The following is a 57671-nucleotide window of genomic DNA, read 5'->3' as shown; positions in this document are numbered from 1 at the left end:
CACGCATTTGAACGGGCAGGCCAAGGCGATTTAACGTCCGAACTCGAAGACCTTTCAACCGACGAACTCGGTGATTTATCAAACCATTTTAATCAAATGAACACCAATTTAAATCATTTGATGAAGAACTTTTCACAATCATCGCACAAGGTAGCGGCAGCATCCGATCAGCTGACGTGTGGCGCTGAGGAAACGAGCAGGGCTTCAGAAAAAATCACGGAAGCCATTCAGCAAGTCGCAAGTTCGTCTGAAATGCAGACTTCCGGAATCCTCAGCAGCGAGCAGGCGATCGAGGAAGTGTCGGGAGACATTCAAAAAATTTCCGAAAACGCACGGGTGCTCTCGGAAAAAAGTCAATACGCGAAAGATAAGGCGCGGCAGGGAGGAAAGGACATTTCTGAAACGATGCAGCAAATCCACACGATGCATCAATCCGTCCATGAGAGCGGTGAAATTATTGAACTGCTGAACACCAGGTCAAATGAGATCGGCAGCATTTCCAACGCGATTACCCAAATCGCTGATCAAACCAACCTGCTCGCTTTAAATGCCTCAATCGAAGCAGCAAGAGCAGGGGAACACGGAAAAGGATTTGCAGTCGTGGCCGATGAAGTCCGAAAGCTTGCAGAAGAGTCCCAGCACTCGGCAAGCCAAATTTCCCATCTTATATCAGGAATTCAGTCGGAAATTGGGAGCACAACCGATTCGATACAAGGAGTAAAAGAGGAAGCGGTTAACGGCGTGAAAATGATCGAAAGAAACAAAAAGACATTTGAAGAGATTGTCGGTTTAATGGAGGAGTTCAGCAGCAGAATCGATGAGCTGTCATCTTCCGCACAGCACATATCCGGAAACATCCAGGGCATTACGGCGTCGTTTGCCGATATTTCAAAAGAAGTCAGGGAAACCTCCGAACATTCCCGGCAAGTCGCAGGTCTTACGGAAGAACAATTTGCCGCGATGGAAGAGGTGACAGCCTCTGCAAACGAGCTTGCAAAATTGGCCGATGATCTGCACCGCCTTATCGGAGAAGTGAAGATGAAATAAACCGAAGCTGCCGGTCAACCGGCAGCTTTATTTGATTGTACATTGAGAAAAATATTCACGCAGCTTCCGGGTATCCTGGTTACTGTCGGCAAGGCCGATGTACCCGTCCGGCCGGACAAGGTAGAGGGCGTCCTTCAGAAGCCCCGCCTTATGGCAGGCCCGGCTCCACTGAAATTCGCGCAGGGCCAGTTTAAGATTTTTAGCCGTTTCACGCAATCCCTCACTCGCCTTGCCATATATGTGAATCTGCCAGTCGGCGGTTTTTAGAGGCGCAAAGTTGTCTATCTCTTCAACCCATGGCAAACGATCCCCTCCGTGAAGCTTTCCGGCCTTTCCCATACTCAAAAAACTGTCCCGATAATGTATGCGGATTTGCGATACGGTGTTGAATGCAGCATTTTTCACCGGCCGAAACCCAAGGAGAAACGGCGCAGCATAAGGCATCAGCACGGTCCGGACAAGCCTTCCGGCGGGATGTCGGCCGATGATCGCCTGAAAGGCCTTGTCTGTCGTGTTTACGAGAAGCCTGGCAAAAGCAATCCGTTCCGTTTCATAGCTGTCCAAAACGGCTTCATCGGCTCGTCTGTGAAACACCGAGGCCAGCTTCCAGGCTAAATTAACGGCGTCACCGATGCCTGTATTCATTCCCTGGCCGCCGACCGGACTATGAATATGGCCCGCATCCCCCAAAATAAAAATGCGTCCTTTGCGGAAATTTTCAGCCACCCGATGATGAACGCGGTATGTTGAAAACCAGTTCACACCGTGCACCTTGACTTTCAGCAGCCTTTCTATGAAGGGAGCAATATCTTCAAATGCAACCCTTCCCCGGCCTTCCTGAACGGACGGCACGATCCCGATGAACCGGTTCAATCCAGTGTTCCTGACGGGGAAAACGATACAAAATTCATCTTCACCAAGGCACACATTCAAATCTGTAGTTGAAGCAGCTTCGCCCGACGCTTCCGCATCGGCAACATAAAAGGTATGATCATACGTGCCTCCCTGAAAATCCAAATCCAAGCCGCGCCGAACGGTGCTGTGTGCGCCGTCGCACCCCAACAGATAAGAGGTCTCAACGATTTCCGTCTGATCTTTTTTCTTTAGCTCCACCGCAACATACCCGCCTTTATCAACAAAAGAAACGAGTTCTGTCTCCCATTCGACTCCGATTCCTTCCGCTTTAAGCTTTTCAAGCAGAAAGCGTTCGTGTTCATCCTGCGGAAAACTGAGTGCAAAAGGATAAGGGCTTAAACCTTCCCCGATATCCCCAAGCTTGAAATGCCCTTTTTCTTTCCCCTTCCTGCGAATGTGGACCCGGTTGACCGTGATGCCTTTTTTGACCGCTTCATCGGCAATATCAAGCTGGCGGTAAAATTCAAGCGTGCGGGCATGAACAACCATAGCCCGGGACGTCCGGCCCGGTCCTGAATTCTTATCGATGATGCGAAACGGCACACCCTGCCTTGCAAGACAGAGCGCGAGCACCAATCCCGTCGGTCCTGCTCCGATGATCAAAATTGAATTCATTGGCGACCATCCCTTTTGATTACAGATTTTCTTTTATCACCAGCCCGGGAGACAGGTTGGACTCCAGATCGGCGATGATATCCACGGCGCTATTATACGGAGGATCAATCTGCAGCATTTTGCGCAAAACGGCTTTCAGCCCTGCGGAAATACAAAGCTCCTCTTCCCAGCTTTTTTCTTCCTTTGTCTTTGGTATATACCCTGAATACAGAAGAAAAAGCGCAAAATGCCCCAACGCGTAAAAATCGCTTTTTACCGAAACCGACCGCATCAGCTTTTTCTCCGGATGCCGGTAAACCGTCTCCCCGGCCTCAGTCAAGCTGCAGGCAAGCCCGTAATCGATGATGCGGATGCCTTCTTTCGATTCAAGAATATTTGGGATTCTCAGGTCGCGGTGAATCATCCCGCGGGCATGAATAGAAGAAACGATTCGAAGCACCTCAAGCAATACCAAGACAGTTTCCCGTTCATCGAAGATGCGTCCTTCATCAAAAATCAAATCTTCAAACGTTTTTCCGTCTATATATTCCATCACGATAAAGCACTTCCGTCCGCTGTCGAGCACATCATACAAGCGGGGCGCAGCTGGAGAGCCCAGTGTTCGCAGAATCTCCGCTTCCCTGTCAAAGGACTTTCGGCCGTCGGATGTCCAGGACTTTGTTCTTCGCAGCTGCTTGACGACACAAGGTCCGGACCCGTCAAGCCTTTCGGCAAGATATGTGATGCCGTAGCTTCCCATCCCGAGAACATCTTTGATTCGATATTGTCCGGAGATCTCCGTCCCTTTACTTAACGGGCGGTCAAACACCCATCTCAGGATCGTTTTCACGTCAGATCAGCTGCTGTAAAAACGATGATGCTTTCGTTTATAGTGATGGTGCCCATGGCCCTTTTTCCGATAATCGCTGCTGCTGTATTTTTTGTATGGGCGCTTTCCGTAATCGCTGCTGCTGTATCGGCGGTAACCGCTGTTTTTCAATGAATTCAACAATTTGCGTAGCAATTCAATCACTCCTTATCCGGTTATTTTATAACATTCGTTCGGCAAACTTTTCTATAGGGGTTTTCTTCGTTATGAGAAAATTAGATTTTTCATTTTAAATACCTTCTTTTCTCTTAAAGAAATTTTGAATTCAACGGAGATTGTGTCAACATTAATAAATTTTAGAATAGAAAAACGCACTTGTCCGTCCTTTATTTTTGGTGATCTTCAGGATCATATTGCTGCAGAGGCGAAAAAAGGCGCTGGCTCCGTCCAGCGCCCATTCCTTACAGCTTCTCTCCGTTTGACCTAATCACGTCTTGATACCAATAAAAGCTTTTCTTTTTGATCCGTTTTAAATCCCTGGCGTTTTCTTCATCGCGGTTCACGTAGACAAATCCATATCTCTTTTGATATCCGTTGAGCCAGTTCAATAAATCGGTAAACGACCAGCTGCAGTAGCCGATTAACTCGACTCCGTCATTCACCGCCTGTTTGCACTGTTCCAGATGTGCGCGTAAATACGCGATTCTGTAGTCGTCCTGAATCGTGCCGTCTTGCTCAACCTTGTCAAATTCGCCCAGTCCGTTTTCCGTAATAAAAACAGGCAGCTTGTAGCGGCTTGATATCCTGCGCAGACCGATTCTGAGACCGATTGGATCAATGGCCCAGTCCCAATTGGACGTCTCTACATGAGGATTTCTTTTTGTCTTATATAAACCCGGAATACCCGTTTCCTGATTGCTGCCTTTTTGACCTGTGGTGTTCATTTTCCCTTCTGACACACCGTCAAGAGGATTCATTTCATAAGTGATCGTCTGATAGTAGTTCACTCCGACAAAATCCGGTCTGCCTTTCGCCAGCAGCTCAAAATCCCCGTCCTTGACCGTCGGCGCCCATCCTTTTTCCTTCAAATATTGAAAAGGAATATCCGGATATGTTCCCCGGCAGTACACGTCAAGCCACCAATGATTCGTAAATTCCTCGGCGTTTTCGAAAGCGAGGATATCGCCCGGACGGCTGGACAGCGGATATGCCGGCGAATAGGCAAAGCTGGGCCCGATTTTTCCGTCCGGAACGTATCGGCGGAACGAATCGATCGCCTTGGCATTAGCTAAAAACGCGTTATGATTCGCTTCATAAAACCGCTTTCTGTCCTTGACTCCCGGAGGGTGCATGGCCGTGATAAAACCATGGTTAAAGTTGTAATTTTGTTCATTAAGGGATACCCAATATTTCACCCTGTCCCCATAACGCTTGTATAGCGTCACACAATATGCGTCAAAGTCTTCGATGATCCGTCTGGATTCGAACCCCCCGTACTCTTCCATTAAAGCCTGGGGAAGATCCCAATGATAAAGCGTTAAAACAGGCTCGATACCGTGAGCCAGCAATTCGTCAATAAGCCTGTCATAAAACGCTAAACCCGCTTCATTGACCTCTCCCCTGCCTTGAGGAAAAATCCAGGGCCAGCTTACCGAGAATCGGTATGCTTTCAATCCCATTTCAGCCATCAAAGCAACATCTTCTGTAAACCGGTGATAATGGTCAACCGCAATATCTCCATTGCTGCCTTTAAACGTTTTTCCCGGAATTTTCGTGAATACGTCCCAAACCGAGGCGCCTTTGCCGTCCTCGTTCCAGGCTCCTTCCACTTGATAGGCGGCAGAAGCCGATCCCCATAAGAAATGTTTTGGAAATGATTTCAGATCCTGATGAATCATAATGGTTTCACTCCTGTTTCGATGTTTGCACTTTATCATATCGTATGAAACGCGTTTCACATCAAACATCTTCTGAAAACAATTCGGCAAGAAGCTTTTCGCGGTGCTGGAGGAAATATTTCGTTAACGTGTAGTGATCGGTATTCTCATAGCTTACTGCAGAGATGGCGTCACCGTCGAAGCTGAAAATCTCCGCATCCGGATAACCCAATAATATCGGGGAGTGGGAAGCGATGATGAACTGGGCTTCGTTATTGCGGGTCAAATCATGGATGATTTTTAAGAAAGCGAGCTGCCTCGCCGGTGATAGAGCGGCTTCAGGCTCATCGAGAAGGTAAATTCCTCTTTCGTTGAAGCGGTGCTTGAAAAGCGACAAAAAAGATTCGCCGTGAGACTGCTCGTGAAGGGACCGGCCTCCGTAATGGATGAAGCCTGTATTATCCACCTCTTCAAGATGAGTCGCAAAGTGATAGAAGGATTCCGCACGCAGAAAAAAACCGTTCGTTATTTTCGGAAGCCAGGAAAGTCTGAGATAGTCACCCAGGGAAGACTCCGATGCATGCACTTCATATGTATTATTCCTTCCCCCGCCGGCCGTGTTAAATTCGCATTTATACGCAATCGCTTCAAGCAGCGTCGATTTTCCCGATCCGTTTTCCCCGACAAAAAAAGTAACGCTTTTTTGAAATGTCAATTCTCTTAAATGTTTAATAGCCGGAATAGAAAAAGGATATTTTGAATCGTGAGGAATTTTTTCTTGAAGCAATGTCAGCTTTTTTAAAAACATAGGCATCACCTGTTTGAACTTTTACCATAACTGTATCATGTCTTCTATCAAAACGAAAAAAGAGGTTTGCGCCTTCAAGCACAAACCTCATCCATTCATATTTTGCGCCGCTGCGAGCGCTCTGCCGCATAAACCGGTCGGCAGGCACATCGGCTTCTGGTCGACGGGGCTTTTCATGATGCAGCACTCAAGTCCAAAAACGTCGCGAAACAAGGATGGTGTAAACACTTCTTCAGGCGCTCCTGCGCTGTATACCTTGCCGTCCAATATGCTGATTAAATAATCGGCGTATTGGGAAGCCTGGTTCAAATCGTGCAATACCATCACAATCGTGCGGCCGTGATCGCGGTTCAAGTGTTTTAACAGCTCCAAAACTTCTATTTGATGGGCAATATCCAAAAATGTCGTGGGTTCATCAAGCAAAAGCAAGTCCGTACCTTGCGCCAAAGACATTGAAATCCAAGCTCTTTGCCTTTGTCCGCCGGAAAGGGCGTCAAGCGTCCGACTTCGCAGCTCCGTCATCCCCGTCGCTTCTAAAGCCCAATCAACCATTTCATGGTCTTCTTTTGTATGCCTGGAAAGCAGTTTTTTATGAGGGTGTCTTCCGAAATAGCACAGCTCCTCAACGGTAAGCCCTTCCGGTGCTTGAGGCGATTGGGGCAAAATCGCCATTTTTTTCGCTATCTCTTTTGACGGCTGCCGGTGAATCTCTTTTCCGTCCAAATAAACAGAGCCGCTTTCAGGCGCCATGATCCTTGCAAGAGATTTCAATATGGTGGATTTTCCGCATCCGTTTGAGCCGATCAGAACGCTGATCTTGCCCTCCGGAATTTCCAAGTCAATCTCATTGATGATTCTCGATGTATCGTAAGAAAGGGTCAGCTTTTGCGCCGATAGTTTCACCTTCATCATCCTCCACTCACTTTTTTGCAGATTCAGCTTTTAATAAATATAGAAAATATGGAGCCCCTATGATGGCGGTCAATATGCCGGCCGGTATTTCCACAGGCGGCATCAATCCTCTGCCAAGGCTGTCGGCTGCCAGGAGGATAATCGAACCCGCAAGCCCTGAAGCGGGAAGCAGATATTTTGATTTTGTCCCGACAAGCCTTCTGGCAATGTGCGGAGCGATTAAACCGACAAATCCGATTGAACCGACAACTGCAACACAGCTGCCGGCAAGGCCGACAGCGACGAATATTAACATAAACCTGAGGCGCGCCGACCGTTCTCCCAAACCGTCGACAAGCTCATCACCGAGCGACATTAAATCAAGCTTGGCCGCCAGGAGAAAGAGAATGGGCAAAAATAATACAAGCCATGGAGCAAGGAGCCTGATCTCATCCCAGCTCCTCCCCCACAGACTCCCGGTGACCCAAATGAGGGCGGCATTCACATCCCCGGGGAACTTGACCATCATATATTGCATGCCGGCGTGGCAGATCGCACCCAATGCGATACCGACTAACGCGATCGTCGACGGCCGGGCATTTTTTTTGCGTACGAATACCATTAACAATACAGCAACAAGACCCGCCCCGGCAAATGCGGACAGAGGCAGGACAATGAGAGGCGCCGCAGGAAAAACCAGAATGACGACCATCGCCGACAAGCTGGCGCCCTTTGTTATTCCAATGACATCAGGTGAAGCAAGCGGATTTCTGATCACTCCCTGCAAAATCGCACCGGATACTCCGAGACCCGCTCCGGCAAGCACTGCCAGAATCACCCTTGCAAGCCGGTATTTCTGAATAATGAATTGATAGTCGCTGCTGATTCCAAACAGATTTTTGATCACATCGCCCGGTGCAATATAAAGCGCCCCGAAGCCTATGCTGATGATGACGCAGACGAGCATAACAAGAAAAAGAAGAATGACGATCATAAAAGGATGTTTGATATGAAGACTCTTTTTCATCTTGCATTCCTCTCTTTCCTCGCCAAATATAAGAAAAACGGGGTTCCGAGTATGGCGGTCACGATGCCGACCGGAGATTCATACGGAAATGCGATCCACCTTGCAAGCACATCAGCGTAGACGAGCAGGAGAGCTCCGAACAATGCGGAAAACGGGATGACGAATTTATAGTTCTCGCCAACCAGCTTTCGGACGATATGCGGAACAATCAGGCCGACAAACCCGATCGGGCCGGCAACGGCAACAGAAGATCCGGCCAAAATAAGAATGACCAGGCTGACGAGCATTTTGATCGCTTTTGTATTTTGCCCAAGCCCCTTTGCCGTTTCTTCTCCTAATCCAAGAATCGAAACCGCTCCCGAGCATATGACGGCGAGCCCGACGCCGACAAGCGCAAACGGCAATATGACCGTTACATCTTTCCAGTTGCTCCCGTCAATCGCACCGGTCATCCAGTACAGGACATCACCCGCTGATTCGTTCAGGATGATGATCCCCTGTGTGAATGAAGATAGAAAAAGGTGGACCGCCATGCCGGTCAGTGCAAGCTTAACCGGCGTCATTCCCCCTGAGGAAGAAAAAGAATAGACGATCAAGCCTCCTGCTGCCGCACCGACGAGAGCAAATCCGACGGAGGAAAAAGCGTTCAAATGGGGAAACAGCACAATCGACGCTATCACCGCCAATGATGCTCCCGCATTCACCCCGAACAGCTGCGGGGATGCAAGCGGATTTCTCGTCATTGCCTGCATCAAAGCTCCTGCTACCGCCAGATTGGCCCCGACAAAGACGGCGATGAGCGTCCTCGGGAGGCGGAGAGTCGTGATAATCAGCTGTTCCCTTGAGTGGTCCCACACTACAAGCGATTTCAAGGCATTGGCAAAGCTGATATGAGACGCCCCCACAGACAGGTTTAAACCGATGCCTAAAATAAATAAAATGAAAGCCGTTATCAAAATAAAAAGTCTGTTTGCTGAAACATTCAAATGGCCCACTTCCTTACAGAACCCTGTTGATAAAACAAGAAGAAGCAAGGAATGACTCCCGCTTCTTTTTGGTTTTGATTATTTGCCGTACACTTTTTGGATCAGGTCTTTTGACAGCTTTTCGCTTGAGCTGATTCCGCGGAATCTTGTCCAAAGATCGCGATCGGCGTTATATACTTGGCCGTTCTTCACCGCTTTAAGGTTTTTCCAGATCGGATTGCTTTTCCAGTCATCAACAATCGTATGTCCTTCGTTGCTTGATACGAAAAGAATATCCGGGTTGATTTCGCTCAATTGCTCCAGGCTGACATCTTTATACGCCTCTTTGGATTGCAGCGCGTGCTTGAACCCGAGAATTGCCATAATCTCTCCGTCATATGAGGATGACGTGTGGACGTTAAAAGAGTCGGTCCGGGCAACACCAAGCAGAATCGTGCGATTTTCTTTTTTCGGCAGTTTGCTTTTCAGGCTGTTCATTTGCTTCTGATGGTCTGCCAGGTCTTTTTTCCCCTCTTTTTCCTTATTAAGGGCTTTGGCGATCGTTTGAAATCCGTCAATTGTTTCCTGGTAAGTTGCCTCTCTGCTTTTCAGTACAATCGTAGGCGCGATGCCTTTTAGATCGCGGTACACGTTTTTGTGCCGTTCAGCATCGGCTATGATTAAATCGGGCTTTAGAGAACTGATGATTTCCAAATTCGGCTCGCTGCGGGTGCCGACAGAGGTATATTCAATCGGTTCGCCAACAAGCTTTTCAATCATGTCTTTTTTCTTGTCGTCTGCTATTCCAACGGGTTTCACACCCAATTTTGTCACTGCATCAACAAACGAATTCTCCAAAACGACAACCCTTTTGGGCGTACCGCTGATATGGGCTGTCCCAAGTTCATGCTTTATTTCTCTTCCTTCTCCTTGCGATGCTCCGCTGTTTTCTTTTTGGCCGGAGGAGCATCCGGATGCGATGATCAGCATCAACGCTAAAACGCCGAAAAGTACGGTTAATTTCCTGCTGTATTTCAACATCATTCTCTTCCTTTTCCGATTAATTTAAAATGAGAATCATTATCATATATAAAAAATATCTAATTTTTAAATAAAAATCTAGGTTTTTTTAATAAAAAAATTAAATTTAAAGCATTTTTTAAACAAGAAAATATAACCGGGCACAGCGGATCCCAATTTCCAACGCTTATACATTACGCCTGAAATAATGGACGGCCCAGATAACAGCCGCCCGTTTGAAAAAAGAATGAGATTATTTTTTGATATACCAGTAAAGGCTGCACATCTTTATCTTTTAAATCGGGCCATTTACCGGAACCATCGCCGTAAAAATCGTATGATTCAGCTGCCCTCCCGCATGCGGATACGCCTCATGTCCGTTGATCATACAAATATGTTTCAATCCTCCGTATATGGCCCAATATCTTTTTCATTTATTTTTTCCCAATACAAAATAACTTATTGCCTGTTTGCCTTCTATAGTGCTAATGTTTTCTTGACTACACGAATGGCAGGAGGATATTTCAGTGAAAAACGTTCGCATTTATACATTGGTTCTTATCGCAGCGGCATTCGCATTTTTAACCGCTGCGTGCAGCAGCACGACTCAAAACGGCCAAAAAACGGCCTGGGAGCAAATCAAGGAAAAAGGGAAAATCGTTGTGGCGACTTCGGGAACCCTTTACCCTACTTCATACCATGACACGGTTTCCGGCAAGGACAAGCTGACCGGCTATGAAGTTGAAGTCGTCCGCGAGGCGGCCAAGCGGCTCGGTTTGGATGTCGAATTTAAAGAAATGGGCTTTGACGGCATGCTGACAGCGGTCAACAGTGGACAGGCAGACGCTGCAGCCAATGATATTACAATGACAAAGGACCGCAAGAAAAAGTTCTTGTTCTCAACGCCTTATAAGTATTCATACGGTACGGCAATCGTCCGCAAGAAGGATTTATCAGGCATCCGCACACTTGATGACCTGAAAGGGAAAAAGGCGGCGGGAGCGGCAACGACCGTTTACATGGATATCGCCAGAAAATACGGGGCTGAAGAGGTTATTTACGACAATGCAACAAATGAACAATATTTAAAAGACGTGGCAAACGGCAGGACAGACGTTATTTTAAACGACTATTATCTGCAAAAGCTGGCGCTTAAGGCAATGCCTGATTTGGATTTGACGATTCACCCCGATCTTAAATATTACCCGCACCAGCAAGGGATGATCATCAAAAAAGGAAATACCGAACTAAAAGAACGGTTCGATCAAACGATAAAAGACATGCTGAAAGACGGAACGATTAAGAAGATTTCAAAACAATTCTTTGGCGGCGCCGATGTTTCAAAAAAACAGGATATCGACTTTACTGACGTCGATGTAGACAAATAGAGGAATGAGACGTGGGCTCGATTCAATGGGAATATATTTTCAATGCAGAATTAGCCGCTAAATCGTTTCCTTATGTCATGCAGGGCATATGGAATACGCTGCTGATTTCGTTTGCCAGTATGTTTTTCGGCCTGATTCTCGGCTTTTTCGTCGCGCTTGGCCGCATGTCCCGGTTCGCTTTGCTCAGATGGCCGGCAAAAGTCTATATCTCATTTATGAGAGGCGTCCCGATATTGGTCATTTTATTTATTCTTTACTTTGGTTTTCCGTACATCGGCATTCAGTTTCCGGCATTAACGGCTGCCTTGATCGGCTTTAGCGTCAACAGCGCCGGCTATATTGCCGAAATCATCCGTTCAGCCTTGTCTTCTGTTGACAGAGGCCAGTGGGACGCTGCAAAATCGATCGGATTTTCTTATTGGCAGACGATGCGGCACGTCATCGTCCCCCAATCGGTGAGAATCGCCCTGCCGCCGCTTACAAACGTGATGCTTGACCTTGTGAAAGCATCTTCCCTTGCGGCCATGATTACCGTACCTGAGCTGTTTCAACAGGCAAAAATCGTCGGCGGCCGGGAATTCGATTACATGACGATGTATATTTTAATTGCCTTGATTTACTGGGGGATTTGTTCGCTGATCGCTTTGTTTCAGGATTATTTGGAGAAGCGGACAGAAGTTTACCTGAAAAGGTAGAAAGAAAGCCGCCGGCCCAAAGCCGGCGGTTCTCTATCCTAAAAAGGAGGCGGTTTTATGAACAGAATCAGGTCAACCCATTTCCATGCAGAGGACCGTTATGTCATAAACAGAAACAAAGCGCAATACAAAACAGATCCTTCAGGACACTTTAGAGCCTCGTATACATATCGTAATGAAACAGATGAGACGGATCATATTCACATCTCGGTAATCTTCGAAGAATACTCTGAACCCGTCCAAACCTTTCAATTGACAGTACCTCCCCGTTCCTCAAAAAACACCCATATCAGTCTGAAAGATATTCCTTCAGGGAGCCGCATCGTCTATATCATCGCCCAGACATCCATATTCGATTTAAAAACTGAACAGGATGATTGGAACACCGAATATGCTGTTGTCTATTATTTTGATGATATCTTGCACGGCATCTTCCGGCCAGCTGGAGCGCCCGCCTTTCGTTCAACCCGTCCATCAGAAGAGAAGCAGCGGAGAACAGGGACGGCTGATTTATCTTTCTGACAGGAAAGGAAACCGGGTCAGAAGGTTAGATGATCAACATATGTATATTTCCTTGATCAATGAAGAGACATATAAACTAAAAGGATGCTTATATCATTTTCAAAATGGAGATTGGGAATCGTTTCAGATCAATCAGGATTCAGCTCGCGCATTTTCGTATGAGCTTGAGCCGGAATCTGTACAGACGTACCGAATCATCCTTAGCCAATACGGCTATTCGCGATTTTTTGCCACTGCTGTTATACCAACTGATGCGCTTCAGGATATTCCAATTACGCCCAGAATGGTTTCCCATTCCGAGCTGTATATCATTCCGTCCAAACCTTGCACATAAAAAAGAGCCCGCTCCGCATGCTTCTATAAAACATCTCCTCATTTTTCCACCCGTTTGTTACAATAAAATGGAAAAGGAGGTGATTTTTGATGAAACGTTTTTTGTCGGCAGCGATTTTGACACTGGTTTGCGGATTTTTCAGCTTTGGCGGCAGTGCCGCGGCTTACACATTCCCGCACAAATTAAACATTACGTTTACGGGATCGCATGTGGAACCTATTCCTTACAATGACTCTGACTCGCGAAACTGGAACATAGGTTATAAGTTTACGATTTTCAATGCGGAAAATTGCAAAACGACCATTAAAATCCAGATGATGCACCTGTCCGGCAGATTTATGAGTTTGAGTATAAAAGACTATGTCGGCAACTGGCCGGATCGAACAGCCCAAGACGTGATTACATCAATGCCCCGCACATACAGGCTGTATTTTGAAAATACGGAAGGCGAATGCAAAAACATTCGCATTAAGGGAACCTACGGCGCCGTTCCCGAAATTCTTGATTTTTCCGCTCTCAGCCAAAAATAGCTTTTTGAAGCAGCAAGCATCCGCCCCAGCCGCATAAACCGAACACGAAAGAAACGGCAAGCGGAAGCGCGGATTTTAAGCAGACAGCTACGATCAGGATAAGCGCTGCGGTTGCCGGAAGCCCCCACAGCACGCCTGCCGCAAATTGGCTTAAATGCTTCAGAGACTCTCCTTGGACCGAAAGCCAATATAAACTGAGCAGACTGACAAGCGGAAGTGCGGCGACGATTCCTCCGGTCTCCGGCGACCTTCTGGCGATTTCAGTAATAATGCCGATGACAACGGCAGAAACGGCAATTTTAACAATTAAAAACACGATTTTGCCCCCCGGCTTAATATGGAAAATGCCGTTTTCACCATTTCGGCCTCATCCTCATGTAAATGCTCAAGCACCTTTTTCAGCTTGTCCGGATCAAGCCGGGTATGCCGTTTTACGGCAGCTTCTCCTTCAGCCGTTAATATGACATAGACCTTTCGTTCATCCTTGGCGTCCCTCTTTTTTTCAACGAGCTTCTTCTGAATGAGCCGCTTCGCATGCTCAGATGCGGTATTGTGGGATACCCCCAAAAGGCTTGCCAAATCGCCGATTGTGGCGTACCTGTTTTTTTCGAGATGCTGCAGCAGACGGACGGCCTGGTGTGACAGCCCGTCTTGATGCTTATAGTGCAAACGGTAATAAATATCTGTCCAGTCTTTATTGATTGCTTCAATCACTTCGTTCATCAAATCACCACCCTTTTATATCTTACTATACGATATATTCTTTGATCAAGATATAAAATAGCACCCGGCAAATCTTCAGCCGGGTGCCTACATTTTCATTTTAAATGCTTTCTCAAAAACGCCAATTTTTCCGTTTGGAACGCCGGGATAAATTCGTGGCCAAAATAACGGTACACTTTCAGCTCTTTTTCAGTGTTTAGATGATTGTAGGCCGCAAAAACGGTCGATGGCGGCGTGATGGTGTCCACTAAGCCGATTGACATGAGAACGGGCGCCTTCACCGATTCGGCGAGATTCATAATATCAAAATATGACAGGGTGTTCATCGCTTTCCTCTCAATATCCGCGCTGCCGTTCCTTTTGAAAAAAGAGTTGATTTCCAGATACGGCTGGTCTATCGCTGTATCGATCGCCCTTTGGAAATTGCTTAAATACGGATATTCAGAAACGGCAGCTGCCGGAATATCAGACAATGCGGAAACCGCGATCGCCAGTCCGCCGCCTTGACTCGCGCCGATGACGCCGATCCGTTTTTCATCGACTTCGGCAAACCCTTTGACGACCTCGAGCGCCCTTACGGCATCGAGATACACGTATCTGTAATAATACGTTTTCGGGTCAAGGATGCCTTTTGTCATCCAGCCCGGCACGTGTCCGTGAGGGGAGCCGCTCGTATCTTCGCTGCCGTTCTGTCCACGGACAAGCATCCCGAATGCCGCATAGCCATGCAGCGCCCAGTTGACGATGTCATGAATGTCACCGTCATAGCTCGCGTTATAGCCGTGATACTTGACGATTGCAGGATGCGGGCCTTTGCGGCCGGGCACCGCATACCATCCTTTAATGTGCGCCCCGCCTATGCTCCGGTATGTCAGCCAGTACACATTCACGCCGTCTGCCGGGTAATCGTACCTTTCAAGCTGCGGTTCGGCTTTTTCTTTTGCAAGCTCCCCCAGCGATTCCTCCCAAAACTCTTGAAAATCGTCCAAAGCGGTTTTTTCTGGTTTATATTGGTATAACTGTTCTAATGGTAAATCATAAGGTTGCTGCACGACTCTCGTCCCCCCTTATCAATTGTAAGAATATTCTATCATAATATTCATCTTTCATTCACGAGAGAATGAAGCATAAAAAAAGGTGATGATGTTTCTGTCCGAAAAAAATCGTACAAACTGTCGCTGAGTCAAGGCCGATTGCATTCGTGACAACGGTCTTGTCTGTCAACGGAGCGGTGAATGCCGCACCGTTCAGTTTTTTTAACGCAATCTGCATCCGTCAGACTTTAAAACAAGGATGCCGTGAAATCGAGTGAATTTGTCGTTCATATGGACGATGAGGATATGGTTTGAGACATGAAATCAGACCGCCGCTTCTCTGCCTGCACATCGTGTGGCTGTTCCCGCCATCCGGGCAGCGCGGCGGACGGGCCAAACCTGTCCGCATTCAGCTTGCCTCATGGGAAGACAGCCCGCCAAATACACTCATATCCCTCCTCCATTACAGTTATGATATAATCCTAGTTTGAAATAAAAAATGCAGCCCTCGGAGGTTTTTTATGGCTTCACAGTTTCTGCAGCTCAATTCAATCTTTATCAGCATATTAATAGAAGCAATTCCGTTCGTATTGATCGGCGTTTTTATCTCTGGTTTGATTCAAATGTTTGTCACGGAAGAAATGATCGCAAAGGTCATTCCGAAAAACCGCTTTCTAGCTGTGCTGTTCGGCATATTCGCCGGCATGCTGTTTCCGGCTTGTGAATGCGGCATCGTTCCGATCGCCCGGCGCCTGCTTTTAAAGGGTGTGCCGCTTCACGCGGCGTCAGCTTTTATGCTGACGGCTCCAATCATCAATCCGATTGTATTGTTTTCGACGTTTATCGCTTTCGGAAACAAGTGGGATGTCGTTCTTTACCGCGGCGGGCTGGCGTTCGCTGCAGCCCTTATTACCGGAATTATCATTTCTTATCAATTTAAAGGAAATCAGCTTCTTGAAGGCGAGTCACACCATCACCACGGCCATTCCGGAAAGACATTTCTGAAAAAGCTGGGCGGCATGCTCAGCCATGCGGTTGATGAGTTTTTTTCAGTCGGAAAATATTTGATCATCGGGGCTTTTGTGGCGGCTGCGATGCAGACATATGTCAAAACATCGACGCTTCTTGCAATCGGACACAATGATATATCTTCATCGCTTGTGATGATGGGCTTGTCCTTTGTTTTGTCGCTTTGCTCACAGGTTGATGCCTTTATTGCGTCATCCTTCAGCAGCACGTTTTCTCTCAGCTCGCTCATCGCCTTTCTCGTGTTTGGAGCGATGGTCGATATCAAGAACCTGCTGATGATGCTCGGCACTTTTAAAAAGCGGTTTGTATTTGTGCTGATCGCCTATATCGCCGTTATCGTTCTGGCCGGATCACTTTTGGTGAAGGGGTGAGATCATGTTTCGTACATTCATTTTAATGTTTTTTACGTTTTTCTTTTTTCAGCTTCACGCCTCAGGCAATTTAACGAAATATATTAATATGAAATACGCGTATTTGTCGTATATCGGAATGTTTCTGCTTGCCATTTTGACGGCTGTTCAATTCTATCAGTATATAAAGGGGCAGGAAGGGGCGGATTGCGGTCATGACTGCGGGTGCGGACATGATCATGATCACGAAAAACATAAACCGTTCTTTAAAAGAATGTTTATTTACCTCGTATTCCTGTTTCCTTTATTTACCGGGCTTTTCCTGCCGGTGGCGACGCTTGACTCTACGATCGTGAAGTCGAAGGGCTTTTCCTTTAAGGCGATCGATCAGCCAGATCATTACGCCCAAACCCAGTATTTGCGCCCTGATACGAGCATTTACTACGGACAGGAAGACTATGACGAACTGATGGAGAAAGCCCTCAAGGATTATAAAGGGAAAAAACAGATATCGTTAACGGATCATGATTTTCTAAAAGGCATGGAGACGATCTATAATTATCCTGGGGAATTTCTCGGCAAAACGATTGATTTCAACGGTTTTGCATTTAAAGGGGAATCGATCAATAAGCGGCAGCTTTTCGTTCTCCGCTTCGGAATCATCCACTGCATCGCCGATTCGGGCGTCTACGGCATGCTGGTGGAATTCCCTGATGATATAAAGGCAAAAAATGACCAATGGATACATGTGAAAGGAACGTTGTCATCCGAATACTATCAGCCATTTAAATCCGTCATTCCCGTTTTAAAGGTAAAAAGCTGGTCCAACATCAAAAAGCCGAAAGATCCTTACGTATACAGAACATACTAAAGAAAGCCGGTGCAGCATGTACCGGCTCTTTCTGTCTCTGCCGGAATTGCCTAAGATTTATATCCGGCTTTTTTCATCAGCATCAGATCGATGAACAATTGGCATCTCGTATGAAAATCGTTCAGATCGATCGAGGTCATGTCCAATATTTGCTTAATGCGGTAGTTTAGCGTGTTCTGGTGGATAAACAGCTGTTCTGCGGATTGTTTGACTTTGCAATTGTTCACAAGATAGATTTCGAGCGTTCTTAAAAATTCGGTTTGGCTCTCTTTATCTTTTTCCTTCAAAAGGAGCAGATCGGGATTCGAATAGTGGAGCTGGTCGTTTTTTGCGGCGATTTGGTCAAGGTATCTGAAAAGTCCGAGCTTTTGATATTCATAGGGAATATGCTCCTGGCTTCCGGTGATTTCCGCAGCTTTTGTGACTTGCAGAGCTTCCCTGTAGCTTTTGCCGAGAAAGAGCGGACTGCTGTATTCGTTGCCGACTCCGATGAATATAGGCGGCAGCGTTTGTGAGCGCAAATGGGTTAAAAGCCGGTTGATCAGCTCTGATGATGCGGCAAGGGCGGAACGTTTGCGTGACACGCTGCCGACGATGATCGCGATGTTGGAATGATCCTCCACCACATGGCTGATGTTGTCTTTCAGATTCAAATAGGACCTGATCGTTTCTTTCAAATCGTCGAGCAGCTCGTTCTCCCCGTCAATGACTTGAAGAACCATCACGGTAAACACGGAAGGCAGTGCAACATTGGCTTTGTCAGCCGCGGCCTTAAGCTCTTTTTCCGTTTGAAACTGTTCGTGGAGCGCCTGCCTGTAGAGCTCTTCCGCCTGCTCCTCTTTTTCCTGCTTCAGCCGTTTCTGTCTGTAAATGATCTTTCCGACATGAAAGGAAGCTTGATATAGAAAGTCGAGTTCTTCATCAGACAGCTCGTTTTCGATCTCCTGAATCCAAATGTAGCCCATAATCTCGTTTTTATGTTTGGCGCTGACGACCACCCGCTGATTCAGTCCGATCTCTTCAATCTGCTTCACCCGAAAAGGAGTCGGAATGGTTTTCAATTGATCTATGATCCCTTCTTCGACAAATTTCTCAAAAATCGAAAGCGGACATTTTTTGGAGAAAATCGTTTGTTGATTCGCTGCGTCAAAGTGGTTAATGTAATACGAATTATAAGCTAATAGGAAAAAATCCGCGCTTTCCAGTATGACCGGTTTTTTCAGCTCATCGCTGATAAAATCAATGATCTGGTTGATGTCTGAAAGAGAAACAACTTGTTCTAATAGCTCTTCCATATCCTTTCTCCTACCCGTTTTTAACTTAATCATACTTCTCCTTTGCATTCTTGTATAGATATACTTTTTGACATTCGAGCAGCCCCTGCCCAAAGGGCAGAGGCTAGGATCCAGAATCACATATTGATATTTTCGAATTGGTCGGCAACGTGCTGATTCGGCTTTGACGTCACGATGCTGACTACATACACGGATAACAGGCTTACTGCGAACCCCGGTATCATTTCGTATAGAAAACCGGAAAGGCCTGCTGCCGCCCAAATCACGACTGTGACGGCTCCGGCAATGATACCGGCAAGCGCACCCCATTTCGTCATCCGCTTCCAATATAAGCTTAAAATAACGACCGGGCCGAATGAAGAGCCGAATCCCGCCCAAGCGTAGCTGACTAACCCCAAAATTGAATTGTCTTTTGACCAGCCGAGCCACAGGGCGATAATCGAAACGACCAGAACGGACAGACGGCCGAAGAAGACCAGTTCTTTATCAGAGGCGGAGCGTTTGAAAATCGTTTTATACAAATCTTCGGTTAAAGAGCTTGAAGTAACAAGAAGCTGTGAGGAAATCGTGCTCATAATCGCGGCTAAAATGGCCGAAATTAAAAAGCCGGTAATGATCGGATGGAACAGAATATTGCCTAATTGAATGAATATCGTTTCCGGATCGTCGAGGTGAAGACCTTTTTTGGAGTAATATGCAAGGCCGATCAGCCCCGTCAGCAATGCGCCAGCGGTTGAAAATATCATCCAGCCCATGCCGATCCGGCGCGCTTTTTTGATTTCCTTTACTGAGGAAATTGCCATAAAACGCACGATGATATGCGGCTGGCCAAAATAGCCGAGTCCCCATGCAAACATAGAAATAATGCCCAGAACGCTCGTCCCTTTAAATACGTTGAGAAGATCGGGATCAATCGAGCGGATTTCCGTAAAGGCTTCGGCAGGTCCGCCGGCTTGTATGAGCGTCACAACCGGAACAAGAATCAATGCGGCAAACATGATGATTCCTTGTACGAAGTCCGTCCAGCTTACGGCCAAAAATCCGCCGAACAGCGTGTAGCATATGACAACGGCCGAAACGATCCATAAGCCGGTATGGTAATCCAGGTGCAAAATGCTGTTAAATAAAACACCGCCGGACACCATTCCGGATGATACATAAAACGTGAAAAACGTAATAATGACGATGCTGGAAAAGATGCGGAGAATTTTCGTGTTGTCGGCAAAGCGGTTTTCCAAAAATGACGGAATCGTAATCGAATTGCCGGCGGCTTCGGTATAGCTCCTTAACCGGGGCGCGACATAAAGCCAGTTTGCCCATGCACCGAGTACAAGACCGATGACGATCCACGCACCGCTTAAGCCGGTGGCGAACATCGCACCCGGCAAGCCCATCATCAGCCACCCGCTCATATCGGATGCACCCGCGCTGAGCGCCGTGACCGCCGGGCCGAGCGTGCGTCCGCCGAGCATGTAATCCGTCAGATTTGATGTCCGTTTATACGCATAATATCCGATCAGAAGCATGCCGATCATATAAATCGCGATTGAAATGATCAATTGTACGTTTTGGATAAGAATCCCCCCAGGATGCCGTTTTTTCTAAATTTTTCGACTTCTATTTTCTTTTTTGAAGGCAGCCTTTAAAGACTGCCTTCTCTCCCCCCCGATTGTTTGCCGATTAAAACATTTCGCTGATCGTCTTCGCCTGCATGTGAAGCGCCAGATAATCCGGTCCGCCTGCCTTTGAATCCGTTCCTGACATTTTAAATCCGCCAAACGGATGGTAGCCGACGATCGCGCCTGTACAATTTCGGTTAAAATACAGGTTCCCTACATGGAACTCCTGTTTTGCCCTGTTGATATGATCGCGATTGTTTGTAATGACAGCTCCTGTCAGTCCGTATTCCGTATTATTGGCAACTTCGAGTGCCTCGTCAAAGCTGCTTACTTTCGAAAAGGCAACGACCGGGCCGAAGATCTCTTCCTGCATCAAGCGGGCTTTCGGGTCCAAATCGGCGAAGATAGTCGGAGCGATGAAATACCCTTTTGAATCATCGCCGTTTCCTCCGCTGACAAGGCGGCCTTCTTGTTTTCCAATCTCGATATATTCCATGATTTTGTTATATGACGCCTGATCGATGACAGGTCCCATGTAAACATCCGCACTGTCCGGAGCGCCCACTTTTTTCGACTCCGTGATTTCGATGACGCGTTTGAGCACCTCGTCATACACTTTTTCGTGAACGACGGCACGCGAACCGGCTGAACATTTTTGGCCGGCAAAGCCGAAAGCGGATGTGAAAATCGATTGCGCCGCCAATTCGATGTCACAGTCCTCATCAACGACAACCGTGTCTTTTCCGCCCATTTCCGCGATCACCCGTTTGAGATGGGTCTGTCCCGGATGAACCTTTGCCGCACGTTCATAAATGCGCGTTCCGACTTCCCTTGAGCCGGTAAATGTGATCAGGCTTGTTGTCGGATGATCAACGAGGTAGTCTCCGACCTCAGCGCCGCTTCCCGGAACATAGTTCACGACCCCTTTCGGAAGACCCGCTTCTTCAAGCACTTCGACGAACCTCGCGGCAATGACAGGCGCCGCGCTTGCCGGCTTCAGCACTACCGTATTTCCCGTAACGATCGGCGCCACCGTTGTTCCCGCCATGATCGCAAACAGGAAGTTCCAAGGCGGGATGACGACCGTTACGCCGGTCGGCGTATACACGTATTGATTTCGTTCGCCTTCACGGCTGTTGACAGGCTTTCCTTTTGCAAGCTCAAGCACTTGCCGCGCGTAGTATTCCATAAAGTCGATGGCTTCAGCCGTATCCGCATCAGCCTCATTCCACGGTTTGCCGGCTTCTTTGACCAAAAGCGCCGAAAATTCATGCTTATTGCGGCGCACCTTTGCTGCCGCACGGAATAGTACAGCCGCTCTTTCCGCAGGATCGGTGTATCTCCACGTTTCAAACGCTTTTGCCGCCGCTTGAATGGCTTTCTCGGCATGATCCTGAGTCGCTTTTGATACTTTACCGACGACTTCTTCTTTCTTTGCCGGGTTGACCGAAACGATTTTGTCTTCAGTCTCGATTCGCTCCCCATCGATAATAAGAGGGTATGATTGACCCATCCATTCATTTACCTTATCCAATGCTTGTTGAAACGCCGCCCGGTTTTCTTCTTTCCCAAAATCTGTAAATGGTTCGTGTTTGTAAGGTGTTGTCATTCTCATTCTCCCCTTTTTATCGTTTTATTTCTTGGTCATTCCCTTAAATGCGAAAGCGATGTTGGCAGGCCGCTCGGCAAGCCGCCTCATGAAGTAGCCGTACCAGTCATCTCCGTACGGAAGGTACACGCGCATGTTGTAGCCTTCTTTCACCAGTTCAAGCTGGGTTTTATTGCGCATGCCGTACAGCATTTGAAACTCGAAGCGGTCCTTTCCGATGTTGTGCTCATTCACAATGTCTTTGGTGAATTGGATCATCTTGTCGTCATGAGTTGCGATGGCTGTATAATGGCCGCTAAGCAGCTGCTTTTTAATGAGCTTTTTGTAATTTTCATCAACATCCTTCTTATCCGGATATGCCACCTCAGGCGATTCCTTGTAGGCCCCTTTTACAAGACGGAAAAACGGATTGTACTGGTTGAGCTCCTCCATGTCGCGTTCCGTCCGGTACAAATAAGCCTGTAACACGGTGCTGACGTATTCGTACCTCTGTCTGAACTCCTTAAACAGATCGAGCGTCTTTTGACAGCGAACTTCGTCTTCCATATCGATCGTCACCATCACCTGGTGCTGTTCCGCGGTATCCAGAATGCTGGTCATGTTTTCCCTGACAAGATCAAGGTCGATATCGAGCCCCAGCGAAGTCATCTTTAAGGATACGTGCGACTCAAGCTTTTCCTGGGCGATCGTTTGAATAGCCCGAATGCATTCCTGAGTACGCTCCCTTGCCACTTCCCTGCTGTCCACAAACTCGCCTAAATGATCGACGGTAACCGTCAGCCCCTGCTCATTCAGCCCTCTGATAATCGGTATCGAAGATTCGAAATCCTTTCCTCCGATAATTTTTCCGGTTGCGATGGAACTTCCCCAATTTCTCGCCAGACGATTCAGGATGCTGCTTTTCGATAAGAATAAAAAAAAGTCTCTTGTGATCACTTCCATTATCACACCCCGCCATCTCATGAAATATGTCTTTATATTCTTAATTTTATAAGAGCTGATGGCTGATTCACAATATTTCGAAAAAACAAAAAAGCTGACGATTTTTGTGTTTTTTCCACAATGTTTGACATCTGCCTGCATCATAAGAGAAACTTTTAACCTACAAATTATAAAGCTATACGACAATAGAATTAGAAAAATATTGAAAACGCTTTCTCTTTTACTGAACCATTTCCCGCGAGAAACAAAGAAAAAACCCTTTAAGACATTTCTTAAAGGGAATATATATTATGCCCACACCTCGTCAAGCGTTTCTCTGAACAGCTTGTCAAGCTCTGGTGTCAAGTCTTCACGGCTGATTTTAAACGACTTCGCCGCCGGCTTCAGCCTCTCAAGTTCTTTCTCAATGAAATCGTGAATGATGGGGTTTTTAGGCTCAAGAAGGAATTCCTCCCCTTTCTTTTTTCGGTCAAGCAGACGGCCGATTTCCGTTTTAAGCGGTCCATCTTCAACGAGCTCCTCAAGCAGCACCGGAAACTCAATCGGCGGAACCGTTTGATGATTCTCAATCCACCGGCATGCCAGAATGGGGCGAAGCACGTAAAAATACTTTTTGACCTTAACCTGTTCCCTCTCCAGATAGTGGCGGAAGTTTCCTGAAGCCATATTTAAATAATGATACATGCAGGATGCCGGCGAAAAAGCCCTCAACTTAAGCTTCCTCATTTTTTCCGCTAAAGAATAAGCTTCATAATAGATCATTCCTGAAGACAGCCATTCAAGCAGCGGGGGGTTTGATTTCCGGAAGAGCCTTAAGGCTTTTGTCAGTTCCCAGCCGCTGATATCGAGCAAATCATTAATCGGCAGCTCGATGACATCGCGCTTTTCGTCTATGGAAAGATACCAGTCCTTTTGATGAATATAAATAAATCTGACGTCATAATCGCTGTCTTGCGACGGAAACCCCCAGGCCCTGCTTCCGGATTCTACTGCATAAAGGATTTTGACGCCGTATGTAGCTTCAATGTTTTTCAGTTCTTCTTGAATTCGCTGGTTCAAGATAGGTGCACCGCCCGTCTATGTTTTCTTGTTACATTTATTATAAGTTCAAAGAGATGAATAAACGACTTCTTTGACAATTGATTTCTATTTAGAACTTTTACCCGCGATTACATGAGCGGAGTTTCCGGCCATTAAAGTGATTCCTCCGTCATTTCAAACAGCGCCTTTAATACGCACAGCCATACGCAGTTCCGGCAGGACGATTGGTCTAAGGGAGTAAAACATAATCCCGGCAAAAATGAACATGCTTTTCTTGATAGCTGACAACAAAGAGAAGGTAAAAATATCATCATTACCTACTTTTTCTGATTACCATACAACCGCAATCGTCACTGCTACATTAGCGAAAACGGTTCAAAGAAAAACGTGGAGGGTGTAGCTTGCCTTTTTGAAGTAACAAAAAGATGAAGTAATGTCTGACATGAATTGCCCCAACATTCAATTGAAGAAATTGAGACACATAAAAATCACTGAACTAAAAGGGCAGTTAATGCATGCGCTGCGTTACACGACTCCAAATGTTGTTAAAAAGGATAGATGAAAACAGATCTTCCCGCCTGTTCATCTATCCTTTTTCAACAATTTAATGCGTGATACATCTTGCGCCGATGATATGTGCCCTTTTTGCAACACTTCAACATACGACTGTTTTCAAACATTTTTGGCAGAAAACCCATGCTTAATTAAACGTTTGTTTAAGGCTGACAAAGCTCACTGTCCGGCTTCAGCTTGTCTGCAATACAGTCGGCGACTTCTTCGGCGGAAAGATTGTCTGTTTCAATTCTTAGGTGGTGGAAGGCATAAATGCTCTTTCTTTCATTAAACAGCTGTTTTACTTGTTCGATTGAGCGGTTGTGAAGAATCGGCCTGTTTTCAAGCAGCAAATCTATCCGCTGCTTCCAATTCTCCCACGTTAAATCAAGGAAAATGACGAAGCAGTGTTCAAGGCATTTCTTTCTAATGTCCTCCTGCAGAAAAGAACCGCCGCCAAGAGAAACGACTTTGCTCTTTTTATGTTCACACATTTGAACAATATATTCTTTTTCCGTCTTCCGAAAAAACGCCTCCCCTTTTTGTTTAAACATTTCGGGAATGCTCATCTGAAGGTCTTTTTCAATTTCTTGGTCAATATCAATAAAATCGCGGCACAGTTTTTTGGCTGCCAGCTTGCCGATCGTCGTTTTGCCGACGCCCATAAATCCGATCAGCACGATGTTTTTTTCTCCCACAGGGGTGGATCTTTTGACATTCATCTCCAGGCTTTACTCCTCCTCGTCTAAAGGAATCAACAATTATATTCAGTATATGACAAATCTGATTTTAATGAAATAGAAGAAGCCCGGGACAGAAACTGAATATACAAAAGAGGCTGGGTTCTTTGCAGCCTCTTTCCTTCTTTATTTCCACCAGTCGTCAAACATTGAAGCAGGCACCTGGCGTTTGTGCTCTGACGATTTGTAGCGTTTTTCAATCGCTTCGGCCACATCGCTTGATACGGCTTTCCCTTCAAGGTAGTCGTCGATATCTTCATATGTGAGCCCGAGCTCTGTTTCGTCAGCCTGCTGAGGTTTTTCATCAAGCAAATCCGCCGTAGGCGATTTCGTATAGAGCCGCTCCGGTGCCCCGAGCTCCTCGAGAAGTCTCCGGCCTTGGCGTTTTGTCAGCCCTGTCAGAGGCAAAAGATCGGCACCGCCGTCCCCATATTTGGTGAAAAAGCCGGTGACTGCTTCTGCCGCATGGTCCGTTCCGATCACCAATAATCCGTTTTGGCCGCCGATTGCATACTGGGCAATCATCCGCACCCTTGCCTTTACATTGCCCTTATGAAAATCTGCAAGCGTCTCGCCCGTCACATCGCGGAACTGAGAGACAAACGAGCTCACCGTCGGTGCAATGTCAAAAGCAAGCGATTTGTCAGGCTTGATAAATCGAAGGGCAAGCTGGGCGTCATCTTCATCCTGCTGGACGCCGTGCGGAAGCCGAACCGCGATGAATTCCGCTTCCGTGCCTTCAGCCCTCAATTCTTCCACTGCAAGCTGGGCGAGTCTCCCGGCAAGCGAGGAATCCTGTCCTCCGCTGATTCCTAGAACAAAACCTTTTGCTCCTGTTTTTTTCATATAGCTTTTTAAAAATCCGACCCTTTTTTCAATTTCCTGTTTCGGATCAATGGAAGGTTTTACGTTCAGTTCTTTCATGATTTTTTTCTGCAAAGTCATCGGTCATTCCTCCTGATTATTATGGTCTTTTGACTGAATGAGCCGTTTGATTCAAATCTTATTTAACTATAGCACAATTATAGTTTTGAAGTGAATATGAAGGAGCATACACGCTTCTTTCAAAAGAATAAAAAAAGCGCTTGAAGACACAATAACGATTAGATTAGAGGGGTTGAAGCGATGAAAAAACAAGGAAATTTAAAATGGTGGCAGCTGTCAATGATCGGTGTCGGCTGCACGATTGGAACGGGATTTTTTCTAGGATCAAGCATCGCCATTAAGAAAAGCGGCTTTTCCGTATTAGCCGCTTTTCTTCTCGCTGCACTCGGAACGTTTCTCGTTTTTCAGCAGCTCGCAAAGCTTACGGCCGACCATCCTGTGGAAGGATCTTTTTGCTCTTATGCAAGGGAGGCGTTTGGCGACTGGGCCGGCTTTAGCAACGGCTGGGTGTACTGGTCATCCGAAATGCTGATTATCGGGAGCCAATTAACCGCGATCTCGCTTTTTACGCGCCATTGGTTTGAACAAATTCCGCTGTGGGTGTTTGCCTCCATCTACGCGATTCTCGGACTGATCATCATTTTCACGGGGCGGAGCAGCTTTGAAAAAACTGAACACATGCTGGCCGTCCTGAAAACGGCGGCGATTGTCATGTTTATCATCATTGCAGTCCTTGCCTTATGCGGAATGCTTCCCGGTGAAACGCCTGATGCGCAGCTTCCCGACCGTTTTCATGAAGTGTTTCCGTTTGGCTTCATGGGGCTTTGGACAGGTTTGATTTATACGTTTTACGCCTATGGCGGCATCGAGGTGATGGGGCTGATGGCGATCCATTTAAAGGATCCGAAAGAATCGGGCAAATCGGGCAGCCTGATGCTGGCCACGCTTGCTTTGATTTATGTCGTCTCTATCGGGCTTGCCATGCTCCTGATTCCGATCGGCGCGTTTACTGAAGAGAACAGCCCGTTTATTACGTCGCTTAAACCGTTCCATCTGGATGTGATCATGGATATTTTCAACGGAATTTTCATCATCGCGGGATTCTCAACTTTGACAGCTTCCCTATTCGCGGTGACGACGCTGATGGGAACGATGGCGAAAAACGGCGATGCGCCGGCCTGCTTTTCAAAAAAAGAAAAAGCGAAAGTGTCGTGGCCGGCGCTCGGGCTGACCGTCCTCGTCCTGGCAGCTTCGATCGTCCTGTCCCTCTTGCTTCCAAAGCAGCTGTACGAGCATATGACAACAGCGGCAAGCCTAATGCTGCTTTACAATTGGATATTTATCCTGTGCTCAAGCAAAAAGCTGACAAAACCGAAGCTGAAAGGAAACATTCAGATTATAGGGGCGCTCATCCTGATTTTATTCGCCGTATCAGGTACGCTGTTTGAGAAAAACAGCAGACCGGGCTTTTTCGTCAGCCTGCTGTTTCTCGCCATCATCGCAATCGTGACGATGCTGTTGAAAAGAAAAAGGGCCCGCACGCGCTGACGGTCAGCGGGCCGGGCGAATCAGTGCATGAATTCCCTGGTAGCCGAAATATAAGCCGAAGACGATTAACGTAATGCCCGCGATCCACGATGTCACCAGCATCATTCTCGGGCTTAAATACGTTCTGAATGTCCCCGCCACAAAAGACATGGCCAGGTCCCATAAAAAAAGACCGATCAAAATGCCCGAGCTGCACAACAGGAGCTGATATGAAGCATATGTTTCAATCGTCTTCGCCAGGATGCTGCCGTAAATGCCGAGCCAAAACATAATGCTGAGAGGATTTGAAAGCGAAATAACCAGCCCGGATAAGAACGATTTACGGTAGGATTCTGTCTCCCTCCTGCCTCTCATGAGCGAGACTTCCTTTGCTTTGGCCAGGCTCTCAATTCCCGTATAGGTTAAAACAAAAAAACCGAACAGCCATAAAAACGTTTTTAAAAATGGCGCCGTTAAAAACTGAGCAACGCCAAAGTAAATCAGCGCCATGTACAAAACATCGGCCGTCACGGCTCCTAAACCGAAAAGCCAGGCGTGGAAAAAACCGCCTTTCATGCCCCTGTCGATCTGCGCCGCATTGACCGGGCCGACCGGTGCGGCCAGAGACAGTCCTAAAAACACATAGCTGAGAAAAATGTTCAACATACCGCGCTCCCCCCTTCGCGATAACTTGTACAATGTATTCAAAAAGAGGGACGGTTAGAACACATCAAAAAGCCTTTTCCCAAGTTTTTAGGAAAAGGCTTTTTCCCTATAATCCGAGCTTTGACAGCACAAACGTCCAAATACAGATGATGAGAAGCAGTATGAGACTGTATTTTACCGTTTGGCTGAACAGTTTTGATTCCCGGCCTGTTTCTTTAACCGCCGCAGTAGCAATCGCAATCGACTGCGGAGAAATGAGCTTCGCCATCACCCCGCCGGCCGTATTTGCGGCAAGGAGAAGGGCCGAACTCGTACCGATCTGCGCTCCGGTGACAGCCTGCAAATGGCCGAACAGAGCGTTATTGCTGACAACCGATCCGGTGATGAAAACGCCGATCCAGCCCAGTACGGGACTGACGAACGGGAAAACGTCCCCCGCTTTTGCAAGAGCCAATCCGATCGAAGAGCTTAGCCCGGCGTAGTTAGCCAGGTTTGCAAACCCCATGACAAAACAGATCGTCATAATCGGCAGCCACAATTCCCGGCCTGTTTCCTTCAGACAGGACAGCCCGCCCCGGAAATTGATGTTTCGGCTGAACAAAATCGTGATGATCACCGCAATCAAAATGGCGGTCCCCGTCGCTGAAATCAAGTCAAGCTTCAGCACGGCATCAAGCGGTGCCGCCTGCGCTGCAATCGGCGGGGTTTTCAGAATTTCCCGATGCAGAAAAGGCACCTTTAATAAAACCGTTGTCTGCTTGAGCAAGCCGCCGTCTTGAAACAGCGCTTTAAAAGCTGGAAGGCTCCACAGGGCAATGACGCCCGTCAGGATGTAAAACGGAGACCAGGCTTTTGCCACCTCTCCCCAGCTGTATTTGACAGCGGGCTCCTGTTCGTTCCCGTCTTCCCTGTAGATCCGGCGCGGCTGCCATTTTCTGAGGAACAGCGCGAGAGCTCCCATGCTGATTAATGCCGCCAAAATATTGGCCAGCTCAGGACCGAGCACAATCATTGTAAACGTCTGTACCGCCGTATAGCTTCCGCTTACAGCGAGAAGGGCGGGCAGCGTTTCTTTAATGCCCCTGAACCCGTCCAAAATGAAAACGAGCAGGAACGGGACGAAAAATGTGATCCCCGGAAGCATCCAGGCGAGTGTGCCGGAAAGTTCGAGAGGGGTCAAATCCCCCATCTGCGCTCCCGTAATGACCGGTATACCGATCGCTCCGAACGCGCCTGATGCCGCGTTTGCGATTAAACAGAGAGAGGCCGCTTTCAACGGTTTAAAACCGAGTTCCACGAGCAGGACCGCACTGATTGCGATCGGCACTCCGAAGCCTGCGGCTCCTTCCAAAAAAGCATTAAAGCTGAACCCGATCAGAAGCAGTTGAAGCCGCTGATCGGATGAAATGCCGGCAATGCTCGCCCTGATGACCTTAAATTTTCCCGTTTTGACAGAAATCTTATAAAGCCAAACAGCCATCAGCACGATATATCCGATTGGCCACAGCCCGCTTGCGATTCCGAGAAAAACGGCGGAAATCGCTTTGGCTACCGGCATGTGAAAACAGAACACCGCTACAATAAAGCTGACCGCAAGGGTTAAAAATGCTGCGAGAATTCCTTTCATTTTAAACACGGTCAGCGCCAAAAGAAAGAATAAAATCGGCAGGGTTGCAACTAAAGCGCTGATATACTCATTCCCAAATGGATCGTAAACCTGCTGCCACATCGTCATCAGCCCTCTTCTATGTCTTTTTTAGTTAAGCAAAATAAGGTTTTAAAATACCTTTCAGCACGCCTGCACTATGCTTGAATTGCTCTTTTTCTTTTTCGTTCAGCTCAAGCTCAATCACTTTTTTGACCCCGCTGCGGCCGACGACCGCCGGAACGCCGATATATACATCATCTTCTCCGAATTCGCCGTCAAGATACGTGCTGACGGTTAAAATCGCGTCTTCGTTGCGGAAAATCGCTTTTGTGATCCGCGCCAGGCTCATGGCTACGCCGTAGTATGTCGCACCTTTTTTCTCAATGATCTGGTAAGCCGCATTTTTCACATCTTCAACCAGTTCATCTAGCTCTTCCGCTTTGTAGTTCTCATTCTTTTTCAAAAGCTCGCTCACAGGAACCCCGGCAATATTCGCATGGCTCCAGACAGGAAGCTCCGTATCACCGTGTTCGCCGATGATATAGCCGTGAACGTTGTGGGCAGCGGTGCCGAAGTACTCGCTCAGCATGTATCGGAACCGGGCAGTGTCAAGAGTCGTACCGCTTCCGATCACCCGTTCTTTCGGAAGGCCGCTGAACTTCCACGTAGCATAGGTCAGGATGTCGACCGGGTTTGTAGCAACGAGGAAAATTCCGTCAAATCCGCTTGCCATGACTTCTCCGATGATTCCTTTAAAAATCTTAAGGTTTTTCTCGACCAAATCGAGCCGTGTTTCGCCGGGCTTTTGGTTCGCTCCCGCACAAACGCAGACAACATCAGCGTCTTTGCAATCTTCATATGTGCCGTACCACGTTCTTACAGTATGGGGCGCAAATGCTTTTCCATGGTTTAAGTCCATAACATCGCCCATTGCTTTGTCTTTATTTAAATCAATAATCACGAGTTCATCTGTGATTCCTTGGTTAATTAACGTAAATGCATAGCTGCTGCCTACAAAACCAGCACCGATTAAAACTGTACGATTGACTTTTTGGTTAGCCATTATTCATCATCCTTTGCCGTTAGTTTTAATTCTAAGTTATTTGTGAAGTGTTTCACATTTATATTGTGCAATACTTCACATACTTTTTCAAGACTTATGCATTTTTATTTTTGTCTTTTTTGTGTCTCTGCTCATTTTCTCCTTAAACTTAAACATTTTCTGGAAATGTTACCTTTTGTGTTCATTATTTTGCCCAAAAATTTTACTGATCATTCATTAGTATCCACACGGTGAATAAAGAGGCTGTTTGTACGAGCCTAGGCAGTTGGGCAATATGAAGGCCGGAAAGTTTTCATTCAAAAAACCACATGGTTAGACATGCCTGTGATATATTATTTTCGTTGCACATTTTTGCTGAAGGGCTCAGCTTTCGGCATTCTATTACCAAATACATTCGTTCCAACGGCAAAATCGGTTGGAATGCGATAGAAACACGCGGAGGGTAAAATATGAATCAAAAAACAAAAAGACGCAATGTGACGATTGCATTGATGGTCGCCACTTTTTTGGCGGCAATCGAGGGCACGATCGTCAGTACGGCGATGCCGACCATCGTGAGCGACTTGGGCGGGATTAAGTTGATCAGTTGGGTGTTTGCCGCCTACTTGCTGACATCTGCGATCACGACGCCGATATATGGCAAGCTCGCAGATTTGTACGGGCGCAAGATCATATTTACCATTGGGACGATTATCTTTTTGATCGGCTCGATGATGTCAGGCGCGGCTCATACGATGACCGAATTGATTTGTTTCCGTGCTTTGCAGGGCATCGGGGCAGGAGCGGTTTTGCCGACGACCTTTACCATTATCGGTGACATCTATTCGTTTGAAGAACGCGCCAAAATTCAAGGGTTGTTCAGCGCCATCTGGGGCATATCCGGCATTCTCGGGCCGCTGGCGGGCGGCTCGCTGGTCGACAACATTTCCTGGCGCTGGATTTTTTACTTTAACCTGCCGTTTGGCATCGCTTCAATCATTATGATCTGGATCTTCTTACAAGAGAAATTTGAAAAGAAAAAGAAACACATCGATTACTTAGGGGCTATTACGTTTACGATCGGCATGGCTTCCCTTCTATACGCTTTTATCAGCGCCGGATCAATCTATCCGTGGAATTCGTGGAAGATCATCGGCCTGTTTGTCATCGCGGCGATCGCGCTCATCGCCTTCATTTGGATCGAAGCAAAGTCTCCGGAACCGATGCTGCCGCTGAAGCTGTTTCGCATCCGCGAGATTTCCGTTTCCAACCTGGCGAGCTTTTTAATCTCTGTGATTTTGATCGGCATCACGACTTATTTGCCGATGTGGATGCAGGGAATTTTCGGAGTTGGCGCGACAAACTCCGGGCTGACGCTGACGCCGATGTCGATCGGCTGGCCGATCGGGGCGACCATTGCCGGACGGCTGATGCTGAAGCTCGGTTCGCGTAATACTTCTACGATGGGCTTGGCATTTCTGATCATCGGTTCGACCGGTCTGGCGCTGGCAACGATTCACACACCGCATTGGTTCTTTGTCGCAGCGATGCTGGCGGTTGGATTTGGCTTTGGCTTCTCGATGACTTCCTTTACGGTATCCGTACAGTCGGCTGTCGGCTGGAACATGCGCGGAGCTGCCACCGCTTCGAACACGTTTGTGCGGACGCTCGGCCAAACGGTCGGTGTCGCGATTCTGGGAACGCTATTCAATAACTCTATTGCGGGCTACATGACCTCGCACGCGGCAGGAGCAAACAACATCGACATGAACAAACTGCTGAATCCCGAGACGGCCCGGCACATTCCCGAATCCATGCTGTTAATGATGCGGGAAGGCCTGGTATCCGGCTTGCACAGCATTTACCTCGTCCTGTTCTTCGTCGCAGCGGCCGGACTGATCGTCGTATTCTTCTTGCCAAAGAAGCAGCAGCAGCAAATACAGAAAAAAGCGAGTTAATCAAACACAGTGATCAGCCTTTTAGTCGGGACTGTCAATAAGATCAGGGCAATATCCTATCCATCAGGGCGCATCATCTGCCGGCGGGCACGATTGCGTAAGTTTAGCTCCAAGCGGCTCAGACCGAAATATGCAAACTGATGGCTGGAGTAATTCCGTGACAAGCGGAATATCACGATGTATGACTAAGAAAATGATGGGGACGATCTTGCTCCCCATCATTTTAATTTTTAAAAAATTCAAACTTTTATCTGTGAGTAAAGCTGACAAAAATACTGCCAACCCCCGTTCATTTTGTCATCATAAATTTTAAGAATTTATTGATGGGGAGTGTTGCAAGTGAAATTGGCGGATTTGAGAAAGAGCGGACACGCTCCTTCTCTGCTATCATCTTTTTTGTATTTCGATGTCAGCTTTATGATTTGGGTCTTGCTCGGCGCGCTCGGCGTTTATATTACGGCTGATTTTGACCTTTCGCCGTCCCAGGTAGGGTTGATCGTCGCCATCCCGACTCTGGCCGGCTCGGTTTTCCGAATCGTATTAGGCATCTTAACAGACCGCTTCGGCCCGAAAAAAACAGCCGTCGGCGGAATGCTCGTGACGATGATTCCTCTCTTGTGGGGGTGGCTGTTCGGTTCTACCGTTGTTGAATTGTATAGGATCGGCATTTTGCTGGGGGTAGCGGGGGCCAGCTTTTCAGCTTCCCTGCCGATGGCGAGCCGCTGGTACCCTCCGCATCTGCAAGGTCTTGCCATGGGGATCGCCGGTGCGGGTAACAGCGGCACGCTGCTTGCCACCCTGTTCGGTCCGCGCATCGCTGAACATGCCGGCTGGAACGGTGTGATGGGACTGGCGCTCATTCCTTTAACGCTCGTTCTCATCAGCTACTTACTGATGGCCAAGGAGCCGCCGAACCAGCCTGCCCCTAAGCCTGTAAAAGACTACTTCGCCGTCTTTAAAGAAAGGGACACCTGGTATTTCTGCCTTTTATACAGTGTCACATTCGGGGGCTTTGTCGGCCTTTCAAACTTTTTGAGCTATTTTTTCGCGTCACAGTATTCCGTGCCACCGGTGAGGGCCGGGGAGTTCGTCACCCTTGTCGTAGCATCGGGCAGCTGCCTTCGCCCTGTCGGCGGATTGATCGCCGATAAAATAGGCGGCGTGCGCCTGCTGCAAGTTTTGTTCATCGGAGTGGCTCTTTGTATGTTCACGGTCAGTACGCTGCCGTCGCTTACGGTCGTCACAACCGCATTGTTTATCGGCATGGGCTGTCTTGGCATGGGGAACGGCGCCATTTTTCAGCTTGTGCCCCAGCGCTTTCAAAAAGAAATCGGGATGGTGACGGGAATCGTCGGGGCCGCCGGGGGAATCGGAGGGTTCTTTCTCCCGAATATCCTCGGAACGCTAAAACAAGTCACAGGCACTTATTCGAGCGGGTTCCTCACATTTTCCGCGATTGCTTTTATTGCATTGGGACTGCTTTTGTTCGCTCAAACAGGGTGGAAAAAACAATGGAAAGCCGCCGGTAAATCGATTCGAATTTAATAGAAAAGCCGTTATGCGAGTTCCTGGCATAACGGCTTTTCTGCTTAATACGGGCCCCAGCCCGTCATCACTCCGATGCAGATGAACACCAGTCCGATTACGAACCAGATCAAAGCGAGAGGAACCATGAACCTGAGCCATTACACATAGGGGATGCCGCTTGCGGCCAATACGGCCATCAGCACGCCCGATGTCGGATTGATACAGTTGACGACGCCCTCGCCGAGCATCACGGCTTCGACGGCAACCTGTCTCGTAATGTTCATCAGGTCGGCAAGCGGGGCAAGAATCGGAATAAAGACAACCGCCTCGCCTGATCCCGAGGAAATGAGAAAATGCAGAAGACCGCTGGCAATATACATGCCGACCGCACCGGCCACAGGGCTGAAGCCGTCCAACAGACTGGCCAGTCCGTTGACTACGGTATCAAGCAGCCTCCCCTGTTCAAGGATAACCGAAATCGTCCTTGCCATACCAACGATCAATGCTCCGTATACAAGGCTTTGACAGCCGTTGATAAACGTTTTAGCGATGTCGTTAGCCTTCATGCCCCCGATGATCCCCGCGGCAATGGAGATAAAAATAAACATGCCCGCCATTTGATTATCCGTCCAGCCAAGCTTCAAAGCTCCGTACAAAAAGCCGAGCAGCGACAGTCCGGCTACGGCTAAGATCAGCTTATGGCGCCGGGTAAATGAGGCCTGTCCCATGTTCGCCTCGCTGCCAAGCCCTCTTCCAGGAAACCAGTCCTTGCCGAGAATGCTCGCCTCAGGCGATTTTTTTAATTTTCTCGTGTATAAATAAATGTAGATCAGACTTGAAATGACGAAACACAAGTAAATCGCAATCCGCAAACCGAGGCCTGAAAACAATGGGAGGTCGGCGATCTTTTGCGAAAGTCAGAGCGGCGAAGGCGATAATATCGTCGCATTGAATCCGGCGTAGCAGCCGATATAGATGACGGCAGCCCCGGCCGCCGCGTCCCATTTCAACGACCTTGCAACGATAATGCCGAGCGGGATAAAGCCGATGACGGAATTTACGACGACCCCCGTCGTTCCGAGAATCGAGAAAAGTCCGCCGACAATGCAGATGAACAGCAGCTGCTTCGTTCGGAAACGGCTGATGACATGGTGGATTAAGCCGCCGACGGCCCCCGTTTTTTCTAAAATGGCGAGCGCTCCGCCGGTGAATAAAATTAAGAAAATAATCGATGAAGACCCGACCATTCCTTCCTGAATCCCCGTAAAAAAGCTTACAATCCCCACCGGGGACTGATCTACCGCATGATAGCTCCCGGGTACGGCGGTTGTGACTTCGCCTTTTGTCACTCTGTCAAACTCCCCGGCAGGAATGATGTAAGTCGCAAGAGCGCAGACGACAGCCACCATAAACAGCAGCACATACGCATCAGGCATTTTCAATCGAAACGGTTTCTTCTTAGTCGAGGGCGGCCATCTCCTCTTTACATGAATATCAAAACATTTTTCCCAAATATTCAATTATTCAGAAAAATCTGTACGTGTGCTATATTATAGACAACCTTATTCCGGGGTTTCAATATGTTTTTAATTAAAAGTATTAGATAAAACAATACAGGAGGTTTGACGATGGCATTAACGGACTCTATCAAACAAAAGATGATCAGCATTTTTGAACACCTTCACAATCATCCTGAAGTCAGCTGGAAAGAATACGAAACAACGGCATTTCTCAAAAAGCAGTTGGAAGAAAACGGATGCCGAACACAAACATTTGCGGACTGTACCGGTGTCATCGGCGAAATCGGCGAGGGGTCTCCAGTCGTCGCCGTCAGGGCCGATATTGACGCCCTCTGGCAGGAAGTCGACGGAACGTTTCAGGCAAACCATTCCTGCGGGCATGATTCCCATATGACGATGGCGCTCGGGACATTAATGACCCTGAAAGAGCAAACAGAGCTGCCGAAAGGAACGATCCGCTTCATCTTTCAGCCTGCTGAAGAAAAAGGCGGAGGGGCTTTGAAAATGATCGAAAAAGGGATTCTCGACGATGTCGATTACCTTTACGGCGTTCATGTCCGCCCTGTGCAGGAAACGTTGAACGGAAGGTGCGCTCCGGCGATTTTGCATGGCGCAAGCTGCCACATTGAGGGTACGGTCATCGGCGAAGAAGCCCACGGCGCCCGTCCGCATCTCGGGAAAAACAGCATCGAGATTGCGGCGACGCTCGTCCACAAACTCGCCCACATCCATATCGACCCGATGACGCCGCATACCGTTAAAATGACAAAGCTTCAGGCCGGCGGAGAAAGCTCCAATATCATTCCGGGCAAAGCCAGCTTCAGCCTTGACCTAAGGGCTCAGACGAATGAAGCAATGGAAGTCCTTGAGAGGGAAACAGAAACAGCCTGCCAAGCCGTGGCTGACTCATTCGGAGCAACCATCGAACTGCATAAAGAAGACAGCCTCCCGGCAGCCGTTAAAAACGAAGCGGCGATCGCCATCATGGCAGAGGCGATCAGCAGCGTAATCGGCGCAGGGAACCTCGATAAGCCGCTCGTTACAACAGGAGGAGAAGATTTTCATTATTATTCTGTGAAGCGCCCTCATCTAAAGGCGACGATGCTCGGGCTCGGCTGCTGCCTCACACCCGGCCTCCATCACCCGATGATGACCTTTGACAGGGACGCCATGTTTACCGGAGCTGACATTTTAGCCGAAGCGGTGCTGAAGACGTTTGAAAAAATCGGAAATGAAATGGAGGTCAGCATCGGCTAAGTTTACGAAAAAAACCTCTCAGCCGGAGCTGAGAGGTTTTGTTTATTTCTTCAGATCTTCAATGGAGTTGACGTTTTTCATATACTTCGGCACGACAAGCCCCATCTTTACGCCTGTCAAGCTTGTGCCGACGTCGTCGTATTTGCCTTTGTACTTAGCCGCGTATGCTTTGTGGGTGTTTGGCAGCCAAGCTGACAGGGAAGCATCCGCGCTGCCGGTTGCAATGGCCGTCCACATCGGCCCTGCTTCGACCTGAGTCAATTTCACATTGTAGCCCAAATCTTCGAATACTTTTCCGACAACGTTTGTGCTGGCAATTTCGCTGTCCCATGCGACATAAGCGAGGTTGATTTTGTCTCCCTTCACTTTTTTGACGCCTTTTGTCCACTCAGCGATCTGATCGCGGTGCTTTTTCACATAGCTGGCCGCCGCTTTTTTCGGATCTGTTCCGTTTTCTACTTGAATCATCACTTCCGCCATGTCATCTTCCGTCCATTTGAACTGGCTGAGAAGCTTAGCCGCATTAGGCTGTTCTTTTCCAAAGCCTTTGCGGGTAATCGTATGAATCTGCTCCGCAGTACCGTACGATTTTTTAGGGTCGTCCAAATATTTCAGATCATATCTCGAGAACATCCAATGCGGGGTCCAGCCCGTGATAATGATCGGCTTTTTTCTGTCGTATTTTTTCTTTAGCGTGGCGGTCATCGCCGCGCCTGACGATTTGATGACCGTCCAGTCATCGAGCTTATAATCTTTTATCGCCTTATCGGTAAGCGCCATGATTCCGGAGCCGGGGTCGATCCCGATGATTTTGTGATTGACCTGTTCTCCGGCCGTAGCATTCTCATCCGCCGTTGGGGCGCAGGCCGCAAGCGAGAAGAACAGAGCGGCGGCAGTGCCGATGCCGATGATTTTTTTCAACATCAGGCATTCCTCCTCGTCTTCTTCACCCGGATATTTTGCGTAATGCGATCCAATGTAATCGCGACAATCACGATTGCGATTCCGGCTTCAACACCTACGCCGGTCTTGAGCTGTGTAACCGCGCTGTATACTTTTTCTCCGAGGCCCGGCGCCCCGACCATAGCTGCAATAACAACCATTGACAGCGCCAGCATGATGCTTTGGTTGATACCCGCCAAAATCGTTTTTGCGGCGAGCGGCAGCTGCACTTTAAACAATCGCTGCGACGTTGTAGAGCCGAATGCCTCTGTCGCTTCGATCAAATCTTCCGGCACCTGCTGAATACCGAGAACCGTCATGCGGATCGTCGGCGGCATTGCAAAAATAACAGAAGCGACAACGCCCGGCACAACACCGATATTAAAGAAAAAGATCGCGGGAAGCAGGTATACGAAAGCCGGCATTGTCTGCATTAAGTCCAAAATCGGCGTCACAATCCGGCGAACCGTATTTTGCTGGGACGCCCAGATGCCGACCGGCACACCGACAATGATCGAGATGACCACAGATGTGACGACGAGCGCCAACGTTTGAAGCATAGGGTCCCAATAGCCAAGGTAATCGATAATAAGAAAACCGATTAATGTGAAGAGTGCGATCCCCCGCGTACTGATAAACCAAGCGACGGCAGCGAAAATGACGATAAGCAAAATAGATGGAATGGCTCCCAATCCGATGACAATGCCGTCAACGATACTCTCAAGCCCGTTGGCGATCCCGTCAAACACTCCGCCAAAGGTTAAGGTCAGCCAATCAACAAAACGGTCAATGATTTCTGCTAATGGAATTCTAGGCAGTGCACTCATCTTAGTTCACCTCCTCAACGATGGCATCTTCTTCAGATGCGCTTTGTTCGTTTGGCAAGTTAATATATTGGTCGTCTCCGGCAAGAGCGCCGATCAATGCGCCTCTTACGACAATGCCCTTCATTCTGTTTTTGTCGTCCACTACGGCAATCGGAATGTTGGCATCAGAGACAAGCTCGAAAATCTCCGTCAATACCGTATCTTCATGAACGGTCGTCATTTCTTTCTGAAGAACGGATTCCAAATCGGCTCCTTTTTCGGCCGCTTTTTTGGCGGATTCCGCAGAAATGACGCCCAACAGCCGTTTATGTTTATCTACGGCATAGATAGACGAGATCCCCAGGTTTTTCATGAGCGTCAGCGCAACCCTCGGACCTTTGTCGATGCGGACCGTTTCGGCCCGTTTCATAATATGTCCGGCGGTTAACACTTTCGATAAATCGACATCTTCTACGAAACGTTCAACATATTCGTTTGACGGATTCATTAAGATTTCTTCAGGAGTGCCGATCTGCACGATGTTTCCGTCTTTCATCAGTGCGATTCTGTCGCCGATTCTGAGCGCTTCGTCAAGATCGTGCGTAATAAAAATGATCGTCTTCCCGACAGAATCGTGAAGCTCGAGCAGTTCATCCTGCATATCTTTTCTGATCAGCGGATCAAGCGCGCTGAACGCTTCGTCCATCAGCAAAATATCGGGATCGTTTGTCAGCGCACGGGCAAGGCCGACGCGCTGCTGCATTCCTCCGCTCAATTGGTCGGGAAATTGATCCTCATACCCTTCAAGTCCGACAAGACGAAGGGATTCAAGCGCTTTTTGCCTTCTCGTTTCTTTATCAACACCCTGCAGTTCCAAACCGTATTCCGTATTATGGAGAATCGTGCGGTGGGGAAATAAAGCAAACTTTTGAAAGACCATGCTGATTTTTTTACGCCGCACCTCGCGCAGCTGTTCCTTTGACATATTTGTTATCATGTCACCATCAATGTATATTTCCCCAGCGGTCGGTTCAATCAACCGATTCAGCATTCTCACTAAAGTGGATTTTCCGCTTCCTGATAGACCCATGATGACAAATATCTCTCCGTCGTATACATCAAAGTCAGCCTGATTGACTCCAACGGTCGCACCGGTTGCTTTTAAAATCTCTTTTTTTGTTTTTCCGTTCGCCAGCATCTGCGCGGCTTTTTTTGTCTGCTTCCCGAAAATCTTAGATACTTTATTGACTTTAATTTTTATATTTTTATCTTCTACACTCATTCTATCCCTCCATTTTAAAGCATCCTTTTAACCGTAACATGTTTTTACCGTTTCATTCAAACAGCATATTCAGCTTAAATTGTACAAACTATACTGATAAGGTATTTGCATAGTCAATAAAAGCTATAAATACTCCAAAATCCTCCTATATACTTATAAATCCTCCTTGAATGATAAAAAACGCAAGAAGGAACAAACAGGCCAAAACGCTTAAACTGAGCCTATTCTCACCAGTTTTGACTATTACCATGCCTCATCATTATAGTATTGCTTCCGATTAACGTTTTATGAAAATATTTATGATTGATGCTTAGAACAAAAAGCCGTCCTTTACACGGACGGCTCCTTCTCTCATGATCCACTCAGCGCGGCCTTTTTCATATTGTCCTGAAGCTCCAAAATGCGCTTGGATCCTTCTTCCCGCAGGCGTTTGTTTTCTTCTTCGATCTGCTTTGTCTCCTGCATTCCTTTGACAATCGTATTCCACGATTGTTCGATCGTTTCAATGTCGATGCTTGGTCTTCCGGACATTCTCGCGATTTCCACGGATTGATTTGAAATGTTTTCAGCGTTGCGCTTCAGCATTTCATTTGTACGGCGGTCGAGTTCGCTCATTGAATCGGCGACAAGCTTTTGCCGCTTGGCCGTAACAGCCTGGATGATGCCGTTTTTGAAAATCGGAATCGTAATGATGAACGCGGAGTTGATTTTTCCGATCAGCTTCGTGTTTCCGCGCTGAAGCAGACGAATCTGCGGCGCCGTTTGGATGGCGACCATCCTCGCCATATCCAGGTCGTAGACGCGTTCTTCCAGCGCCTGAATGCCGCCCTTCAGCGTATCAAGCTCCATCTGCGCCATCTGGTTGCCGCTTGCCGCTTGCGCTTCATATTGAGGGATAAGCTGCTTCAATTCTTCGATTTTCATCTGGCCGGCTACGACGTATTTTTCAAGCTCAACATAATAATTAAGGTTGTTCTCATACATTTCGTCGAGCGTGATCGTCGACTTTGTCATTTCATCCTTATATTTCGAGATCTCGACGTTAATTTTTTCAATTTCACCGCCAAGCGTTTGATATTTTTTAAAGATTTTCTCGATCATGCTGTTTCCGCGCTTGAAGATTTTCGACAGCAGGCCCTTCGGTTCTTCAAAATCGTTTTTGTCAAAGCGGTCCATGATTTTTCCGAGCTGCGATAGCATAGCCCCGGAATCTGTCACGCTGTTTGTTCTCATCATCGAGAGGATGCGGTCTGAGAACTTGGAAATTTCCTGTGCCGGTTCCTTCCCGAATTCCAAAAGCGCCACCTGGTTTTTGACGTCAATCTGCTGGGCGAGGCTTTGCACCTCCGGCTCCTGGCGCAGCTTGGCGCGGATATCCTCCGCTTTTTCAATTGAAATTTCTTCTTTGTCGATGTTAACGAGGCTTGTTTCCGTTGTATTTGCCATTTGGATGGCCCCCTTGTTAGAAAATTTTATTGATGAACTTCCGTACGATTGACGGCTCTTTGAATTCCTGATTAAAGGACATCTCATCAAGCCAATGAGTGTCAAACTGCTGGTCTTCAATATAATGGTCGATACATTTGTAACCGGGCGGATTATAAACGATGATATCGATGCCGATTTCGTTTAACAAGAGCAGCGCCGCGGCGTCCGAACGCGATAATGCACCCGTCTGTTCGGTATGGTACAGAATCAGCTTCGGCACGGTCTGCGCATAGTCAAACGTTTGGATCAGGTTCAACAGCGAAGAAGGGAGATTGACGGCCTGAGTGAATAAATAAAGCTTGACATCCGCTTCGCTTTCGCCGTTTTGCGGCAGGAGCTTTGCGTGTTTGCACAATCTCGAAATGGCCTGTGCGATGCCTTCCTGAATTCCCTCCGGCAAATGCTTGCAGCGCCAAATATTGCTCTCCTTTAGACGGACGGGATCGATTTGCCCCGTCTGATCGAGGGCATGGCTGTAATGGAACTGATAATTGGCTTTTACCTCCTCTGTAAACGGGAAGCGCCTGATCGTATGGGACTCCTTGTACCCGGTCAATGTCTGCAGCCGGTCCCAGTATTCTTTTTCATTGGCGTTAATGCCCATAATCATCGCAAACAAATTCGGAATCTCGACAGTTGCATTGTCCGCCCGGAAATTCGGCCGGATAAACGCGCGTTCTTTCGCAATTAAAAACAGCTCATCATATGTTGTCTTCAGCGTCACGGAGACCGGCGTGTGCTCCCTGAATTGCCAAGGTTTATACATCATGGACTCTTCATTGTGGAGCACGCTGTCCAATTCCTTCGTCGACCGGTATGCCACCGTTGATTTTCGCTGCGGCTTTTCCGTCGGGAACGGTTCAGGTGCCGATGTTCCCGGATACGCGTATACAAAAGAGAACCTTTGATCCGGGTCGATCTCGTTAAATTGATCCTTTCCTTCCGGATGAAAAATCAGTACATCGCACCCGATGAGCATCAAATAATATAAAAAATAGAGCTGGCTTTTCGTGGCGTCTCCGTACCAAATAACGCGCGGCATTCCTTTCTCAATATCGGCGTCTTTCAGCCAAGGTTCAAGATGATTCCCCATCCATTTCACAAGATCCAAAAGAATCCTGCGAAAATCGGGGTGATTGAAGCCTTGCTCATGGTGAGACTGAAAAGTTTTCAGCACATCGATAAAAGCTTTTCTCAAATGCCTGTGCATCCCGGGATGGGGATGTTTCACAATAAGCTGCTCTCCGTCCAGAAAGGCGGCAAACCGGTTGACCGACAACCCTTTTTCCTTCTGGTTGATCATATGGATGTGCTGGATGGCCTGAAACCTTTTCTGATCGATCGTCTTATCCAGCGTCTCGCTTAAAACGTGAACGTCCGGCGATTCGTACAGCTCATGCAAACCAATATAGTAATCTGTTTCATCGTGCGGCGTCCCGAGAATCCGGCCCGCAACGTTGGCGATCGTTAATTGGCCGCCTGTTTCATAAGGGGTTCTTTCTGAAAGCGGCTGATGGATCACCTTTTTCCATTCATCATCTTTAATCGGTGTCCTTTGAATATTCACCTGCTGATTCATAGCGCTTCGCTTCCCCCCCTTTTTCCGCTAGATGCTCATTGCTTGTGCCGAAAACGGCGCACATGCCGGCCCGTGTCACAGCATAGGTCGTCCCAAACTTTCTGATCGTTCCTGCGGGGAAATCGTGCACTCTTTTGCGAAGCGTTGATGAGTCGATTCCCCATTCTTCACAGGCCTGCTGGGAACTGAGAATCTCACGGCTGGTAAGATCGATTATTTTAATCATAACTGATCATCCTAGAATATGGTTTGATTTCTTCGTTCACAATGCGCTCTGTGATTTCATCCGCCGCCTTCATGCCCCAATGCGCCGTCGCATGGAGATCAGGGTGGTGATGCAGCACCTCTCCGTGAGCGGGCGAAACACCGCAGTCAGCTTGGGCGATCAGCTCAAAATCGAGCAGCGAATCGCCCGCCGCATAAACCTTATCGATGTTCAGCTCGCACTTCAAATAATCGACCGCTTTCCATTTATTCAGCGGCTCCGGGATAAAATAGAGCTTCCTACCTTGCAGGGACGCCTGCCACCCTTTCTCGGCGGCCCACGCTTTTGCATAAGCGGCGTCGATTCCGCTGATGCCTTCTTCGCTCAAAATCAAATAAACAAAATAATGGTGAGCCGTCCGGATTCGTTCCACTGATCGCGATAATGGAAGCTTTCCGATTTCCTCACATATGTCTTCGATCGGCGTGCAAGATTGAAGCCGGCTTTCGATAAAGTTTGACCATTCCCTGATCGGGCGGCCGTTCTTTAAAATGCAGGCTCCATTGGTCGTAATCGCGTATTCAGGAATAACGTCTTTTTGAAAAAACGCAATTCGCTCATATTGTTCTGTCGTCCGGGTCGTAACCGGGATAAAATACATGCCTTGATTGATCCTGCGCAGATTTGCGGCCGTCGCGGCCGATATATAGGAAATCTCTTTGCCGCCGAGGGTTTCGATCAGTTCATAGCCGGCAGATGCGCCGTATGCTTCAATCATTTTTTTTGAATAAATCAATGTTCTGTCCAAATCGCTTGCAAAAGCTTTCATTTGCCCCTCCCGACCGGACGGATCAATCCGCAGCAGCTGTAAGACATATCGGTATATTCCTCAATTGGAACGCCCCTCTCTTCTGCAAGGAGCATGATATGCTTGAGCCTGTGCCTCGAACCGGGCTGAATTAAGATCTTCCAGGGCACTCTCCGCAGCAATACCCTCGTCGTCTCACCCACTCCGGGTTTGATGAAATTCGTGTTATCAATTCCGAAGTCGTTCTGAATGCTTTTAATTGCTGCCAGGCCGCGCCAATCGGGCTCCTCTCTTTTTTTGAGAAGCCGCGCGGCCGTTTCTGCGGCTTGTTTTTCAGCGGCGGGAAATTCAGCGGCAATCGTGTCGACATAGAGATTTGAGACATCTTCCTCTCGCAAGTCCGCGTAATATTTCGCGCCGTGAAAATCTTCTTTTCCGATCCATTTCCCGTTTAAAACGGTTCTGCTGACAAGACCCGATACGGTGGAATTCAAACAGGCGCTCGGAATGAGGAAATCCTCCCTCGTTCCAAACAAAGATGAACAATAACCCGGATCGGCAAGAACCGCGAGCTCTGCGGAAAGCTCAGTGCCGTTTGCTTCATTAAAAGTTCTTACTGCACACGTCAATTCGTTTGTAATCGCACCCTTACCCGTCCAGCCGTCTATAAATGCAACCTTATATCCGGGATGATGACGGAGGATATAGTGCAGGGCGTTTTCGTCAATTCCCCTGTCCCTGATAATCGAGATGCTGTAGTGGGGAAGAGCGATTTCGTATTTACGTTCAATATAGCGTTTAATGAGGACGCCGATTGGCGTACCGGCCCGCGCCAGACTGCAAAGCACGGTATTCAGCCCCCGCGTCTGGACGATTTGTTCAGCGACGGCCCCGACGGCCTCCGCCACTTTGCGTTTTCCTTCTTCAAGCGAAGCGTAAAACAGCTTCATGTACTCCTCGGTCGGTTTATACTCGACAGGGAGCATTTCAGAATAATGCATGCCGCCTTGAATCAGGCTTTCCCTTTCACGCGTGCCTTTTTCAATCGAAATGCCTGACAGGTCTTTTAAAAGAAACGTCACATCCGACTCGGGATAGCTCCCCATTCTTGCAGCAACATCAGCCATGACGATCACTCCCTTTGGAAAACGTCACAACGGTGACACTGTTAATTTGCCGATCGCTGAAAATACGAAGCATCGGCAGCAAAGACCGCGCAGAAACGGATTTTTCGATAAATACAAACGCTTCGTCATAACCCCGTTTCGGAAGGTTATAGATAAAATGCTTCACAGTCTCATTTTCCGGGTTTGGAAAGCCGAAGCCGTTCTTAACGGCGTACCCTTCTTCACCAGACGGATGTATCGGGCTTCTTGTCGTTGAATGATAGAAAACGTGTTCACCCATAAGAGACGCGATTTTCATCGGAAGATACATAAATTCGCCCGTTCCCAGGCACAGCACGCGCTTTCCTTTTCGCAGGGCATTGAGTCGTTCGGCCGCTTTTTGACATGCGTCTTCGACTCCGCGCTTATCGTCTGCAGCAAGTCCGAAACGGCCTGTCTCTTTGACAAATGGAGCAGCCCCTGCTTGTTCTGAAAGATGCGGAAGCGCCGTGAAGCAATCGCTGAGGTCGATCCAGCTGACAGAGACGTCTTCTTCGTCACCGTGCGGCCGATCATCGTATAACGATTGATCAAGCGTTTTCCCTTGAAATGCGACAGCTCCCGATAACAAAGCGCTCGTCGAAATGGTCACACCCAGTTCAGCTTCCGCTTTCCTGAATTCTTCTTTATGTTCACTTGACCGCCAGTCTAACAGAGAAAGAACGGCATACTCCCTGCGCGGATGCTTTTTCTGAATATCCCTGATGATGTTCAGCACCGTCTTGCCGGTTGTGAGTTCATCGTCTACGAGAACCACGGGCCTCCCGGCAGCGGAGAAAATAGGTTCTTCCGTGTAGCAGAGCTGATCAACAGCGTGGGAATGCTCTTCTTCAAACGTCAAGACGGGATCGGCGTCTTTTAACGTTTCTCTTGTCGTATGGATAAAGGAAGCACCTTCAATAGAGTCGTACACACCATGGCCGAGAGCAGTCGCCGTCTCTGCAAAGCCGATGACAATCGGAGAGACCGGCAGCGAAAGCCGCTGTTTTTTGAGAAGGTCGCAGGCCTTTTTCATGCTCTCATGATCCTCTGCCAAAAATCCTTTGATCACTTCCTCCTTTATATCTGTCATCAGGCCGAATGTTCTTTCCGCATACTCGATCGCCAACAGCCCTGAAGCGAGCAGCGGCTTCAAAGGACTTGCCGGAATGTGCTTGCCGAGTACCTTGCTGACAAATAAAAAACCCCTCTTTTTATTGACCCTGGCCGCCATTTCAAATAGCGCCTCGGGAGGAATAGACAGCGGATTGTCGGCAACCGACAGGTCAACTTCCATATGATCCAAGATTTGAAAGCGGCGGTTTGTCTGCCGTAAGGATGTCAATGTAGCTGCGGTTTTCATGATACACCCCGTATATTTCAGATTTTAAAAGTATTTTTTTCGCCCAGCTTAAGTGCGGCTTGATTTCGTTCATCTTATTGGAAAAAGAGCTTTTCACAATGCCGCGCGTGCCGTCGGCGCTTTCGACTATGCTTAAAGCATCCAAATACTCTTCGATTGAAATGACATGCAGGCTTTGCACAGCTCTTATATGGGTCGGGTGAATCACGGTTTTGCCGTGAATGCCGTTGGCCAGGTCAAGAAGCGTTTCATTGATCAATCCGTCCGTATACGGATTGAGACCTTCGTCTGTAAGCCCCTCCCAACCAGAAGTCCGCTGCGGAAAAGAGCCGGCCGTTTTCGAGGAATCTTCAAAATACTCCCAGACGGGTCCGGATATGACAAACTGTAAGCCGAAATAATTGATCATATCTTTAATAAAATCAGCAATGACCCAAATGTCATAAATGGTAGTCTGCGGTTTCCGCCGCAACCCGTACAACCCGCACAGATCGGTGGCGCCGATCCGTATGTTCAGGATGACATCCTGGTAGAAGACGAGCGTCGATTTTAGTTCCTCCAGCGCCTTTCTTCTCGTTTCCATGGCAAGTAAATCCGGGGTTTCAAAAATAGGCATTCCGTACAGTGTAATGCCTGATTCTTTCGACAATTTAGTTAGAGTATCAAGATAGTGCTCGGCATTGAACGTTGAAAATTTAGGAAATACAAACCCGGTAAACAGGTGAAGCGCCCTTCCAAGCTTATTGCCTAATTCAAGCATTTGTTCAGGCTCACGCACGCGGATGAACATCAGCGGAAGCACATCGGGATCTATGTGCCGCAATTTTTGAGCCTGATAAATGATGTCGGCTTGGCTGACAAGATTGTTTTCGGCCTGTAGAACTTCACAGTCGCCGATCGAATCCTCAAGACAGAAAACAACGGAGCATAGGGCGGGATATTTTCGCTTTATGATCATGTCTGCGATGTCACTGCGGTTTCCCGGCACATAAAGCGTAGCCCCGAGCGCATACTCGAGTATGTGTTTCGGGGAGTCCTTCGTCACTATGCCAGGCTGTTTGAAAAAGACATTTTCTTTTTGAGAGGCCGATAAAAAATCAAAGTACTGCAAATGGATCACCTTCTTTAGCTAAAGGACAACGCCTGCCGCTGTTTGACTATGTAAAAAAAGAGTGGAGCAGGAAACAACCCTTCCACCCCTTCGATTTTCTTTTTATTCTTCCTTTGAAGCGGCCGTTTGTTCTTTGACAGCTTTTTGTTTGTTCATATAGTGAATGATAAATGTCGCTGCAAAAGCAATAACCAGAATGATGAAGAATACGCTGTGCGGCATCTCGATGTGCCATACGCTTGCAGCCATTTTCAAAGCGATGATTCCAATTAAAATAAACGCAGTCGTTTCAAGCTCAGGCACTTTATCAATCAGTGTCAGGAAGAATTTCGCGACTGTCCGCATCATTAAGATGCCGAGCATTCCGCCGATTAACAGCACCCAAACTTTTTCAGAAATCGCAAATGCGGCAAGGATGCTGTCGACCGAGAAAGCAAGGTCCATCAATTCTACAGTAATGACGGTAGCCCAGAACATCCCGAACACGCGAACCATCCAGCCGTCTTTTTTAACGGTGTTCGCATCATCATCGCCTTCTCCGATAAAGAAGTGCTTAATGACGAGCCATGCCAGGTATGCAGCGCCGAGCAGCTTGATCCACCAGAATTTGATAAGGATCATGCCGAGTCCGATAAACAGAAATCTAAAGAAATACGCTCCGACCAAACCGTAAGTCAGCGCTTTTTTACGCTGTTTTTCCGGAAGGTGTTTCACCATCACGGCGAGAACGAGTGCGTTGTCCGCCGACAAAAGCCCTTCCAGCACGACCAGTGAACCGATCAGCCCCCACGAGACGGGATCGCTTAAAACCTCAACCCACATTTTCCAGTCGAAAAATGAGGCGTATATTGAAATAATATGATTGAATAAATCCACGTTTGGTTACCTCCTAATGATTGAAAAGGGAAACTGAACCACAAAATCGTGATCCAGTCTCTGTAAAACTAGACTTGCAGGCCGTAATTCCGGCACAGCGATGCCAATCCGCCCGAAAATCCGCTGCCGATCGCATTGAATTTCCAGTCCGCCCCGTGGCGGTAAAGCTCACAAACAACCACTGCCGTCTCGATCGAAAAGTCTTCTCCTAAATCAAAGCGAAGCAGCTCTTCATTTGTCGAATCATCGACAAGCCGCACAAAAGCGTTTGAAACTTGTCCAAAATTTTGGCTGCGGCTTTCTGCATCATGAATCGTCACGGTGATGCCGATTTTTTCGACATGGGCAGGAATTTTGGAAAAATCGACGATGATTTGCTCGTCATCTCCGTCCCCTTCCCCCGTTCTGTTGTCGCCCGTATGAATAACGGCGCCGCTCGGGTGCTCCAGATTGTTGTAGAAAACAAAATCATAGTCGTTCACGCATTTATCATCGGCGTCCACGAGGAAAGCGGAAGCGTCCAGGTCAAAATCAGCTCCGCCCGTATATTTGTTTGTATCCCATCCCAGGCCGATCAGCGCTCTCGTCAAGCCCGGATTCGTCTTCGTTAAGTCGATCCGCTGTCCTTTTGATAATTGAATAGCCATATGGTGGAACCTCCTTTACAAAATGTCATGCCGCGGGGAGGCGGCATCGCTGTCCAAAAACGGATTTAGCCGACTTGCAAGCCAAAATCTGTGGCAATCCGCGCCAGTCCGCCCTGGTATCCGGAACCGATCGCAGAAAATTTCCACTCTCCGCCGTGGCGGTAAAGCTCACCGGTGATCAGCGCCGTTTCAATGGAGAAATCCTCAGCCAGATCATAACGGATCAGTTCTTCGTTTGTCTCTTCATTCAGCACGCGGACATATGCGTTTGACACCTGTCCGAAATTTTGCCTGCGGGCTTCCGCCTCATGGATCGTAATGACGAATGAAATCCGTTCGATATTAGCCGGCACAGCGTTCAAGTCGATTTTCACCTGCTCGTCGTCGCCTTCGCCCAAACCTGTCCGGTTGTCGCCCGTATGTATGACAGAACCGTTGCCGCCTTGGGTTTGGTTGTAAAAAACAAAATCTTTTTCCGACGCGCACTTCCCTGAAGCATCAAGCAAAAACACGCTGGAATCCAAGTCGAAATCAGCTCCGCCGTCGTATTTATTGACGTCCCAGCCAAGTCCCACGACAACTTTCGAAAGGCCCGGATTCGTTTTCGTTAAATCGATCTTCTGCCCTTTTGCTAATGAGATTGCCATTTGTATCTCTCCTTATCGTGTTTTTTCGATTAAGCGTAGCGTTTGACGAGGTCTGTTATGCTCGTATCGTTTGTGCCTTCTCCGACGGCAGTGAACTTCCATTCGCCGCCATCGCGGTAAATTTCGCCCGCTATCAGGCTTGTCCGCCCTGAATAGTCCTCTTTAAGATTGTATCTGACCATCTCTTGGCCGTCAGCCCTGTTGACGATGCGGATGAAGGCATTTTCGATCATTCCGAAGTGCTGGCTTCGTTTGACACAATCGTAAATGTTCACGACAAAAACAAGCTTATTGATTTGAGCGGGAACCTTTTGAAGATCCACGATAATTTGCTCATCGTCCCCGCTGCCTTCCCCTGTCAAATTATCGCCCGTATGCTCAATGCTGCCGCATCTGCTTCTCAAATTTCCAAAATAAATGACATTCTTGTTTTCTGTGACTCTTCCATTTTCAAGCATCAATACAGAGGCATCGCAATCCACATTCGGTGCGCCTCCGCCGAAAAGCTTTCCAAAAAAACCGCCGCTCCCTGATGAAACAGGGTCCCAGCCAAGGCCGACCATGATTTTGGAAAGCCCTGCATTTCCTTTTGTTAAATCAATCCGCTGACCTTTCTCTAAAGAAATAGCCAAACCGTTCACTCCCCCATAGAATCATAAATTGTAAGAAAAATATTTGCTGAAACGACATCATTCACGCCAGCGTGATTCATTTCATCATACTACAATCATTCGATCTTTTCATTAAATATACGACTAATGAATCAATATTTAACCTGCTTAACCATATATACGGACTACTCCAAGTGAAGGTTTCACTTTTTTTATAATCTTTTAAACCCAAACCATTGCAAGGGAAAACAGACTTCGTTAAAATATATCTAAAAGATATATATCATATAGATGCAGAAAGGTGGCAGCCATGTCTAGGAAAAACAATACGCCTTATGCCCTGCTCGGTTTGATCACGGCAGGCTATCGAACGGGATATGACATAAAGCAAATGATCGACAGGAGTTTGAATCACTTTTGGAAAATCAGCTACGGCCAAATTTACCCCTCACTAAAGCACCTGACAGAAACCGGATGGGTGACGGCTGAAGCATCCGCCCAAGAAAATAAGCCCGATAAAAAAGAGTACCGCATCACAAAGGAGGGACAGGAAGCACTGCAAACCTGGCTGGAAGAGCCGATCAAAGAAATCGCTGCGGAAAAAAACGAGTTTCTGCTGAAGATTTTTTTCAGCAAACAGCAAGACCGGCTGTCAACCGCCGAAAAAGTCAGAGAGTATCAGCAAAAGCTTAAAGAACGATATGACGCATACCGCGCAATAGAACAATCGATCATATCGTGTAAGGACAATTCGCGCGATTCGGAGTACTGGCTTTTCACGCTTGATTATGGAAAGCGGAGCACGCGTGCCGGAATCGAGTGGTGTGAAGCGACAATCAGCCGTTTAACAAACCGGGGGGATGAGACAAATGGGAAAAACGATCTTCACTAAGCCGATGACGGCCGACCCTGATGACGAAGTAGTTGTATTTGTGATCGGCATGCGGATCAACAAATGGCACGCCGTTCATAAATGGTGGCCGGTGTTTACCGCCATGTCCCCGATGATCCGCGAGCTTTACAAAAACAAAGATTCCGGCTTCCTCTCTATGGAAACATCGATCAATTTCCGGACGATCTTCCTCATCCAATACTGGCGTTCATTTGAAGCCTTGACTATCTATGCAAAAGAAGAAAAGCACATGACCGCCTGGCGCAATTATTATCAAAAATCGGCCGCCTCCGGAGCTGTCGGCATATATCATGAAACATACACAGTCCCAAAAGGCCGCTATGAAACGTTTTATCACAACATGCCGCTGTTCGGGCTGGCCAAAGCATACGGCCATACACCCGTTACCCGCCGGACAAAAACGGCGGAACAGCGAATCCGGGGATGAGAAAACGCCTGCAGCCTGCAGGCGTTAGTCAATGTGGCGCCGTTTTTCTTTTAAAAAGCTCCTGCTCCGCTGCCGCCGTCAGACGCCGAACCGCCTGCATCATGAGCTTCGCCGCCTGAATAAGCGGCCGTATGCTGCCAGCTTGAAAACGGGTATTGAAGATAGCCGGCTGCAGCCAGGCCGATGACCGGGGATGTGCGGTCAAGCGTGTCTGATGATGTCTTGAACGATGCCTGGAATTGTTTCTCGACCCCGAGAACAATCGCATAGATCATGCTTTTTTCTTTTTCCAAACTGTTCAAAGGTTCGCCTTTTTTCAGCTGACTTCTCCAATAGTGGATCGATCTTCTGTATACAGATGCGCATCTGTTTTCTTTTAAGGAAGGGATCATGGCAATCAGCAGGATCGACAGCACGATAGACCCGCCGTAGGACATAATGGTGTCTGCGCTTTCAGTGAAAACAGATGCGAAAAACAGCCCGATGAAAAACAGAATCGAATACAGTTTAGATTTTGCAAGAACGATGCCGGCCGAAAAGCCAAAACCGAAGATGATGCACGCAGTCATAAAACCGATCAGCGGCACAATATCCGCATAAAGGATATTGAGCAAAAGCCCCGTCTGCACGAAAAGGAGGGAAAGCGAAATCATTCTAAGCCAGCGGTTTTCTTGAAAGAACTCTCTGTACAGCGGATCTTGCTTGACGCTTTCCGTCCATTTTTGAACCACGTTTTGGAGAATGATTCGCTTCCGTTCGTACTTTTCCAAGTCTTCCCGCTTTTTGACTTCCTCTTCTGTCGGTCCGCTGAGCGAGTCCAGCCTGAATGTATATGCATTTTCTCCCGTTTTGTCAAAAAGCTTTTCGATGAGCAGCCGATCGGGCTTCGGCAGATCGGCCTTATTTCCCGAAAAATCGAATTGATACGTCTCATTCGGCGCTTTTTTATCGCGGAGAAACCTTTCTTCCGCTTGTACCCTTTTCATGGTGAGAAGCCCCCGCTGGTAAAGCGACAGCAAACCGGAAAGCAGATCGCGGTCTTTGAATGCCCCTTTTCTGTACAAAAAGGCAACAAGCACGGGATCGAACGTTTCCAGCTGTTCGACCGGAACCAGCTTTAGGTTCCTCTTTCTTATGACCGAAAACATGACCAGAACGGCAAGCGCCAAACCGATGAGCCCCGCAGAAATCCATATCAGCCTGTTTGCGTTTCCCATTCGCTCGGCATGTTTGGCATAGCGTATGGCCGTGTTTCTTTCCTCCTTAAGCAAATCGTCATTCGGTTCAATAGACGGATGACGGACTGCCTTTGGCAGTGCATTCTGCGGGAAGTAAATTCTCAGCTCAGAGCTTGTCCCCGCCGGATAAAGAGCGCTTTTATACGTGACAGTCCGATCTTTGATCTCCGCGATCTTCCCTTTTCCTTTTTCGCGTAAAAACGCGTGTATTCCGGAGTCCTTCACCTGATCCGGAAGCTTCACCCGGATCGTCACATGATGATAATCTTCATTTGTCTTTTCATAAAAAGAATGGAACAAAACGGACGTATCTTCAAACTTTTGTGCGGCTTCCTCGACGGTATAGTGGTACCGCACGGTTTTCGTTTCGTCTTTTGAAGCCGCATACACGAAATACGTTCCATCTTCAAACTTTGTTTTTAACGGCCGGGATCCGCCCCGCTTTTCGGAAAGATACGCTTTAAACCCTTTCACGCGGCCGGACGTCTTCTCGGTGAACGACCTTGTCATCCCGTTGAAGGAACCGTGAAAATCGTATGTATACACTTCCTCAACATCCAAATCGCCGTTTTCTTTCACCGATGCCTGAATATCAACCTTATCAATCGAAAAGGATTTTTCCGCGTCAGAAAATCCTGCAATAAGAAAAAAAGCACTGAACATCAAAAAGAAAAAGGAACGCTTCATCTTCAGTAAATCCTTTCATTTTTTGTCTCTGCCTTAAATATACGGAAAAGCGGGAGAATTGTTTCAGATGTTCATAGATATGACACTGAATGTCCAAATGTTTTATATAATAGATGAAAATAGATTTTTCAAAGAAAGAAGGATGCCTTTTGTTGAAAAAATTCATCATACTGCTTTCTATCACGTGTATTCTTTCAGCTTGTCAAAAGAACTATAAAGGTGAATATGTCAAATGGGGGGACTCTCTCACAGAGGAAAACAAAAATTGCTTAAAAGAGCATCAAATCCCTTTCAAAGATAAAGGCGGGACGACATATATCCCTGAGGATGCATTTGATGCAGCAATCAATAGCTGTTCTTAATGCGGGCCCGCCGACTCCTCCGAATGACTTCGCGCCGATAAGTCAGGTGACGTCAGTCACAACTGTTCCGCGGAATTCGCAAGAGTTTACTCTTTATGCAAATCTCCCCGCCTTTTTCCTTCCACCCTGATGCACTACGGCCTTCCGCAAAGGCCGTAGAAAAAAAGGTGCAGCATTTCTTCGGTAAAATGGCTGTTTTTCTCAAAAGCCTCTCCCAGCTCTTTTGAATGTTGAATGATCATGTTCATGTACACAAGAAAGCTTTGCGCGGTAATGATAGAAGAGATCGCACCCGACCGGTGGCCGTCTTCTATCAATTGAAGCATAAGCGGAATGATTTTTTCGTCATATTGCGTTTGAATATAGTCCATCATTTCATTGTCTTCGATCATCAGCTCTCTGATCATCGTGAGCGTAAACTTTTCGCGATTGGCTTCTTTCTTTTGCAAAATGATATGTTCAATCTTTTCTTTCACCGATATATCTTTATTCATGTATTCCGTAAACTCGTCGACGGCTTGGTCAATATAGTCCTTGAATACCTCATGCAGAAGCGCTTCTTTGCTCCCGAAATAATTGTAGATCGTTACCTGCGAAACATTGGCTTTCCTGGCGATGTCCGTGATGCGGATTCGCTTCGGTTCCCACGTCTTCAACAGCTCCAATGTCGCTTTCTTGATCTTCTCTTTAATCAATGAAGCCCTTTTTTCAAATCCGTTCATCCAATCATCCTTGCTGTAAATATTCTCATAATGAAATTATAACATAAAAATATTTCATTAATTTTCATTGACACGCCAGTTGTTCCGAACGTAGAATGAATTATGTAATTTATGATTAAAAATATTTCATTTTTTTCACTTTGGAGGGTATTCCAATGCTGACAGTTCAAGGATTGACCAAAACATTCCCGAACGGAAAAGGCATATTTGATGTTTCATTTTCCATTCAAAAAGGAGAGGTTTTCGGATTTTTGGGCCCGAACGGCGCCGGAAAGTCGACAACCATCCGCCATATCATGGGGTTTATGCAGCCTGATCAAGGCGAGATCACGGTAAACGGAATGGACGTGCGGAAGCATCAAGGTAAGATTCAGCACCATATCGGCTACCTTCCCGGAGAAATCGCTTTTATCGAGGGAATGACGGGGAAGACGTTTCTCGATTTCATGGCTGACATGCAGGAGATCAAAGATACCGCGAAGCGCGATAAACTGATCGACCGCCTGCAATTCGACGTGCATACCCCGATCAGAAAAATGTCAAAAGGGATGAAGCAGAAAGTGGGGATCGTCGCCGCCTTTATGCATAGTCCTGAAGTGATCATCCTTGATGAACCGACATCAGGGCTTGACCCGTTGATGCAAAAAGTGTTTATTGACATCGTCCTCGAAGAAAAAGCGAACGGGACGACGTTTTTAATGTCCTCCCACAGCTTTCCGGAAATTGAAAGAACCTGCGACAGGGCCGCGATCATTAAAGACGGCAGGCTCATCGCCGTAAAAGATATTCACGAGCTGCAGACCATGCAGAGGAAATTGTTTGAAGTGACGTTTGAAAACGAAGCGGACATCCCGGCTTTCATCGAGTCCGGCCTGCAAATCGAATCGCGTCAAGGCAACCGGGTTAAGGTCGCCGTTTGGGGAAATCATGATCGGTTTATAAAAGAGGCTGCAAAATATCGCGTCCGCCATATTGATGTGTCGACGCAAAGCCTTGAAGAAGTGTTTATGAACTACTATGACAGAAAGGGTGCAGCGAAATGAATCTCTCCCTGTATAAACAAATGATGAAAACGAATGTGAAAGGCATCATGAGCTATGCGGCAGGTTCGGCGTTTTATATCCTTTTGATCCTCGGCATCTATCCAAGCATTGCAAAAAATACCGGGGATTTTGAGAACATGATCAACTCAATGCCGGAGGGAGTTCTGAACGCCTTCGGGTTTGAAAACGGGCTTGGGAGCCTGGAAGACTTTATGTCAGGGGAATATTACGGACTCATCTTTATCATTATCCTTTCGATCTTTGCCGTCATGCTGTCAACAAAGCTTTTGGCAAAGCTGGTTGACCAGGGCGCAATGGCTTATATCCTGTCAGCACCGACAACAAGGGCAAAGGTCGCTTTCACACAGGCCGCCGTTTTAACAACCGGGCTGTTTATCATTATGGCCGTGACAACCATTGCCGGGTTGGCCGGATATGTATGGATGATCGGGGATGAATACGACTTTCATGTATCCAGGTTCCTTTTCATCAATCTGCTTGGCTTTTTGCTCTTTTTTGCGGTCAGCGGCATTTCGTTTTTCATTTCGGCCGCTTCAAATGACGAGAAAAAAGCCCTCAGCCTATCCGGAATGATTACATTTTTGTTTTTCAGCCTGGATCTGATCGGTAAGCTTAGCGAAAAGACGGAATGGCTCAGAAATCTCTCTATCTTTTCTTTATTCAGGCCCGGCGACATTGCAGGAGACAGCGCCGAAACATTGAAAGCCGCCCTTATTCTTTCAGTCATCGGCTTAGCCGCTTTTTTGACCGGTACTTTGATCTTTAAAAAGCGCGATTTGCCGCTGTAATGCAAAAAACCGCCGTTCCTTTTCAGGACGGCGGTTTGTGTTTATTGTTTATTCAACGACGCGTCTTACGACTCCGCTGAAATGGGCTCTCCAATAAGGGTTGCTCATGGAATCGATGGATACTCCGCGTGAGCTGTTGTCATTCAGGAATTGGCCGTTTCCGAGATAGATTCCCACATGGCCGTTTGTTTTATAAGTGTCGAAGAAAACCAAATCTCCGCGTTTCATGCTAGACGGGCTGACAGCGCGGCCTTTGCCGAGAAGCGTGTCAGTGTTACCGCCGAAACCAAGCTCTACGCCTGCTGAAGCATAAGCCCAGCGAACGAAAGATGAGCAGTCAAAACGGCGGGCATCGATATCAGCTTGCGTGCGTCCGCCTCCCCATTTGTACGGAGAACGGCCGACGATGCTTGATCCTGTGCTGATCGCGACTTCAATCGCACTGCCGTTGTTGCTTACAGCTGAACCTGAAGAATAGCTGCGTGAAGAGCTTTTTCTTGCTTTGCTGCTTGATGATGAACCGTTGTCAGAAGATCCGTTTGATTTGCTGACTGATCCGGAATCTGATGAAGATTCGGATGTTTTGGCTTTCGCTGACTCTTCCTTAGCTTTGGCGGCGGCTGCAGCTGCTGCTTTTTCATCTGCGATTTTTTTCGCAAGCGCAGCTTCCTCTTTTGTGAGTG

56 protein-coding genes and 1 pseudogene (2 of these 57 cut by a window edge) are annotated in these 57671 nt (G+C 47.6%); 17 read left to right on the top strand and 40 right to left on the bottom strand.

The genetic code is table 11. From position 1 onward, the window contains the following. Window positions 1–1047, top strand: partial view of a methyl-accepting chemotaxis protein gene (locus NSQ39_RS02205; RefSeq protein ID WP_373688001.1) — the 3' portion only. Its footprint begins 450 nt before the window's first position; the window shows 1047 of its 1497 coding nt (coding positions 451–1497); the start codon falls outside the window, past its left edge; the stop codon is at window positions 1045–1047. A 27-nt stretch (window positions 1048–1074) separates the two neighbouring features. On the opposite strand, the gene NSQ39_RS02200 is transcribed toward NSQ39_RS02205, so the two are convergent. The 9 genes from NSQ39_RS02200 to NSQ39_RS02160 form a co-directional block, all read right to left on the bottom strand. After that, window positions 1075–2577, bottom strand: a complete 1503-nt coding sequence (locus NSQ39_RS02200; protein ID WP_175075218.1) for an FAD-dependent monooxygenase — start codon at window positions 2575–2577, stop codon at window positions 1075–1077. Between the two features lie 19 nt (window positions 2578–2596). Continuing rightward, the gene (locus tag NSQ39_RS02195) at window positions 2597–3406 is read right to left on the bottom strand and encodes a serine/threonine protein kinase (protein WP_175075219.1); all 810 of its coding nucleotides are present in this window, start codon (window positions 3404–3406) and stop codon (window positions 2597–2599) included. Between the two features lie 6 nt (window positions 3407–3412). Next, window positions 3413–3580: a hypothetical protein gene (locus NSQ39_RS02190; protein WP_172796304.1), complete on the bottom strand. Its 168-nt coding sequence runs from the start codon at window positions 3578–3580 to the stop codon at window positions 3413–3415. Between the two features lie 266 nt (window positions 3581–3846). Next, window positions 3847–5283, bottom strand: a complete 1437-nt coding sequence (locus NSQ39_RS02185; protein ID WP_175075220.1) for a glycoside hydrolase family 1 protein — start codon at window positions 5281–5283, stop codon at window positions 3847–3849. Window positions 5284–5344: 61 nt separating this feature from the next. Next, window positions 5345–6070 (bottom strand): AAA family ATPase, encoded by a 726-nt coding sequence (locus NSQ39_RS02180; protein WP_175075221.1) that lies wholly within the window; start codon window positions 6068–6070, stop codon window positions 5345–5347. Between the two features lie 87 nt (window positions 6071–6157). Beyond that, window positions 6158–6979: an ABC transporter ATP-binding protein gene (locus NSQ39_RS02175; protein ID WP_175075378.1), complete on the bottom strand. Its 822-nt coding sequence runs from the start codon at window positions 6977–6979 to the stop codon at window positions 6158–6160. A 10-nt stretch (window positions 6980–6989) separates the two neighbouring features. Beyond that, window positions 6990–7988: a FecCD family ABC transporter permease gene (locus NSQ39_RS02170; RefSeq protein WP_175075222.1), complete on the bottom strand. Its 999-nt coding sequence runs from the start codon at window positions 7986–7988 to the stop codon at window positions 6990–6992. Next, entirely contained in the window at window positions 7985–8983 is a 999-nt protein-coding gene (locus tag NSQ39_RS02165) for a FecCD family ABC transporter permease (RefSeq protein ID WP_175075223.1), read from the bottom strand. Before NSQ39_RS02165 ends, NSQ39_RS02170 begins: the two co-directional genes overlap by 4 nt. 69 nt (window positions 8984–9052) lie before the next feature. Then, entirely contained in the window at window positions 9053–9994 is a 942-nt protein-coding gene (locus tag NSQ39_RS02160) for an ABC transporter substrate-binding protein (protein WP_175075224.1), read from the bottom strand. A 506-nt stretch (window positions 9995–10500) separates the two neighbouring features. Here NSQ39_RS02160 and NSQ39_RS02155 point away from each other — a divergent pair. From NSQ39_RS02155 to NSQ39_RS02135, 5 genes are all read left to right on the top strand, one after another. Then, window positions 10501–11361, top strand: coding sequence for a transporter substrate-binding domain-containing protein (locus tag NSQ39_RS02155; RefSeq protein ID WP_175075225.1), 861 nt, complete (start codon window positions 10501–10503; stop codon window positions 11359–11361). Between the two features lie 11 nt (window positions 11362–11372). Beyond that, on the top strand, window positions 11373–12056 hold the full coding sequence (locus tag NSQ39_RS02150; RefSeq protein ID WP_216898846.1) for an amino acid ABC transporter permease: 684 nt from the start codon (window positions 11373–11375) through the stop codon (window positions 12054–12056). A 57-nt stretch (window positions 12057–12113) separates the two neighbouring features. Next, the gene (locus tag NSQ39_RS02145) at window positions 12114–12578 is read left to right on the top strand and encodes a hypothetical protein (protein WP_175075227.1); all 465 of its coding nucleotides are present in this window, start codon (window positions 12114–12116) and stop codon (window positions 12576–12578) included. 40 nt (window positions 12579–12618) lie between these two features. After that, the gene (locus tag NSQ39_RS02140) at window positions 12619–12912 is read left to right on the top strand and encodes a hypothetical protein (protein ID WP_175075228.1); all 294 of its coding nucleotides are present in this window, start codon (window positions 12619–12621) and stop codon (window positions 12910–12912) included. An 89-nt stretch (window positions 12913–13001) separates the two neighbouring features. Next, on the top strand, window positions 13002–13442 hold the full coding sequence (locus tag NSQ39_RS02135) for a hypothetical protein (RefSeq protein WP_175075229.1): 441 nt from the start codon (window positions 13002–13004) through the stop codon (window positions 13440–13442). Here the strand turns inward: NSQ39_RS02135 and NSQ39_RS02130 are convergent. The 3 genes from NSQ39_RS02130 to NSQ39_RS02120 all read right to left on the bottom strand — a co-directional run bounded on the left by NSQ39_RS02130 (window position 13429) and on the right by NSQ39_RS02120 (window position 15217). Then, window positions 13429–13758, bottom strand: a complete 330-nt coding sequence (locus tag NSQ39_RS02130; protein WP_175075230.1) for a DUF3147 family protein — start codon at window positions 13756–13758, stop codon at window positions 13429–13431. The genes NSQ39_RS02135 and NSQ39_RS02130 overlap by 14 nt on opposite strands. After that, window positions 13749–14165: a MarR family winged helix-turn-helix transcriptional regulator gene (locus NSQ39_RS02125; RefSeq protein WP_175075231.1), complete on the bottom strand. Its 417-nt coding sequence runs from the start codon at window positions 14163–14165 to the stop codon at window positions 13749–13751. Before NSQ39_RS02125 ends, NSQ39_RS02130 begins: the two co-directional genes overlap by 10 nt. A 95-nt stretch (window positions 14166–14260) precedes the next feature. Next, complete coding sequence (locus tag NSQ39_RS02120) at window positions 14261–15217, bottom strand: acetylxylan esterase (RefSeq protein ID WP_175075232.1); 957 nt, start codon at window positions 15215–15217, stop codon at window positions 14261–14263. 503 nt (window positions 15218–15720) lie between these two features. On the opposite strand from NSQ39_RS02120, the gene NSQ39_RS02115 reads away from it, so the two are divergent. Together NSQ39_RS02115 and NSQ39_RS02110 are read left to right on the top strand one after the other, a co-directional pair. Further along, window positions 15721–16599, top strand: a complete 879-nt coding sequence (locus tag NSQ39_RS02115; protein WP_175075233.1) for a permease — start codon at window positions 15721–15723, stop codon at window positions 16597–16599. Between the two features lie 4 nt (window positions 16600–16603). Then, a complete protein-coding gene (locus NSQ39_RS02110; protein ID WP_175075234.1) occupies window positions 16604–17449 on the top strand; it encodes a TIGR03943 family putative permease subunit in 846 nt (281 codons plus the stop codon). Between the two features lie 50 nt (window positions 17450–17499). Here NSQ39_RS02110 and NSQ39_RS02105 read toward each other — a convergent pair whose 3' ends face one another. The 7 genes from NSQ39_RS02105 to nadE all read right to left on the bottom strand — a co-directional run bounded on the left by NSQ39_RS02105 (window position 17500) and on the right by nadE (window position 26192). Then, a complete protein-coding gene (locus NSQ39_RS02105; protein ID WP_046130900.1) occupies window positions 17500–18744 on the bottom strand; it encodes a PucR family transcriptional regulator in 1245 nt (414 codons plus the stop codon). 116 nt (window positions 18745–18860) lie between these two features. Then, window positions 18861–20303 carry a sodium/proline symporter PutP gene (gene putP, locus NSQ39_RS02100; RefSeq protein ID WP_082094100.1) on the bottom strand — a complete coding sequence of 481 codons (1443 nt, stop codon included), beginning with the start codon at window positions 20301–20303 and terminating at the stop codon, window positions 18861–18863. Between the two features lie 121 nt (window positions 20304–20424). Continuing rightward, window positions 20425–21972, bottom strand: a complete 1548-nt coding sequence (gene pruA, locus NSQ39_RS02095) for an L-glutamate gamma-semialdehyde dehydrogenase (protein ID WP_175075235.1) — start codon at window positions 21970–21972, stop codon at window positions 20425–20427. 24 nt (window positions 21973–21996) lie between these two features. Next, window positions 21997–22908, bottom strand: coding sequence for a proline dehydrogenase family protein (locus NSQ39_RS02090; protein WP_173427495.1), 912 nt, complete (start codon window positions 22906–22908; stop codon window positions 21997–21999). A gap of 294 nt (window positions 22909–23202) precedes the next feature. Continuing rightward, on the bottom strand, window positions 23203–23973 hold the full coding sequence (locus NSQ39_RS02085) for a nucleotidyltransferase domain-containing protein (RefSeq protein WP_175075236.1): 771 nt from the start codon (window positions 23971–23973) through the stop codon (window positions 23203–23205). 698 nt (window positions 23974–24671) lie between these two features. Beyond that, window positions 24672–25229: a shikimate kinase gene (locus NSQ39_RS02080; RefSeq protein WP_175075237.1), complete on the bottom strand. Its 558-nt coding sequence runs from the start codon at window positions 25227–25229 to the stop codon at window positions 24672–24674. Window positions 25230–25373: 144 nt separating this feature from the next. Beyond that, complete coding sequence (nadE, locus tag NSQ39_RS02075) at window positions 25374–26192, bottom strand: ammonia-dependent NAD(+) synthetase (protein ID WP_175075238.1); 819 nt, start codon at window positions 26190–26192, stop codon at window positions 25374–25376. Window positions 26193–26372: 180 nt separating this feature from the next. On the opposite strand from nadE, the gene NSQ39_RS02070 reads away from it, so the two are divergent. Then, window positions 26373–27680, top strand: coding sequence for an amino acid permease (locus tag NSQ39_RS02070; protein ID WP_175075239.1), 1308 nt, complete (start codon window positions 26373–26375; stop codon window positions 27678–27680). A 3-nt stretch (window positions 27681–27683) separates the two neighbouring features. On the opposite strand, the gene NSQ39_RS02065 is transcribed toward NSQ39_RS02070, so the two are convergent. The 3 genes from NSQ39_RS02065 to NSQ39_RS02055 form a co-directional block, all read right to left on the bottom strand. Then, a complete protein-coding gene (locus tag NSQ39_RS02065; protein ID WP_046130917.1) occupies window positions 27684–28322 on the bottom strand; it encodes a LysE family translocator in 639 nt (212 codons plus the stop codon). 109 nt (window positions 28323–28431) lie between these two features. Continuing rightward, complete coding sequence (locus NSQ39_RS02060) at window positions 28432–30054, bottom strand: L-lactate permease (RefSeq protein WP_175075379.1); 1623 nt, start codon at window positions 30052–30054, stop codon at window positions 28432–28434. A 31-nt stretch (window positions 30055–30085) separates the two neighbouring features. After that, on the bottom strand, window positions 30086–31036 hold the full coding sequence (locus NSQ39_RS02055) for an L-lactate dehydrogenase (protein WP_175075240.1): 951 nt from the start codon (window positions 31034–31036) through the stop codon (window positions 30086–30088). Window positions 31037–31485: 449 nt separating this feature from the next. Between NSQ39_RS02055 and NSQ39_RS02050 the strand changes: the two genes are divergently transcribed. After that, the gene (locus NSQ39_RS02050) at window positions 31486–32973 is read left to right on the top strand and encodes an MDR family MFS transporter (RefSeq protein ID WP_175075241.1); all 1488 of its coding nucleotides are present in this window, start codon (window positions 31486–31488) and stop codon (window positions 32971–32973) included. Window positions 32974–33312: 339 nt separating this feature from the next. Further along, window positions 33313–34518: a nitrate/nitrite transporter gene (locus NSQ39_RS02045; RefSeq protein ID WP_341014080.1), complete on the top strand. Its 1206-nt coding sequence runs from the start codon at window positions 33313–33315 to the stop codon at window positions 34516–34518. Window positions 34519–34562: 44 nt separating this feature from the next. On the opposite strand, the pseudogene NSQ39_RS02040 reads toward NSQ39_RS02045, so the two are convergent. Then, window positions 34563–35936 (bottom strand): annotated as a pseudogene (locus NSQ39_RS02040) (YfcC family protein). Between the two features lie 192 nt (window positions 35937–36128). Between NSQ39_RS02040 and NSQ39_RS02035 the strand changes: the two are divergent. Continuing rightward, window positions 36129–37277 (top strand): M20 peptidase aminoacylase family protein, encoded by a 1149-nt coding sequence (locus NSQ39_RS02035; RefSeq protein WP_175075243.1) that lies wholly within the window; start codon window positions 36129–36131, stop codon window positions 37275–37277. Window positions 37278–37319: 42 nt separating this feature from the next. Here NSQ39_RS02035 and NSQ39_RS02030 read toward each other — a convergent pair whose 3' ends face one another. The 14 genes from NSQ39_RS02030 to NSQ39_RS01965 form a co-directional block, all read right to left on the bottom strand. Further along, a complete protein-coding gene (locus tag NSQ39_RS02030) occupies window positions 37320–38201 on the bottom strand; it encodes a glycine betaine ABC transporter substrate-binding protein (RefSeq protein WP_175075244.1) in 882 nt (293 codons plus the stop codon). Continuing rightward, the gene (gene opuAB / locus NSQ39_RS02025) at window positions 38201–39046 is read right to left on the bottom strand and encodes a glycine/proline betaine ABC transporter permease subunit OpuAB (protein ID WP_046130888.1); all 846 of its coding nucleotides are present in this window, start codon (window positions 39044–39046) and stop codon (window positions 38201–38203) included. Before opuAB ends, NSQ39_RS02030 begins: the two co-directional genes overlap by 1 nt. Window position 39047: 1 nt before the next feature. After that, window positions 39048–40307 (bottom strand): glycine/proline betaine ABC transporter ATP-binding protein OpuAA, encoded by a 1260-nt coding sequence (opuAA, locus tag NSQ39_RS02020; protein WP_175075245.1) that lies wholly within the window; start codon window positions 40305–40307, stop codon window positions 39048–39050. A 351-nt stretch (window positions 40308–40658) separates the two neighbouring features. Beyond that, window positions 40659–41753: a toxic anion resistance protein gene (locus NSQ39_RS02015; protein WP_175075246.1), complete on the bottom strand. Its 1095-nt coding sequence runs from the start codon at window positions 41751–41753 to the stop codon at window positions 40659–40661. Window positions 41754–41769: 16 nt separating this feature from the next. Beyond that, window positions 41770–43374, bottom strand: coding sequence for a YceG family protein (locus NSQ39_RS02010; RefSeq protein WP_175075247.1), 1605 nt, complete (start codon window positions 43372–43374; stop codon window positions 41770–41772). Continuing rightward, window positions 43337–43600, bottom strand: a complete 264-nt coding sequence (locus NSQ39_RS02005; RefSeq protein ID WP_175075248.1) for a helix-turn-helix domain-containing protein — start codon at window positions 43598–43600, stop codon at window positions 43337–43339. The genes NSQ39_RS02010 and NSQ39_RS02005 overlap by 38 nt, the downstream gene beginning before the upstream one ends. Beyond that, on the bottom strand, window positions 43593–44408 hold the full coding sequence (locus NSQ39_RS02000; protein ID WP_046130883.1) for an HAD family hydrolase: 816 nt from the start codon (window positions 44406–44408) through the stop codon (window positions 43593–43595). The genes NSQ39_RS02005 and NSQ39_RS02000 overlap by 8 nt, the downstream gene beginning before the upstream one ends. Beyond that, window positions 44405–45514 carry a cysteine protease StiP family protein gene (locus tag NSQ39_RS01995; RefSeq protein WP_175075249.1) on the bottom strand — a complete coding sequence of 370 codons (1110 nt, stop codon included), beginning with the start codon at window positions 45512–45514 and terminating at the stop codon, window positions 44405–44407. Before NSQ39_RS01995 ends, NSQ39_RS02000 begins: the two co-directional genes overlap by 4 nt. Further along, the gene (locus tag NSQ39_RS01990; RefSeq protein ID WP_175075380.1) at window positions 45507–46829 is read right to left on the bottom strand and encodes a phosphoribosyltransferase family protein; all 1323 of its coding nucleotides are present in this window, start codon (window positions 46827–46829) and stop codon (window positions 45507–45509) included. The genes NSQ39_RS01995 and NSQ39_RS01990 overlap by 8 nt, the downstream gene beginning before the upstream one ends. Then, window positions 46819–48006 carry an HpcH/HpaI aldolase/citrate lyase family protein gene (locus NSQ39_RS01985; protein ID WP_046130880.1) on the bottom strand — a complete coding sequence of 396 codons (1188 nt, stop codon included), beginning with the start codon at window positions 48004–48006 and terminating at the stop codon, window positions 46819–46821. Before NSQ39_RS01985 ends, NSQ39_RS01990 begins: the two co-directional genes overlap by 11 nt. A 102-nt stretch (window positions 48007–48108) precedes the next feature. Further along, a complete protein-coding gene (locus NSQ39_RS01980; RefSeq protein ID WP_175075250.1) occupies window positions 48109–48882 on the bottom strand; it encodes a TerC family protein in 774 nt (257 codons plus the stop codon). 68 nt (window positions 48883–48950) lie between these two features. Further along, entirely contained in the window at window positions 48951–49529 is a 579-nt protein-coding gene (locus tag NSQ39_RS01975; RefSeq protein WP_175075251.1) for a TerD family protein, read from the bottom strand. Window positions 49530–49594: 65 nt separating this feature from the next. Next, complete coding sequence (locus NSQ39_RS01970; protein WP_046130877.1) at window positions 49595–50176, bottom strand: TerD family protein; 582 nt, start codon at window positions 50174–50176, stop codon at window positions 49595–49597. 29 nt (window positions 50177–50205) lie between these two features. Next, window positions 50206–50808 (bottom strand): TerD family protein, encoded by a 603-nt coding sequence (locus NSQ39_RS01965; protein WP_046130876.1) that lies wholly within the window; start codon window positions 50806–50808, stop codon window positions 50206–50208. A gap of 289 nt (window positions 50809–51097) precedes the next feature. Here NSQ39_RS01965 and NSQ39_RS01960 point away from each other — a divergent pair, with 289 nt between their 5' ends. Both NSQ39_RS01960 and NSQ39_RS01955 read left to right on the top strand, forming a co-directional pair. Further along, entirely contained in the window at window positions 51098–51679 is a 582-nt protein-coding gene (locus NSQ39_RS01960; protein ID WP_175075252.1) for a PadR family transcriptional regulator, read from the top strand. Next, the gene (locus NSQ39_RS01955; protein ID WP_046130874.1) at window positions 51657–52127 is read left to right on the top strand and encodes a DUF4188 domain-containing protein; all 471 of its coding nucleotides are present in this window, start codon (window positions 51657–51659) and stop codon (window positions 52125–52127) included. Before NSQ39_RS01960 ends, NSQ39_RS01955 begins: the two co-directional genes overlap by 23 nt. Window positions 52128–52177: 50 nt before the next feature. On the opposite strand, the gene NSQ39_RS01950 is transcribed toward NSQ39_RS01955, so the two are convergent. Then, window positions 52178–54052, bottom strand: a complete 1875-nt coding sequence (locus NSQ39_RS01950; protein WP_175075253.1) for a DUF2207 domain-containing protein — start codon at window positions 54050–54052, stop codon at window positions 52178–52180. Window positions 54053–54204: 152 nt separating this feature from the next. Between NSQ39_RS01950 and NSQ39_RS01945 the strand changes: the two genes are divergently transcribed. Beyond that, window positions 54205–54414, top strand: a complete 210-nt coding sequence (locus tag NSQ39_RS01945) for a membrane lipoprotein lipid attachment site-containing protein (protein ID WP_046130871.1) — start codon at window positions 54205–54207, stop codon at window positions 54412–54414. A gap of 134 nt (window positions 54415–54548) precedes the next feature. Here the strand turns inward: NSQ39_RS01945 and NSQ39_RS01940 are convergent, their stop codons facing one another. Further along, the gene (locus NSQ39_RS01940) at window positions 54549–55136 is read right to left on the bottom strand and encodes a TetR/AcrR family transcriptional regulator (protein ID WP_048354447.1); all 588 of its coding nucleotides are present in this window, start codon (window positions 55134–55136) and stop codon (window positions 54549–54551) included. A 155-nt stretch (window positions 55137–55291) separates the two neighbouring features. Here NSQ39_RS01940 and NSQ39_RS01935 point away from each other — a divergent pair, with 155 nt between their 5' ends. Both NSQ39_RS01935 and NSQ39_RS01930 read left to right on the top strand, forming a co-directional pair. After that, complete coding sequence (locus tag NSQ39_RS01935; RefSeq protein ID WP_341014067.1) at window positions 55292–56179, top strand: ABC transporter ATP-binding protein; 888 nt, start codon at window positions 55292–55294, stop codon at window positions 56177–56179. Then, complete coding sequence (locus tag NSQ39_RS01930; protein WP_175075254.1) at window positions 56176–56988, top strand: ABC transporter permease subunit; 813 nt, start codon at window positions 56176–56178, stop codon at window positions 56986–56988. Before NSQ39_RS01935 ends, NSQ39_RS01930 begins: the two co-directional genes overlap by 4 nt. Before the next feature lie 48 nt (window positions 56989–57036). Here the strand turns inward: NSQ39_RS01930 and NSQ39_RS01925 are convergent, their stop codons facing one another. Next, window positions 57037–57671: the final stretch of a C40 family peptidase gene (locus NSQ39_RS01925; RefSeq protein ID WP_046130867.1), read on the bottom strand. It continues 718 nt past the right edge of the window; only the last 635 of its 1353 coding nucleotides appear in the window; its start codon lies off the right edge, out of view; the stop codon is at window positions 57037–57039.

The organism is Bacillus sp. FSL W8-0848 (assembly GCF_038007805.1).
GTDB lineage: Bacteria > Bacillota > Bacilli > Bacillales > Bacillaceae > Bacillus > Bacillus glycinifermentans.
This window is presented reverse-complemented; position numbering and strand designations above follow the sequence as displayed.

What these genes read in the sequence shown, in the direction of transcription:
- NSQ39_RS02200 (WP_175075218.1), bottom strand. Translation starts at nt 2,577, where the DNA reads ATGAATTCAATTTTGATCATCGGAGCAGGACCGACGGGATTGGTGCTC.
- NSQ39_RS02185 (WP_175075220.1), bottom strand. Translation starts at nt 5,283, where the DNA reads ATGATTCATCAGGATCTGAAATCATTTCCAAAACATTTCTTATGGGGA.
- NSQ39_RS02180 (WP_175075221.1), bottom strand. Translation starts at nt 6,070, where the DNA reads ATGTTTTTAAAAAAGCTGACATTGCTTCAAGAAAAAATTCCTCACGAT.
- NSQ39_RS02175 (WP_175075378.1), bottom strand. Translation starts at nt 6,979, where the DNA reads ATGAAGGTGAAACTATCGGCGCAAAAGCTGACCCTTTCTTACGATACA.
- NSQ39_RS02170 (WP_175075222.1), bottom strand. Translation starts at nt 7,988, where the DNA reads ATGAAAAAGAGTCTTCATATCAAACATCCTTTTATGATCGTCATTCTT.
- NSQ39_RS02160 (WP_175075224.1), bottom strand. Translation starts at nt 9,994, where the DNA reads ATGTTGAAATACAGCAGGAAATTAACCGTACTTTTCGGCGTTTTAGCG.
- NSQ39_RS02145 (WP_175075227.1), top strand. Translation starts at nt 12,114, where the DNA reads ATGAACAGAATCAGGTCAACCCATTTCCATGCAGAGGACCGTTATGTC.
- NSQ39_RS02140 (WP_175075228.1), top strand. Translation starts at nt 12,619, where the DNA reads ATGTATATTTCCTTGATCAATGAAGAGACATATAAACTAAAAGGATGC.
- NSQ39_RS02135 (WP_175075229.1), top strand. Translation starts at nt 13,002, where the DNA reads ATGAAACGTTTTTTGTCGGCAGCGATTTTGACACTGGTTTGCGGATTT.
- NSQ39_RS02125 (WP_175075231.1), bottom strand. Translation starts at nt 14,165, where the DNA reads ATGAACGAAGTGATTGAAGCAATCAATAAAGACTGGACAGATATTTAT.
- NSQ39_RS02115 (WP_175075233.1), top strand. Translation starts at nt 15,721, where the DNA reads ATGGCTTCACAGTTTCTGCAGCTCAATTCAATCTTTATCAGCATATTA.
- NSQ39_RS02110 (WP_175075234.1), top strand. Translation starts at nt 16,604, where the DNA reads ATGTTTCGTACATTCATTTTAATGTTTTTTACGTTTTTCTTTTTTCAG.
- NSQ39_RS02105 (WP_046130900.1), bottom strand. Translation starts at nt 18,744, where the DNA reads ATGGAAGAGCTATTAGAACAAGTTGTTTCTCTTTCAGACATCAACCAG.
- pruA (WP_175075235.1), bottom strand. Translation starts at nt 21,972, where the DNA reads ATGACAACACCTTACAAACACGAACCATTTACAGATTTTGGGAAAGAA.
- NSQ39_RS02080 (WP_175075237.1), bottom strand. Translation starts at nt 25,229, where the DNA reads ATGAATGTCAAAAGATCCACCCCTGTGGGAGAAAAAAACATCGTGCTG.
- nadE (WP_175075238.1), bottom strand. Translation starts at nt 26,192, where the DNA reads ATGACTTTGCAGAAAAAAATCATGAAAGAACTGAACGTAAAACCTTCC.
- NSQ39_RS02070 (WP_175075239.1), top strand. Translation starts at nt 26,373, where the DNA reads ATGAAAAAACAAGGAAATTTAAAATGGTGGCAGCTGTCAATGATCGGT.
- NSQ39_RS02060 (WP_175075379.1), bottom strand. Translation starts at nt 30,054, where the DNA reads ATGTGGCAGCAGGTTTACGATCCATTTGGGAATGAGTATATCAGCGCT.
- NSQ39_RS02055 (WP_175075240.1), bottom strand. Translation starts at nt 31,036, where the DNA reads ATGGCTAACCAAAAAGTCAATCGTACAGTTTTAATCGGTGCTGGTTTT.
- NSQ39_RS02050 (WP_175075241.1), top strand. Translation starts at nt 31,486, where the DNA reads ATGAATCAAAAAACAAAAAGACGCAATGTGACGATTGCATTGATGGTC.
- NSQ39_RS02035 (WP_175075243.1), top strand. Translation starts at nt 36,129, where the DNA reads ATGGCATTAACGGACTCTATCAAACAAAAGATGATCAGCATTTTTGAA.
- NSQ39_RS02030 (WP_175075244.1), bottom strand. Translation starts at nt 38,201, where the DNA reads ATGTTGAAAAAAATCATCGGCATCGGCACTGCCGCCGCTCTGTTCTTC.
- opuAB (WP_046130888.1), bottom strand. Translation starts at nt 39,046, where the DNA reads ATGAGTGCACTGCCTAGAATTCCATTAGCAGAAATCATTGACCGTTTT.
- opuAA (WP_175075245.1), bottom strand. Translation starts at nt 40,307, where the DNA reads ATGAGTGTAGAAGATAAAAATATAAAAATTAAAGTCAATAAAGTATCT.
- NSQ39_RS02015 (WP_175075246.1), bottom strand. Translation starts at nt 41,753, where the DNA reads ATGGCAAATACAACGGAAACAAGCCTCGTTAACATCGACAAAGAAGAA.
- NSQ39_RS02010 (WP_175075247.1), bottom strand. Translation starts at nt 43,374, where the DNA reads ATGAATCAGCAGGTGAATATTCAAAGGACACCGATTAAAGATGATGAA.
- NSQ39_RS02005 (WP_175075248.1), bottom strand. Translation starts at nt 43,600, where the DNA reads ATGATTAAAATAATCGATCTTACCAGCCGTGAGATTCTCAGTTCCCAG.
- NSQ39_RS02000 (WP_046130883.1), bottom strand. Translation starts at nt 44,408, where the DNA reads ATGAAAGCTTTTGCAAGCGATTTGGACAGAACATTGATTTATTCAAAA.
- NSQ39_RS01995 (WP_175075249.1), bottom strand. Translation starts at nt 45,514, where the DNA reads ATGGCTGATGTTGCTGCAAGAATGGGGAGCTATCCCGAGTCGGATGTG.
- NSQ39_RS01990 (WP_175075380.1), bottom strand. Translation starts at nt 46,829, where the DNA reads ATGGAAGTTGACCTGTCGGTTGCCGACAATCCGCTGTCTATTCCTCCC.
- NSQ39_RS01975 (WP_175075251.1), bottom strand. Translation starts at nt 49,529, where the DNA reads ATGGCTATTCAATTATCAAAAGGACAGCGGATCGACTTAACGAAGACG.
- NSQ39_RS01970 (WP_046130877.1), bottom strand. Translation starts at nt 50,176, where the DNA reads ATGGCAATCTCATTAGCAAAAGGGCAGAAGATCGATTTAACGAAAACG.
- NSQ39_RS01960 (WP_175075252.1), top strand. Translation starts at nt 51,098, where the DNA reads ATGTCTAGGAAAAACAATACGCCTTATGCCCTGCTCGGTTTGATCACG.
- NSQ39_RS01955 (WP_046130874.1), top strand. Translation starts at nt 51,657, where the DNA reads ATGGGAAAAACGATCTTCACTAAGCCGATGACGGCCGACCCTGATGAC.
- NSQ39_RS01950 (WP_175075253.1), bottom strand. Translation starts at nt 54,052, where the DNA reads ATGAAGCGTTCCTTTTTCTTTTTGATGTTCAGTGCTTTTTTTCTTATT.
- NSQ39_RS01940 (WP_048354447.1), bottom strand. Translation starts at nt 55,136, where the DNA reads ATGAACGGATTTGAAAAAAGGGCTTCATTGATTAAAGAGAAGATCAAG.
- NSQ39_RS01935 (WP_341014067.1), top strand. Translation starts at nt 55,292, where the DNA reads ATGCTGACAGTTCAAGGATTGACCAAAACATTCCCGAACGGAAAAGGC.
- NSQ39_RS01930 (WP_175075254.1), top strand. Translation starts at nt 56,176, where the DNA reads ATGAATCTCTCCCTGTATAAACAAATGATGAAAACGAATGTGAAAGGC.